The sequence below is a fragment of the Rothia sp. CCM 9417 genome (assembly GCF_048513575.1).
GTDB lineage: Bacteria > Actinomycetota > Actinomycetes > Actinomycetales > Micrococcaceae > Rothia.
On sequence record NZ_JBLXXT010000004.1, the window covers coordinates 57,672 to 115,342 of the forward strand.

Here is a 57,671-nt window from a genome sequence, read left to right on the forward strand (position 1 = left end):
GATCCTCAGAACTTTGATATCCCCGACTCCGTTATCGGCTTCCTCAACGGTGAACTGGGTACCCCGCCTGCTGGTTGGCCTGAGCCCTTCCGCACCCGGGCACTTGAGGGCCGCAAGCTGGCGAAGCCTAGCCTTAAGGAACTTTCTGCGGAGGACCTTGCGGCTTTGGCTGGGGACCCGGCAACCCGCCGCGCTACCCTCAACCGCCTGCTCTTTGCCGGCCCCACCCAGGATTATGAGAAGGCCCGGGAGGAATTCGGCGATGTTTCAATCCTGCACACCCGTGACTTCCTCTACGGCATGGTCTTCAAGCGCGAACACGTCATCTCCCTGGGTAAGGGTGTGCGTTTGATTGCTACCCTGCAGGCTATCTCAGAGCCAGATGATAAGGGTATCCGTGAGGTCATCTGCACCTTGAATGGTCAGCAGCGTAGTGTCTATGTTCGCGATAACTCGGTTGAGTCCAACGTCAAGGAAGCTGAGAAGGCTGATGCCTCCAATCCCGGTCATATAGCGGCTCCTTTCGCCGGTGGTGTGACTATTACGGTCAAGCCCGGCGATGTCATTGCGGCGGGTGACCAGGTAGCCACCATTGAGGCTATGAAGATGGAGGCTTCAATTACTTCCACCGTCTCAGGTACCGTCGAACGTATCGTCTATAAGGACATCTCGCAGGTAGCTGGTGGTGACCTGCTGATTGTGGTCAATGTTCAGTAGAGAACCTGAGTAAGAAGGCGGCGGTTCCCGGGCAACGGGGGCCGCTGCTTTCTTTTGCCCCCACCGATGGCCTAAGGCAGAGGTAAGTTCGCGGGTATTTCTTTCTTTAATCTAGTCAGGTCAGCTTTCCAGTGCTAGTTTTTTAGGCATGATAAAGACTCGTGGACTGTTGATTTCCTGGCTCCTGAGCACTGCTCTCTTTTACATGTGTTCGATTGGATACACCGTCTTTCAAGCTAGGTTCAGTGATGTGAATCCCCTGGGGGCAGGAGGCCTTACTTTCACGCCTATCGTGGACCGTTGGGTAGTAGTGGTTGCTATGGTTACACTCTGGGTAAGCGCAATTTTGGGTGCTATCTACTTGAGTTTGAGCATCAATAATTGGAAACATAGAACTGCCATTCCCGGGCAAAGGGAAAGTACTGCAGGAGTTCTGACCGCAGTTCTTTGGGTTCTCGGGACGCCCATCTTCCTCATTTTCTTTCTGCTCGGTCTATTAATGGCGTTTATTACATATAGTATGCAGGATTACAAATACATACAGTCCGAAAGCGCCCAGACATATATTTTGGTTAGTAAAGACAACATCGATTACAGCACCTACTATCAGTACAAAAGAGTTGCTCCTGGCCTGATGATTCGAGACCGGGAAATCAACTACTCACATTGGCAGGCTGGAGAATATGTTCCCCCGGAAGCGCCTTTATTTGATTGGTGAATGGGCCCAGATAAGCTAGGTAGCATGAATATTACTCACATTATGGTTATTGGTTTTGGTGCTCTTCTCTTGCTGGTGGGGGCGCTTGCTCCTCAAGCTGGGTGGAACCTGCCGGTAATGATTCTGGGCGGTCTGCACGTGGTAGTAGGTAACGTCCTTGTTTTCCGTCAGATGAAACAGAACCTTCAGCAGACCAAGCAAACTCCCCAAGACAAGGCAACCAACGAATAAGCACACTAGGCTGATCGGAAGGATTTCAGTCTGGGGCAGTGGGCGGGAATAGCCTGTCAGCGTTCGATGTTGAACCTTACACGGGCACACCGAATCAGTGCCCACAAAAGCTACAGCGAAAGGTACCGTGTTGAGCGCAGTACGCGAATACGACATCATTATCATCGGATCAGGTTCCGGTAACTCTCTACCGAACGCAGCAATGGAAGGCAAGAAAATTGCCATTATTGACGGCGGACGGTTCGGCGGAACCTGCCTGAACGTGGGGTGTATCCCTACCAAGATGTACGTTTACCCTGCTTCGGTTGTTACCCGGAGCAAGGAGGCCGCTCGGCTGGGGGTTGAGCTAGAACACCGCAGTACTGCCTGGCGCGATATCCGTGACCGCATTTTTGGGCGTATCGATGCTATCAGCCAGGGCGGTTTGCAGTGGCGTAAGTCCCTGGACAATGTGGATGTCTACCAAGAGTTCGTTCAGTTCATTGACACCCACACTCTACGTACCGATTCAGGTATTGAGCTGACCGCCCCTCAGATTGTTGTAGCGACCGGTTCCCGCGTTTCACTGCCTCAGGTTCCCGGTATCGACCTGCCCCAGGTGCACACATCCGACACCATTATGCGCTTGGAGGACCTACCCCAACACATCGTGGTGGTGGGCGGTGGCTTTATCGCCGCTGAGTTCGCGCATGTCTTTAACGGGCTTGGGGCTCGTGTAACCCAGGCTGTTCGTTCCGACCGTCTGCTCAGGAGCCATGACCGCAGTATCGCAGAGACTTTCACCACTGCCGCTCAGCATCAGTGGGACCTTCGCCTTAACCACGCCCTGCGCTCTATAGAACCAAGTCAGGGTGGAAAAGTGACGGTTCACTTTGAGGCCCATGGGCAGGATGTCACGGTTGAAGCCGATACCGTACTGGTAGCCACAGGGCGCACCCCGAACTCGGATACAATCTCGGCCGCCACTTTCTTTGACGTTGATGAGCGAGGCCTGCTGCAGGTCGATGAGTACCAGCGTGTTCTCTCAGGTGGCCTTCCGGTCAAGGGCCTATGGGCGCTGGGTGATGTGTCGTCACCCTTCCAGCTCAAGCACGTTGCCAACGCTGAGATGCGCACTGTGCAGTGGAATCTGCTCAACCCTGAGCACCTCAAAGCCACAGACCACCGCTTTGTCCCTTCCGCTGTTTTCACCTACCCTCCGATTGCTTCGGTGGGCCTGACCGAGGAAGAAGCCCAGCAAGAGGCTGACCGAGAGGGCTTTGAGATAACCGTCAAAGAGCAAAAGTTCGGCGACGTTGCCTACGGTTGGGCCATGGAGGACTCTGAGGGGCTCTGCAAACTGATTGCCCGCAAGGATACCGGTCAATTACTGGGAGCACACCTGATTGGTGAAGAATCACCAACCCTGATTCAACCCCTCATCCAGGCTATGAGCTTTGGCCTTTCTGCTCGGGATATGGCTCGTGGCCAGTACTGGATCCACCCGGCCCTGACTGAAGTTGTAGAGAACGCGCTTCTGGGCCTGGAGCTGGACTCCTAGCAAGTCACTCTGAGATAGAGGTACCGTGCACCGGAGGCTAGAGTTTTCTAGTTGCTCTCTCTGCCTTCGGCTCAGAACTAACGAGAGTCAAGCCCCGAACCCTCATAAGGGTTCGGGGCTTGACTCTATTGGATTGACCTACCCTCAGAAGCTAGGGCTTGGTCGAATCCGAACTAGCACCGCCCTCAGCAGATCCTTCACGGCCTTGATCTGCTGTATTCTTTGAAGCTGAGAGGGGAGATGCCTGCTGAATTTTTTCGGCCAGCTCCTGGAACCGCCCAGCCTGGTGACCGGTAAAGTCCTGGAACTTCTGGCCCTGCACTGACTTGAACTCTTCCCACTTCTCAGTCTGCTCTGCCCTAATCTCCTGAACACGTTCGGCAGTCTGCGCCGCCGTTTCGGTCACTGAAGTCTTGGTACGGTTGTAGATATCTTCAATATAGGAGTTGAAATCGGCAAGAACCTGCTTGCGCCTTACCTTCATGGAGGGGGTCAGATGTCCCTCAGCTTCGGTGAAGTCCTTGTCAACGATACGGAACTCGCGGATCGACTCAGCCTTGGACACCAGGGCATTCGCGTCGTCCACAAATTTCTGGATGGCTGCTCGGACGCTCGGGTGGTTGGCGGCCTCCTTGGGAGTAAGGGTGGGCGGAAGGCCGATACGTTCCAGCTCATCGGGAAGGACGTCGGGATCAAGGGTGATAAGTGCTGCGATAAAGGGCTTCTCATCGCCTACCAGCATGGCCTGAGAAACCATAGGGGCCTGACGCAGACGGTCCTCGGCGGGTACCGGCATGACGTTTTTACCGCCAGCGGTCACAATGATTTCCTTTTTACGGCCGGTGATATAGATTTTACCGTCCTCATCAATATGGGCCAGGTCACCGGTCCGGAACCAACCGTCCTCGGTAAAGGCGGCTGCGTTCTCTTCGGGGTTATCCAAGTAACCAGAAATCAGACCGACACCGCGGTATTCAAGTTCACCATCTTCTGCGATTCGGGCTGAACCGCCCGGAATTAGAGTACCGACGTTGCCGATATCGAATCCGCGAATACGACCCACCGCCAGCGGTGCAGTAGTCTCCGTCAGACCGTAGCCTTCAACAACCTGGATACCTACAGCATGGTAGAAGTGGCCGTAGTGCGGGGCAAGGCGGCCTCCACCTGAAACAGCGAAACGAACCTTTCCCCCCATTGCCTCACGGAGCTTTGAGTACACCAGCTTGTCGTAAAACTTGTGCTGGAGTGCTAGCTTGTGGGTCATCTTTCCCGCAATTTGAGCCTCTGACCACCTAATGGCAACCTCAACGGAACGGTGGAAGAGCTTAGCGTTGATCTTGCCGCCCTTCTCTGATTTCTTGATTGCGCCCTCATAGACTTTTTCAAAGACTCGGGGGACAACCAGGAGCATAGTTGGCCGGAAGGAACTTAGATCTGTGGAGAGATTTTTGATATCGGGGGCATGCCCCACGGTCAGCCCGGCCTCAAAAGCAAGGATTTCGATGATACGACCCAGCACATGCGCTAGTGGCAAAAAGAGGAGTGTTGAGTTTGTTTCGTTGGCGATCTCAGGAATGGTGAGCTTGGAATTAACGCAGAGCCGTACAAAGTTACCGTGGGTAATGGGGCAGGCCTTGGGGCGGCCAGTAGTTCCCGAGGTGTAGACGATGGTAGCAAGCGAATCGAGGTTTGCTAGGGCACGCCGCTCTAAGACAGCTTCATCGGTTACCCCGGAACCTGCCTGAACCAGTGTGGAAATAGCTGCGTCCTCAATGACCCACACATCCTTGAGGCGCTCAAGAGAGAGCTCCTCCTCGGTGAGGTCACGGGCCTTCTCAATAACACCGGCCAGCTTAGTGTTTTCAACGAATACGGCCTTAGCCTTCGAGTGGGAAAGCGCCCATGCTGCCTGGGCGGGGGAAGATGTCTCGTAGACAGGTACAGAGATGCCGCCTGAATACCAAATCGCAAAGTCAATCAGGGTCCACTCGTAGCGGGTACGACTCATAATGCCAATGACGTCTCCGGCTTCGATGCCCGATGCAATGAGCCCCTTGGCGAGGTCAATGACCTGACGACGGAACTCTTTGGCGGTTACGTTCACCCAGTTGCCTGGCGACTTTTGTACTCGGTAGACAACAGGGTCCCTGCTGTCCTGCGCGCGACGTTCCACCATTTCAGTGACGTTGATAGATGGGTCAACGCTGACAAGTTGCGGGGAGTGTATTTCTTTCACCTTGCTACCTTTGCAATCTCACCCCACCGTTGGGGATGGAACGGGCTGTGGCTTCGGCACCACGCATGGGCATCTTATCCTGAGCAATTTTACAGGGCAAAATTAATCGGACTGCACGATTAGCGCTCTTAGAGAGCTGTTTTCTTAATCTACTGATCTACACGATGAGCTTACTTAAACTAGCGGTTATATTTAGCCTGAAAAACAGACAAAAGCAGTCCGGAAGAGTGCGCTTCTCTTTTTAGCAGAGTAGGGCCCGTGCTTACAATGTTTGGTAGGAAAACAGCGTACTGCCCCAAGGAGTGACTTCGCATGTATATGCAGCTTCGTTTCGTGCTCAAACCCCTCCTGCAACGGGTATACCATCACGATGAGGTGGGTGCTGAACACATCCCTGGTGACCAAGGTGCCATATTGGCAAGTAACCATGTGTCCTTTGTGGATTCTCTTTTCTTGCCACTTGCCGCACCTCGTCAGGTCTTTTTCCTGGCCAAATCAGACTATTTCACTACCCCAGGCCTCAAAGGTAGGTTGATGAAATGGTTTTTTACCTCGGTGGGGCAGCTTCCCATCGATCGTTCTGGTGGAGCTAAATCAGCCCAGTCTCTTGCTGCGGCAGTATCAGCCTTGCGAGAGGGGAAACTGGTGGGTATTTACCCAGAGGGCACCCGCAGCCCCGATGCCCGCCTCTACCGGGCAAAAATTGGTGTTGCCCGCCTAGCACTTGAAGCTGGAGTTCCTATTATCCCGGTTGCGCAACTGGGCAATGAGTATGTTCAGAGGCCGGGATCTAATAGGTTGCATGTGCGCCACCAGGGGAAAGCCATCCGCGTGCGAACCATTATTGGTGAGCCGATTGATACGACCCCCTACGCTCACCGGGAAGACCAGTGGGTCGCTCAACGGGAACTTGCTGATTTAGTTATGCAGAAAATTAGTGAACTCACCGGCAGAAAGATTATCCCAGCCTATGCTGGCGATATTAAGAAGCTTATGGCCTCTGAGAACATCAGCGCAGATGAAGCACTGCGCAGGTTGCTCCCTGATTACACCCCCTAAGCGAGGAGGGTATGTGCCCCGGCTCATCATGGAAGCCTAGACCGGTTAGGGGTGTCATATGATGGACTCCGCATTGTAGGGCACCCCAACCAAGACCATACTTTATCAAGAAAGCCTTTCCCCACGAGGCAGAGAACGACCACTATACTAAGGATTTATCGCGTCATGACCTCCGATATCAGCCCCAGCAGCAAGAATTTATCTGAACTCGACGAGTGGCGTTCCCTCAAGATTGACCAGCACCCTCAGTGGGTTAATCACCCAGATTTTGCCCAAGTCATGCGTGAACTGAGCACCGTACCTCCGCTTGTATTCGCCGGTGAAGTCGATCAGATGCGTGCTGATTTAGCGCGGGTGGCAAACGGTGAAGCTTTCCTCCTGCAAGGCGGTGACTGCGCCGAAACCTTTGCCGGTGCAACCGCAGATAAGATATCGGGCCGTATTCGTACCCTGCTTCAGATGGCGGTAGTCCTGACCTACGGTGCGTCTATGCCCGTTGTAAAGATGGGGCGTATGGCCGGGCAGTTCTCAAAACCCCGGTCCTCCAACGACGAAACCCGCAACGGGGTGACACTGCCTTCCTTCCGCGGCGAGATGGTCAATGGCTTTGACTTCACCGAAGAATCCCGAGTCCACGACCCTCGCCGTATGCTTCGCGGCTACCACACCAGCGCATCCACCTTGAATCTGATTCGTGCTTTCACCCAGGGCGGCTTTGCCGATTTACGACTGGTGAACTCCTGGAATAAGGGATTCACCTCTAACCCCGCTCACTCTCGCTACGAGTCTATCGCGGCCGAAATTGACCGAGCCGTCAAATTCATGGAGGCCTGCGGCACTGACTTTGGACCGCTCAAAACCACCGATGTTTACACTGGACATGAAGCTCTGCTCCTTGACTTTGAGCGTGCACTCACCCGCATTGATTCACGAACCAACCTCCCCTACGATACCTCAGCCCACTTCCTCTGGATCGGTGAGCGAACCCGCGGCCTGGACGATGCCCACGTCAACTTCCTATCCAAGGTCCGCAACCCCATCGGTGTGAAGCTCGGCCCCACTACCACCGCTGACGATGCGCTTGCCCTGATTGACAAGCTTGACCCGGAACGCGATCCTGGCCGTCTGACCTTCATTATCCGCATGGGCGCCGCTACTATTCGTAAGAAGCTACCGGCGATTGTCGAAGGGGTGCAGAAAACAGGTGCCAAGGTCGTTTGGGTTACCGACCCCATGCACGGCAACACCATCTCTGTTCCCTCGGGCTACAAGACTCGCCGCTTCGATGATGTGGCCGATGAAGTTCAGGGTTTCTTTGAGGTCCACGAAGCCCTGGGCACCTTCCCCGGTGGAATCCATGTTGAAATGACCGGCGACGATGTCGCTGAGTGCCTGGGCGGCTCTGATCCGATTGAGGAAGCGGCCTTTGCTGACCGCTACGAGACTCTATGTGATCCCCGCTTGAACCACCAGCAGTCGCTGGAAATCGCTTTCCAGGTTGCTGAGTACCTGGCCCGCCGCTAAAAGGGACAGTCTCAATCCGTTAGCTTTCTAGTTACTTACTGAAAAGCCATCTGCCCTATCTGGTACCAGATAGGGCAGATGGCTTTTAGTTTTGGTCAAAGCAGAGAGCTAAAACAGTAGGGTAGCTAGCCACCAACCGATGAATCCGGCACCAACCAGACCAAGGAGTAAGAAGGCCGAGAAAGCTAGCAGGGCTACCGGCTGAGGTGCTGCTCGCCAGGGTTCAGCAGGGGAGCGGCGTTCTGCCTGGCTCTTAGCTGTGACGATGCCTGGACTCTGGTGAGCAGAACGTGCGGGAATGAAAGCATCACCTGCTTGCTGGGTTTGCCCTGCCCGACGTGGGGTATAACTAGCGGAGATGCTGGTTGCCGATGGCGCAGAGGCCGGTGCATTTGCTGCTTCCATGGCAGGGCTTAGTCCAGAAAAGGCCACGGTGGTGTTGGGGTCCTGAGCCACGTCCCAGTAGAGAGTTTCATGGCCTGATCTGTCAGACTCTGGGGTAGCTGACGCGCTCGCCTTTTGTGTCGCCTGAGGCTTGGTCATGGGGCCCACACCGGCTATCTGGGTGGGGGCATAGACCTGAACCGGCGCTGAAGCGGCTGAACGCACCGCTTTCTCGTGCGCAGTCAGTGGCGCTGACGTATCAGCTTCTACATCAATGAGGTCATCGGCCTGTCCAAAAGCAGAGATAGGGGTATTCCGATACACACGGGTCATGCCGGATCGGTCAGCGATTTCGGTAACATCCTCCCACATCCTTGTGAGAGGCAGATCGGTTACTAGAGGTGCACGGAAAGCCCTCTCATCAGCGGTGGAACGGCTCAGACAGTCTTGAAGAGCGCGGTAGAGCTCGGTGGCATCTTGGGGCCGATCTGCAGGGTTGCGACGCGTAGACCAGCTGACCACACCCGCAATATCCGAGGAAATTCCGGGAGCCAGTTGAGTGACGGAGGGGATATCGGTGTTGGTGTTATGGTAGAGCACCTGCTGGTCATTTTCTGTTACCGCGAACGGCATACGGCCGGTGAGCATACGGTACATCATGACACCGGCTGAGAAAATGTCGCTGGCGGGCCCGACAGAAGCACGAACATCGAGAATCTCCGGGGCCACAAAGGAGGGCGTGCCCATGAGCTGGCCGGTCGCATTCTGGTCAGCGCGGCGGGTCAGGCCAAAATCGGAAAGCTTGATGGTCTGGTGCTCATCTTCAAGCAAAATATTGGCGGGTTTGATGTCGCGGTGAATGAGCCGGTGAGCGTGGACTTCTGACAGTCCCTCGACGGCAGGAATCATAATGGAGAGAAGCTCCCCGACCGAGAGCACAGGCCTTACCTTCAGTAGCTGAGAAAGGGTGCACCCGTGGACGTATTCCAGAACCAGGAACATCACCTGCTGTCCATGGACCTTCTCAGTGCCTGAGGCTATAACCCCTACCACATTAGGGTGCTTGATTTTGCTGAGCGCCGCACCCTCCCGGAAAAACTTCTGTTGCTGAGTTGGATCCGCAGAAAGGTGCGGTAAAAGCACCTTGACCGCAACGGGGTTATTGGACCACAAATCAACCGCGTGGTAGACCTCTGCCATGCCTCCGCGGGCTATCAGGTGGCCGACCTCGAAATGACCGTCAAAAATTACCCCGGTCAGCCAGGGGGCAGCAGCGTTCTGTTCAGACATCTTTACCATCTTACGTGCGCCAGCTAGCGGGCGGTAGTGCAGAAGTGATGAGGGTAAGAACACGTCATGCTACCGCTTACCCCGGTTCTAGGGCACAATGGTTAGGTGACTGATGATAAAACTACACCCCAAGTAATGAGCCTGGTAGGTAACTGGCTAACGATTCCGGATATTGCCGAAGCCCTTGACCTCAAAGTAACCCGCGTTCATAACCTACTTTCCGATGGCACTCTGCTTGCCGTTCGTGACCCCGAGAGCGGGGTTAGGAAAGTTCCCGCGCTCTTTATCCGTCAGGACCGTGTCCTGGAATCTTTGAAGGGTACCCTTATTGTTCTTAAGGACGCAGGGTTTACCGCCGAAGAAGCTATCGTGTGGCTCTACACCGAGGATGACTCCTTGCCCGGTCGACCTATCGATGCTCTCCTTGAAGGCCGAAAGACTGAGATCCGCCGAAGGGCATCCGCTCTGGCCTGGTAAATCAGATGGATGCTCTGGACCGGGGTGCTGGTGTGCTGAATACAGCTACTGGCACCCCGGTCTTTTTATGAGCTACGGTTCAGAGCCTTAGCCGCAATTTCTCGGAGGGCCTGCATCACATCTGTATCGATGCTCAGCTCTGCCAGCTGGCTCAGTGCCTGCTCGCTCTTTTCGCTAATCATTGCCTCGGTGGCCTCTAGCGCGCCGCTATTTCGCATGAGGTCCTGGAGGGCCGTGATAGTTGCGGGATCCAGCTGGGGGGAACCCAAGGATTCCTCCAGGAAAGCTCGTTCTTGGGCTGAAACTTTCATAGCGGTAAACGCCGTAAGCACGGTCCGCTTGCCCTCTCGGAGATCATCTCCGGCAGGTTTCCCGGTTGTCTCAGGCTCCCCAAAGACACCTAGCACATCGTCCCTGAGCTGGAAACCTTCTCCCAGGGGGAGGGCAAAAGTCCGGTACCCATGGAGCAGGGAGGACGGCTCCCCATGCTTCAGGTCCTGCCCAAGAGCACCGCCTAAGGCCAGAGGGTGTTCACAGGAGTACTTTGCTGACTTAAAACGAATCACGTTGAGAGCGCGTTCAAGGGCCAGCTCGGGTTCTTCTTCTGGGACAACTTCACCCACAATATCGAGGTACTGCCCGGCCATAACCTCGGTTCTCATCAGGTCAAAAATAAAACGGGCTTCGCTCTGTGCTGTCAGCTCAGGAATAGAAGAGAACACCATCTCTGACCACGAAAGGCAGAGATCACCCGCCAGGATTGCACTAGAAACGCCGAAAGTTTCGGCGCTGGTTTTGTAGCTAAGGTCAGTGTGCATGGCTTCAAAGCGACGGTGTAGGCTGGGGGCACCACGGCGGGTATCGGAAGCGTCAATAATGTCATCGTGAATCAGCGCAGCAGTCTGGAAGAGCTCAATAGCAAGCCCGGCTTTAACGATAGATGGAGTCAGACCGGCACCGCCTGAACCGCGATATCCCCAGTAGGCAAGAAGCGCCCGTAGTCGTTTGCCTCCGGAGGAAAGAGATTCTATGGAGTCAAGCAAAGGGAGAGTCTCCTTGGAAACAGGCAGCATAATTTCTCTTTGCCGCGCAAAGAAACGCTGTCTTTCAAGCTCCAAGGCCTCAAGATAGCGAGAGGTTTCCAGAGAGGCGGGATCGGATGCTTGCTGGGGGGTCATGGCGTCCTTGGGTGGTATGAGCAGGTGTAACCAGTCTAGTGGATTGAATGATTGGTCTGGCAAAGTTTGGGTATCTCGACTAACCTAGATTGTTAGAACATATATTCTAATTGCTGTAAAGGTCGGTGCCAGGTGGGGTGGGAGAGTCGGGAGCGCTATCAGCTGAGGAAGCCAGCGCCCGTTATCATGCACCTTGACATGGATGCCTTCTTCGTGAACGTGGAATTGCTTTTCCGGCCAGAACTCAAGGGGCGCAGCATCATTGTCGCCAGGAACACTCCGCGTTCTGTGGTCACTTCTGCTTCCTATGAGGCTCGAAAGTATGGTGTGGGCTCAGCCATGCCTTTAGCTAGGGCCTTGCAACTGTGCCCTAATGCTGTTGTGGTTGAGCCATCCTCTAACTATCGTGACTACTCCCGTAAGGTCATGGCTATTCTGCACCGGATTACAGACCGGGTGGAGCAGGTCAGCGTAGACGAGGCTTTTGTCGATCTCACCTCGGCTATCCGCGCCCAGGGCAACCCTGTACAGATTGCTCAGAAGGCGCGGCGACAGATAGCTGATGAACTGGGGCTCCCATCATCAGCGGGCATTTCTTCTACGAAATTTATTGCCAAAATGGCGTCCTCTGCCTCTAAGCCCAAGGGCCTCTGGGTCATTCCGCCCCACAAAATACAGGATTTTTTGGACCCTATGCCGGTGGGGCGGCTCTGGGGGGTTGGGGCCAAGACCTCTGCCCATCTTGAGGGACTGGGGATACATACAGTCAAGCAACTTCGGGGGTACGAGCTAGGGTGGCTCCAAAGTCGCTTTGGGCTGTCTGCCGGAACTCATCTGTTTGAGATGTCGAGGGGCATTGATCGTCGTGCGGTAGAAAACCACCGGGTTGAAAAATCCATAGGAGCCGAGCATACATTTCTTGAGGACCAACAAGAAGCCACAGTCCTGGCTACTGAGCTCTATGGCCTGTGCCTGACTGTCGCGCGGCGTCTGCGTGCTTCGGGTAAGCAAACCCGTAGCCTGAGCATCAAAATTCGTTATTCCAACTTTGAGACGCTGACCCGATCCTGCCCTCTTCTGGGGGCAACAAGCTCAGGGCGGCAGATCTTCGAAGCGGTTCAGGCCTATCTCAGTCGGAATGGAATTCTCGACTCTCGCGGGAATTCTCACCGGCCGATCCGTCTGCTGGGGGTACGCGCTGACAAGCTGGAGGCTCAGAGTGCAGGGGTGCAACTCGCCCTGCTTCAGGATGACCTCGATGTGGGTGACTTTGACCGCCACCAGCATTGGCAGGGCGCTGAATCTACCATGGACCTCATCCAGGCAAAGTTCGGGGCTAGAGGTTTGATACCTGCACGGTTGCTGATGGCCGACCAAAGAAAAGGGCCCCTGGAATAAAATTCAAACCCTTGCGGCTTTTTCTTGGGTCTTTAGCCTGACAAAATGTAAGATGGTTAGACTGAAATGGTTCGGTACCTGGCCTGCGTTTGAGCGCGGTTCTCGGTAACTTTCCAGTCCTTTCCACAAGCTCTAGGAGATGCCATGGCGCTATCGGAACGCGAGAAAGAACTTCTTGCTCAGCTTGAGAAGCAGCTCAATGACGATCCTGCTTTCGCATCTACTATGACCGGGCCGCAGGATGTCGTGGCTCCCGCTTTGACTGCATCACCTCGTCACCTGGTTCTAGGTGCCCTGGGGGCTGTCCTGGGTTTGGGTGTGATCATCGCCGGTGTAGCCAGCAAGCTCATTATTGTGGGTGTCCTCGGGTTCCTCCTTGCTAGTGCTGGCCTATATTTTGCAACTACCGCTCCCCGGAACTCCTCCCCGAAGGCAGGAAAGGGAGTATCTGCCCCCAGGCCCTCTAAAGGGCCCTCATCCTTTATGAGGGGACTAGAGGAGAAATGGGATAAGCGCCAAGGCGGTACACGCTTTTAGGCAGGCAGTTCTTTGGACCGCCCGGTAGCTACCGGGCGGTTTTTTGTGCCTTAAAGAGATTTGCTGTTTTCAAACGAATTAAGAGGCAAAAAGGAATTCCTGTTTAATGCACGAACCTGCATAAACCTCAGCGGTGGCTTGAGTGTGAAAACGCTCAAAAACTTATTGAAAATTCTAGTTTTGGTATATGCAGTGGGGCATTGTGGAGTAAAGTGGAGGGGTAGAGCAATACTGGTGTAGTTTCCCGTTGGGTTCGGAAGCACACGAAAAACGAGAGCAAGAGGTGGTGTGATGTTTCTAGGGACGCACACTCCCCGTCTTGACGCTAAAGGCAGGCTCATTTTGCCGGCTAAGTTCCGCGAACAGCTTGAGCCTGGGCTTGTCCTAACGCGCGGTCAGGAGCGTTGCCTCTACGTTTTTACTGTCTCTGAGTTTGAACGTATTCATGAGCAGTTGCGTGCGGCCCCGCTGTCTTCAAAGCAGGCAAGAGACTACATTAGAGTTTTTCTATCGGGAGCCTCAGATGAGGTCCCCGATAAACAGGGACGAATTACTATTCCTCAGAATCTGCGGGACTACGCCGGGCTTGAAAAGGAGCTCACGGTCATCGGCGCAGGTTCAAGGGCTGAAATCTGGAGTACGGAGGCTTGGGAAACCTACCTCCGGGAACAAGAGGAAAGCTTTGCAGAAACAGACGAAGACATTCTTCCGGGGCTCATGCTCTAAAGACTTTCACTAGCTGACAACCAACCACCACTGCAAGGAGCTAAAACCTTGACTCAGGTAGAGAACATCTCACCCGGCAAGGCTGCCAAAGACAGGCACGTTCCGGTCATGCTTGACCGTTGCCTGGACCTTCTTGCGCCCGCAATCTCCCGCCCAGGTGCTGTGGTTATTGATGGAACACTCGGTATGGGTGGGCATTCAGAGGCTATGCTGGAACGATTTGAGGGGCTGACCCTGATCGGTATCGATCGTGATCTCATGGCTCACCGGTTGGCAGGTGAGCGCCTTGCTCGTTTTGGTAAGCGCTTTATCCCGGTACACGCCGTCTACGATGAGATTCCCCGGGCTATGGAGGAAGCCGGTGTCAGCGAGGTCGATGGTGTTCTCTTTGATCTGGGCGTTTCATCCATGCAACTCGATGAACGTGAACGCGGTTTTGCCTACTCCTACGACGCACCTTTGGACATGCGCATGGACGGCACGGAAGAACTCACCGCAGCAATCGTAGTGAACACTTACGAAGAGACTGAACTGCGGCGTATTATTCGCCAGTGGGGCGAGGAAAAGTTTGCTGCCCGCATCGCTCAGAGAATCGTGGCGGCCCGCGCTGAACGGCCTTTTGAAACGACGGGTGAGTTGGTTAAGGTTATTCAGCAGGCTGTTCCTCTTGCCGCACAACGTAAAGGCGGTCACCCCGCTAAGCGCTCCTTCCAGGCGCTCCGTATTGAAGTTAACCATGAACTTGATGCGCTCGAACGAGCTATCCCCGCCGCAATTGATGCCTTGAATATGGGTGGTCGGTGTGTTGCCATGAGCTATCACAGCCTGGAAGACAAAATTGTTAAGCGGAGCTTCACCGCATGTTCAACATCGAGTGCACCCAAGGGTTTCCCCGTGGAGCTTGAGGAACACAAACCCGAACTTAAGATTATAACTCGGGGTGCTGAGCCTCCCACAGAGCAAGAAATTCAAGAAAACCCGCGGGCGGCCTCGGCAAAACTAAGAGCAGCAGAAAAAATCAAGACCACTAAGGTAAAACCATGAGCGCGGAACCCCGATTCCCTATTGCAGCTGACTCTGGTACAGCGGATGCTAAACCGCGCCTGACTGTGGTCCCTGCTGAGGCTGGGACTTCCAGCCCGGCACGTCGTCCCCTGTCTCGTTCTCGGTCTTTGAAAGCGCAGTCAAACCGCTGGCGTGTTTTCATTGCCCTGGGTGCAATGCTGGTTGCTTTGCTCACTGTACTTGTACTTAGCATCGTCATGGCGTCTCGTCAGTACAAGCTGGTGGAGCTTCGTTCGCAAGAGCAGGCTCTCAGCCAGGAAAATGAAGCGCTTGTTCAGGAGATTGAGTACTACCAGGCACCCCAGGATCTGGCCATCCGCGCCAGCCAGCTTGGCTTGGTAGCAGGTTCAAGCCAAGCTACGCTGAATCTAAATACGGGAGAGATTACCGGTATTCCTATGGCTGCTGAGAAGGGTCAGGCAGAAAGCAAAAACCGTATTGCCCCTCCGGCTCTGTCCGATACCCAAGCCTATGAGAAAGCTCAGGCCCAGGCCGAGGAAGAGCGCAAGAAGGAGGAACGCAAGAAGCAAGAAGAAGCTAAGGCAAAGGCTAAAGCTAAAGCATCGGCTAGAGCATCATCCAAGGCTTCGCCTCAGCCTTCCGCTCCCTCCAGCGCACCCGCCAACCGGTAACCATGGCTTATACGCTCAGGTGCTTGCCTAAGAAGGCAGGCACCTCAGCGCATCAGCATCAGCGCAACAACCAGGAAGACAGATACCGTGACAGAACCAGGTGGAACCATGAAGGGCTCGCAGTATGAAGATCCCGTTCAGGGGATAAAACAGACTGTAGGGCGCCGTGGATTCTTAACCGGCACTATCGCGGCCGCTGGTTTTGGTCTTGTGGGTGCTCGTCTTGCCTACCTACAGGGGCTTGACCCCGACGGCTTAGCGGATGCTGCAAAGAAGAAAAGAACCCGCGAGCAGGTCATCCCCGCCCTGAGAGGGGAAATTCTCGATATCAACGGTAACGTCCTGGCTCGAAGCGTCCAAAGGTATAACATCACCGTTGATCAGTCCGCAGTTGGCCCCTTCAAAAGGTACGAGGAGGGGAGCAACAAGCCAGTTGAGGTAACTGCCACCGAGCTTGTCTACGAGCTAGCCGATATCCTTGAGATGAAAGATGAGGATGTCAAAAACGCCTTGGACGGCACCCTGCGATACAAGGTAGTTAAAGATAATGTCACTCCTGCTATCTATAACAAGGTTCAAGCACTGGGTGCTCCCTATATATACGGTGAGATTCTGAGCGAACGTAAGTACCCCAACGGGCAGGTTGCTGGGTCAGTAGTAGGTCGCTACAGCATCGTTGAGGAAGCCGTCGACGGGACCAGTAACCAAACCCGAACCGCCAATAACTCTGTGGGTATTGAACGAACCATGGGAGAGCATCTGGCGGGCAAGGACGGACTGCGAGTCTATGAAATCTCCGCTGACGGTATCCGTATCCCTATCGGAGATGAACAGAACACACCCGCTGAAGACGGTAAAAACATTCGCCTTACTATCAACCAAGACGTTCAGTATTTTGCTCAGCAGGTTGTCAAGGCGCGTGCTGATGAGCTCAAAGCTGAGTGGGGCACTGCCATTGTCATGGATGTCCGTGATGGTTCTATCCTTGCGCTCGCGGATTCTTCTACCATGGATCCTGGCTCTGATAAGTTCGAGATTGCAGATATGAATCCCCGTGCTATCTCTCAGGTTTTTGAGCCGGGTTCGACGGAGAAGATCCTGACCACCGCTGCGGTTCTTGATGAGGGGCTGGTGACTCCCGAGACGGTTTTTGACGTGCCCGCCGAGCTAGTGATTGATCAGCAGACCATTACCGATGCTTTCGTTCACCCTGCCCAGAAGCGAACCGTAACTGGAATTATCGCAGACTCCATGAACACGGGTACCGTGATGATGGGGAGCAAACTGACCAAAGAACAGCGCTATAACTGGCTCAAGAAATTTGGCCTGGGAGACTTCACAGGGGTTGAGCTGACCGGTGAGTCTCAGGGACTGGTTAGTGATTGGCGGGATTGGGATATCCGCCAGCAGTACACCGTGCTCTTTGGCCAGGGTATCGCTCAGACGGCCCTCCAGACCGCCATGATTTATCAGGCCATTGCTAACAAGGGCGTCATGCTCAAGCCCCGCATCATCGATGCTGTTCTCGATAATCAGGGGACCGAGGAAAAACGCCCTGTTGAGGAGGGCACCCGAATTGTTAGCGAGGAAACTGCCCGCAAGACCCTGAGCATTATGGAAGCCGTTGTCTACGAGGGCGGTGCCAAGGGTGCCCAGGTTGAGGGGTACAGGGTTGCCGGTAAAACCGGCACCGCTGAAAACGTAGGAAAGAACTCATCGACCTATGACGGTTGGACTACCTCCTTTGTGGGGGTTGCGCCTTCGGAAGATCCGCGCTTTTTGGTCTCTGTCACGATCCATCGCCCTCAAACAACAGCCGCCGCTGTAGGCCTAGCTAACACAACCGAGCAGTTCGCTGAGATTATGGAGAAGACCTTGCACACCTATAACGTGCCGCGTTCTTCAACGGAGCCTCAGCTGACCCCCAAATTTGCCGAGGGTCACGATGAAACCGGCTAAAGTAGAGGCTACGAATAAGGGGCGCTGCCCAGAGCGCCAGATAAAGTTTTAATTTCACTCGCTATACCTGGAGGGAAACCCCGTGAACAATCAAAGACTGCTCAACGGTAGCGCACAGACTCTGCGCCCCCGTCAGGTTAACCGCACCAGCTGTGTGCAGGTTGCTGAGTGGCTGACCGATCTGGGGCAGGAGGCACGACATGTGCAGGAAGCCGCTGCGCCTATTAGCGGTATCACCCTGGACTCGCGTGAGATTCAGAAAGGTGACCTGTATGTTGCTCTGTCGGGGGCAAAGACTCACGGTGCCACCTTTATTGCTGCGGCCTTAGAGCGTGGGGCTTCCGCAGTTTTGACTGATGCTGATGGCCTTGAACTTATAAAGCAGGACGGGGCTTTGCCGCAGGGACTGGGCGTGATTGTGACCGCCGACGTACGGGCAGCGGTTGGGCCACTTTCTGCTCGTATCTACGGTTCTCAGCCTGCAAACGGGGGAGCACCCCGACTCTTTGCCGTGACTGGAACCAACGGCAAGACAACTACCACCTACATGATTAACTCAGCTATGCAGGCTCTGGGCCACACCACGGGCTTGATCGGCACCATTGAGATTTTGGCTGGTGGCCAGGCAATTCCTTCCAAGCTAACAACCCCGGAGTCGCCCCACGTCCATTCTTTGATTGCGCTCATGCGTGAGCAGGGTATCAGCAGCGCAGCTATGGAGGTTTCCTCACACGCTCTGGACTACCGGCGTGTTGATGGCATTCGATACGATGTTGCTGGCTTTACCAACCTGACCCAAGACCACCTAGATTTGCACGGCACCATGGAGAACTATTTTGAGTCCAAGGCCGAGCTTTTCACCCCCCAACGCACCCGCCGTGCGGTGATTACCGTTGACGATGAGTGGGGTCAGAAGATGGCTGACCGTGCTATCAAGAATCTGGGGAGCCGCGCCGTCGTTCGCTTGGCGACCAAGAGGGGTGCTGGCTTTGAAGCCGGGGCGGAGCTGTCTACGCTAGGGCCTTCCGACTGGAAGCTGATTCGCGTTCAGCGGAGCGGAATCGGACACAGCTTTGTGCTGGAACGCGGGGACGGCCTGCAACTGGCAAGCTCGACTCAGCTCCCTGCGGACTTCAACGTCTCAAATGCTGCTCTAGCTGCCCTGATGGTCTTTGAGTCTGTCCAGCATGAAGGGGAGCGGAGCCAGGTGGCAGAGAAGCTCTCTCGCCCTGAAACCCTGGCGCCCGTGGTCCCTGGGCGGATGCAGCTCATTTCTACCGCTCCGACAGCACTGGTCGATTTTGCCCATAATCCCGATGCCCTTAAACGGGCTCTTGAAGCAATCGAACCAGCTAATCCTAAGGGCAAGATTATTATCGTCTTCGGCGCCACCGGTGAACGGGATCAGACCAAACGGCCTCTCATGGGGCAGATTGCCGCATCCTACGCCGACATCGTAATCGTGACCGACGATGATCCGCACCATGAAGCTCCTGGCCCGATCCGTGAGGCCGTTGAATCAGGTGCCTTGGCCGCCGTTGAAGGCGGGGCCCGAGCTCAGCAGGTATTCAATATCGAGCCTCGTTCAGCCGCTATCACCCGGGCTATTGAACTGGCCGGTCCCGAAGACTCTATCCTTATTGCTGGTAGAGGGCACGAGGTGGCTCAGGACGTAGCTGGAACAGACCTTGAACTCGATGACCGAGTCGAAACAGCATGTGCGCTCCTGGCCGCTGGTTACAGCGTCCTACCCGCTTATCAGAACGAACAGAAGTAGCTTAAGGTAAACCCATGATTGAACTGTCTGCCCTTGAGATTACCGCCGCTGTGGGAGGAACCCTATTGGGCCTATCCGAAGCGGAGGCGGCTGCTATTTCGTGTACCTCAGCTACAACCGACTCCCGCCAAGTCACTGCCGGTTGCCTTTTCCTAGCTAAGCCGGGTCAAGTGACTGACGGCCACAATTTCCTACCCCAGGCTTTTGCTGCGGGCTCATGGCTGGCTCTGGTGGAGCGCGAGGTCAAGGACGAAGCTGGGGTTCCCTACCCTTCAGTACTCGTAGATGACGTTGTCCTGGCGATGGGGCAGCTGGCCGCCTTCATCCTTGCTCGTCTGCGTGAACGTGGTGAGGTAACCGTGGTGGGTATTACCGGTTCAGCGGGTAAAACTACGACAAAGGACCTCCTGGCCGCTATCTTTGGAGCAGTGGGCAAGACCGTGGCACCAGTCGGCTCATTCAACGGTGAGGTGGGGGTTCCACTGACCGTGTTCCGTGCGGAGGAAGATACCCGTTATCTGGTCATTGAAATGGGGGCAGACCGGGTCGGCAACATTCGCTACCTGACTGACATGATTCAGCCTGACTACGGAATTATCCTCAAGGTTGGTACCGCTCACGCCGGTGAATTTGGGGGCGTCGATAAGATCGAAGCAACCAAGGGCGAAATGGCTGAAGGTGTTCGTCATGGGTTGGGACTCAACATTGACGATTACAGGGTACGACGCATGATTAACCGTGCAAGTACACCCGTGACTTACTTTGGTGTGGCGGGTCGGGAAGCTGAGCTGACCACCACGTCCAACCCCGGGGTAACCGAGGAACGTGTGATTGCTGAAAACCTGAGCACGAACTCCCAAGGCAAACCTGAATTTACGCTTATTTTCCCTGATGGGCAGAGGTATGAGGTGTCATCCCAGCTCATCGGTGAGCACCACGTCTACAACCTGCTAGCGGCAGCTACCCTTGCCTACCAAGCTGGTATCCCAACCGACGTCATTGCGCAGAACCTTATCTCCTCTGCCGCAGCTTCTAAATGGAGAATGCAACGCACTGACCGGGCCGATGGCGTAACCGTCATTAACGATGCCTACAACGCTAACCCCGAATCCATGACAGCAGCCTTGCAAACTCTTGCTTCTTTGGGCCGGCAACCCGGCACCAACAGAACATGGGCGGTTTTGGGAGCCATGCTGGAGCTGGGGGAGCAGAGCCTCACCGAGCACGACCGAATCGGCCAGCTCGCTGTACGACTCAACATCTCCAAACTAATTGCAGTGGGCGAGATCGCTAAACCGATATATAACACCGCCCATTTGGAAGGTTCCTGGGGGAATGAGGCAACCTGGGTTGCTACCGGCGAAGAGGCCTTCGAACTCTTGCAAGGCCAGCTTGAACCAGGCGACATTGTACTTTTCAAGTCCTCAAATGGAGCTGGCCTGGGCATTCTAGGCCAACAGGTTGCAGACTTTGAGGGCAACCTCACCGTACCGGTGAGCTCAAAAGGCTCAAATCAGCCCTGGAAGAGCGCCGGTGACTTTGCACAACCGCTAAACTCTTTCAGTGGTGCAGAAACTGCTTCTGCCACCAACACTTCAGACAACTTATAACTGGGAAGGCAAAGACACCACATGATTTCTATCTTGTTGGCTGCGGCTTTGGGCCTGATCATTTCGATTGCAGCGACTCCGGTCTATACCCAATGGCTGGTCAAGCAGCAATTCGGACAGTTCATCCGCGAAGACGGGCCCACATCACACCAGGTTAAACGCGGCACCCCCACTATGGGTGGTGTGGTGATGATGGTAGCCACCGTACTCGGTTTCTTCCTTTCCATGGCCTTGACCCCCTTGCTGACAGGCGTGGGGCAGGCCCCTTCCGCTTCGGTCTTACTGACCATGTTCCTTATGCTGGGCATGGCCGGCGTGGGTTTCATTGACGATTTCTCAAAGATTTGGAAGAAGCAAAGCGAAGGCCTGACACCTAAGGGCAAGATTATTCTGCAGGGGCTCATCGGCACGCTTTTTGCGGTAGGTGTTCTCCTGATCAAGGATGACCGGGGCTGGTCACCTGCCAGCTACCACCTATCCTTCACCCGTGATATCTCTTGGCTGAACCTGGCTTTTGCTGGCCCTCTTATTGGCATGATTCTCTTCATTATCTGGGCTAATCTGATTGCCACGGCAACCACTAACGCGGTTAACCTGACCGATGGTCTAGACGGCCTGGCAACCGGCGCAGCCATTATGGTCTTCAGCGGCTACCTTTTGATTTCTATGTGGCAGGCTCAGCACCTGTGCGTTCCCGGCTCCTTGGACAGGGTCTGCTATGAGGTTCCTGATTCCGGCCAAATGGCGGTTCTTGCCGCTTCACTGATTGGTGCCCTCATCGGCTTTCTCTGGTGGAACACCTCACCGGCAACCATCTTCATGGGAGATACCGGATCATTGGGCCTGGGTGGCGCACTGGCTGCTTTCGCCATTATTACCCGCACCCAGATGCTCCTGCCCATCATCGCGGGGCTCTTCGTGACGATTGCTATCTCCGTTATTCTGCAGGTGGGTTACTTCAAGCTCAGTGGTGGTAAGCGCATCTTCCGTATGGCTCCCCTCCAGCACCACTTTGAATTGAAGGGCTGGGCCGAGGTCAACGTCGTTATCCGCTTCTGGATTCTGGCGGGCCTCTTTGTAGCGGTAGCCCTCGGTATTTTCTACGGCGACTGGCTTATTATCAACGGAGGTGCCTTCTAATGCAGGCAACAAACGCTAATCCCGTGTACGGCTACGAGCGACTTGAATCGCTAACCCGTTGGGAATCTGACTGGGCTGGGTTGCGTGTTGTAGTGGCGGGTCTTGGTATCAGCGGTTTCTCAGCAGCAGACACTCTGATTGAACTGGGAGCTCGTGTTGTTGTCGTCGATGGGAATGATAACGAGGTCACCCGTGGCAAAGCAGACACCCTGGCGATTGTTGGTTCTGCCGGGTCTGTACTGGGGCCCGACGCTATGGAAGCGCTTCCCCTGGTAGACGGTCAGCCAGCAGAGCTCGTCGTGACCTCACCCGGGCTTGCCCCTACCATCGGCATCCTGGCCGATGCTGTAGGCCAGAAAATCCAAATCTGGGGAGATGTTGAACTTGCCTGGCGACTGCGTGAGAGGCAGGGACGAACCCTAGTACCCTGGCTCTGTATCACCGGTACCAATGGCAAAACCACCACCGTTGGCATGACTGAATCAATTCTGCAAACGGCAGGTCACAAGGCTATCGCGGTGGGCAACGTGGGTACACCTATCCTCGATGCCCTGCGTGACCCGGTTGATTACGACTTCTTCACCGTTGAACTCTCTAGTTTCCAGCTCCACTGGACCTACTCCATGTCACCGCTCGCTTCAGTTGTGCTGAATGTGGCGGAGGACCACGTGGACTGGCATCAAGGCTACGCCAACTATCTGGCCGATAAGGCACGCATTTACGAGAACACTCAGGTTGCCTGCATCTTTAACGCCAACCAGCAAGAAATTGTTCAGATGGTTGAAGAAGCTGACGTAGTTGAGGGCGCACGAGCTATCGGTTTTTGGGCTGATACCCCCGGGCTTTCTATGGTCGGTGTTATTGACGGTTTACTCGTTGATCGTGCTTTCCTCGAAGACCGCCGCAACCAGGCTTTAGAGCTGGCAGAGGTTGCCGATACCGGACAGCTTCCCACCAGACACACGGTGGAGAACGCGCTGGCCGCCGCTGCCCTGGCACGAGCTGCCGGGATCTCTCCCGAGGAGGTCAAAGCGGGTCTACTGAACTATCAGCCGGGTGCTCACCGTATCCAGCTTGTGGCTAATACTCACGGGGTGCTCTGGGTCAATGACTCCAAAGCCACCAACCCGCACGCAGCCAACGCGTCTTTGAGTTCTTTCACGCCCGTGATTTGGGTTGCCGGGGGGCTTTCCAAGGGAGTTACCTACGATGAGTTGGTAGCTGAACATAAGGACAGGCTCAAAGCCGTTGTCGTCATCGGAACCGATACCGCTGCCCTGATTTCAGCTTTGGCTAAGCAGGCACCGGCAGTGCCCGTCTATAACATGACTGAGAGCCCGCTCCTAGCTGATGCTCGTGACGGAAGAGCCGTCATGGGACTTGCTGTGGCTAAAGCCCACGAACTCTCAGCCCAGAATGACACGGTTCTTATGGCCCCCGCAGCGGCTTCTATGGACCAGTTCGTTTCTTACGCCGATAGAGGCAATGCCTTCATCGACGCGGTAGCAGATCTTGTGAACCAGATTAATTCTTAGTACTAACAGGGGGAGCACCGATACGTCTCGGTGCTCTTCTTCCAGCATCTAACCCGCCGGGTGAGTGCCACCTGACTGAAGAGAAGAGAACCGGAGCATGAACCTTACAGCCTCCCCATCATCGAAGAATCAGCAGAGCCGGCTGGGCGGTTTGATCACCAAGGTCCGGGATATCTGGGAGCAGGCCCAAACACGGTTGGGCTCGATGGTGCTGACCGATGTGCCCATCGTCCTGTCTGTTGCTGCGTTTGTTCTATCTATCTTTGGTGTGATGATGGTTCTTTCGGCATCAAGTGTGGAGCAGATTTCCGTGGGGCACACTCCCTATGGGCAGGCCAGCACCCAGGGGGTATTCGCTGCGGTTGGCATCCTGCTCATGCTGATTGTGGGGTTCCTGGTACCTGTTAGGTTTTATAGGCCACCGCTCGCGCTTAACCTCGCGATGCTGGTTGTTGTTGCCCTTCTCGTTGCCGTGATGTTTTTTGGAAGTGTGGTTAACGGTAATCGCAACTGGCTGAATGTTTTTGGCTTCAGTATGCAGCCTTCTGAGTTTGCCAAGCCCGTGATGATTTTGTGGTTAGCCTCCGTATACTCCCGCCAGGGCAGAATTGACCGGGGGACAACTGGTCAGGCGCTCTATAAAGCGCTCTTTCCCGCGATCCTGGGGTTTGGCTTGGTCGTGGCTCTCATTTTGGCCGGTCACGACGCTGGGACGGTTCTGATTTACGTTATGTTCTTCGGAGCTATCTTCATGGCTGCGCGCCCGTCGCCTTCAACGGTTCGCATCGGCATTGTGGCACTCTTGATTGGGGCTCTTGCTCTGGTAGTAACCAGCCCTAACCGTATCGAGCGTATCCTTAACACCTTTTCTTTCTGGAGCGAATGCCAGGAAGCGACCTGTGATCAGGCAAACTCAGGCTTGGCAGCGCTGGCAACCGGTGGGTTCTGGGGGGTTGGCTTAGGCCAGTCTCGTCAGAAATATAATTACCTTCCTGAGGCCCACAACGACTACATCTTTGCTGTGATCGGTGAAGAGCTGGGGCTGGTGGGCGCGGTAGCTCTGATTCTCTTGTACGCTGCCCTCATCTACTGCTCCATGCGTATTCTTTTGCGTTCTTCAGATTTGTTTATCCGTTACGCGACCATTGGCATCATCACCTGGATAGCCGGTCAGGCTTTGCTAAACATCAGCATGGTCGTTGGCATCATGCCCGTTATTGGTGTGCCCTTGCCTTTCATTTCTGCCGGTGGTTCTTCTCTGGTCTCCGTGCTATTTGGTGTGGGCGTGCTGATTGCCTTCGCCCGGCAGACCCCGCTTAACCCGATTGTGGGGGAACGTACCGGCCTGGTAAACGCCAAGAAGCAAAAGGACGATGCCCGTCGCGTGGCTCTTGGGCGTGTGGTTGCTCGAGAACAGATTGCACTAGCCAAGGACCCCGATGGTGCCGGGTGGACCCTTGAAAAGTTCCTGGACCGGTGGAAGGCCCTCGTTGATGGAGGCAAGGCTCGCCCCAATGGTAAAAGTCATAACCGCTCGCAAGGAAAGGCGTCGGCTCTGGGTGAGAGCCAGGCTTCGGTACCGCGACAGCAGACAAGAAGGCCGGGGCAGGCTCCTGTGCCTGGAGGCCAAAAGCTAGCGACTACTGCACCGCGCTTAAGCACCGGTGAGCCCCTTCGTCCTCAGCGGACTCAGCAGAAGCCGCCGGCTTCATACCAGAGTGGCTCAGTTCAGGCTTCTGGCTCAGCCACACGGCCTCCAGCAAACGCTGAAGGCACCACTGCACCAGCTCCTAAACCCCAGCATCAGGTAAAGCAGGCTCCTGCTGAGGGGAGCGCCCATGTTCAGCGCCTAGCCCCACAAGAGCGGAAAGTTCCTCAAGGCCTGCGTACCATCCGCAAGGCACGAGATTTACCTAATCACAAAAAATAAGGGCAGGTTACACTGAACCCTTTGCGCTCAAAGTGTGCCAAGAGCCCATGACGCGTAAACTTAAGGGGCGAAACTGAACCCTAAGGGAGTGAAATATCCTATGACCCATGCACCTACTGTCGTGCTTGCCGGTGGCGGAACTGCCGGGCATATTAACCCTATGCTTGCTATCGCTCGGGCTATCCAAGACCGTGAGCCGGAGGCAAGGATTCTTACGGTAGGTACCGAAAACAGCATGGAGGCTACCCTGGTTCCCGAAGCTGGATTTGAGATTAGCTTTATCCCTAAGGTTCCTTTCCCCCGCCGTCCCAGCCTCGAAGCTCTGAAATTCCCCCTGCGCTTTCGCGGTTCCCTAAAGCAGGCGGAGAGCATCCTGCGCGATACCAAAGCGGACGTCCTGGTTGGTGTCGGTGGATATGTCTGCACACCCATGTACCTTGCTGCCCACAAGCTAAATATTCCTGTGGTTATTCATGAGGCAAATGCTAAGCCCGGGTTGGCCAACAAAGCCGGTGCTAGGAAAGCTGCCCTGGTGGCCACTGCATTCCCCGATACCCCCATTGCCGGGGCGCGAACTGTGGGTATGCCGATGCGCCAGAACATTGCCTCTCTTAACCGGCCAGAGGCTCAAAAAGGTTCACGTGAACGTCTGGGGCTTGACCCCGATAGACCAACTCTGGTTGTCACGGGTGGATCGCTCGGCGCTTTGAACCTCAACCGTGCTATCTCTGAGATTATCGATGAGGTTCAGCCTGCCGGTTACCAGCTGCTTCATATCACCGGGCGCGATAAGGCGCTTAAAGATGCTGCCGGTGAGCTTAGGCAGGCACCCGGGTACCGTCAGGTGGAGTTCGTGACATCTATGGAAGACGTTTATGCTGCAGCGGATTTGATGATTGTGCGATCCGGCGCGGCAACCGTCAGCGAGATTGCAGCTGTTGGTTTGCCCGCAATTTTTGTGCCTCTGCCTATCGGTAATGGCGAGCAGGCCCTAAATGCGCAGTCTTTGGTATCTGCGGGTGCCAGCATACTGGTCAAGGACTCAGATTTCACTGCTAGCTGGTTCCGGGCTAATGTCCCGGCGCTTCTTGCAGATAAGGCTAAACTTAGCGACATGGCAGAAAAGTCCTACCGGCACGGCATCCGTGATGCCTCGCAGGTGATGGCAGAAGAAGTATTGAAGGCGGCTCGCGCATGACTGACTCATTGCTGGATCTTTCGATTGATCTTCCGGCACCTCTTAACCCTCCTTTCCCGGAACGGCCTGTGCTCTCTGAGCTAGGGGCAGTACATTTTGTGGGTATCGGCGGTGCTGGCATGTCTGCTGTTGCCCGTTTGATGCTGAGTGCCGGTATGTCCGTGAGCGGTTCAGACCAGTCAGAAAGCCCGGCTCTTGCCTCCTTGAGGGAATTGGGGGCCAAAGTTTCGGTCCCGCAGTCTGCTGAGAACATCGCTGGCGCTGATACCGTGGTCATCTCAACCGCTATCCAGGAAACTAACCCGGAACTGGCGGAGGCCCGCGCTCGGGGCCTGCGTATCCTTCATCGTTCAGAGGCACTTGCGGCCACCATGCGTGATTCACAGGTTATCGCTGTGGCGGGCACCCACGGCAAGACTACGACCAGCTCTATGATGTCTGTGATGTTCGACGGTCTGGGGCTGGCACCCTCGTTTGCTGTTGGGTCAACTATTGCCGGGTTTAACACCAACGCCCACCTGGGGGCGGCAGGGCCGGGCTCCTGGTTTGTGGCAGAGGCCGATGAATCTGACGGTTCTTTCGTGCGCTACCGCCCTGAGATTGCGGTGATTACTAACGCAGAACCCGACCACCTCGACTTTTACGGCACAGATGAACGGGTATTTGAGGCTTTCCACCGCTTTATTTCCTCTATGGCTCCCGGTGGAGTCTTTGTGACCTGCGCCGATGACCGTGGTTCTGCCTTGCTTGCCTCGCGCGCACTTGCAGCTGGAGTGCATGTTGTGACTTACGGTGAGAGTGAAGACGCCATGGTACGGATTACAGGTATCACCTCTGAAGGCACCGAATGCTCATCAAACCTTGTGTGGGATTTTACAGTAGCCCATAAAGCTCACAGCGGGCATATTACTCTGACCCTTCCCGTCCCGGGGATTCATAACCAGCTTAACGCTACAGCTGCATTTGTGTGCGCTCTGATAGCAGGTGCGAGCCCTGAAGCCGCGGTTGGTGCGCTCAGCCAATTTTCGGGCACTGACCGTCGCTTTACGCTACGCGGTGAGGCGGCCGGTGTGAAGGTCTTTGACGATTATGCCCACCATCCCACCGAAGTGCATAGGGCCCTAGAAACCGGGCGGACAGTAGCTGAGGGGCATAACCTCTATGTTATTTTCCAGCCCCACCTCTTCTCGCGGACCAAAGAATTTGCTCGTGAATTTGCGGAATCTTTAGCTCAAGCTGATCGGTCATACGTTGTAGATATCTACCCGGCGCGCGAACAGCCCATTGAGGGTGTTACCAGCCATTTGATCACCGATGCGGGGTTCTCTGAGGTCCATTATGCTGCTAACGTCGATGAGGCACTTGATGCCCTTGTCGCCGCGGCCTTACCGGGCGACATCATTATGACGGTGGGAGCAGGGGATGTAACGAACCTTGGTCAGGTTCTCGTGCACAAGCTCTCTGATCGTGAAAGTGTGCGGGGCTAGTGGAGGAGCGCAATCAGGGCCCACAAGCTGATGAAGCTACTTCTTCGGCAACAGGTAAGGCAGGTAAACCGCGTATTAGGCTGAACTCTTCCAAGGTTGCACAGCTCGAAGAGTCGAATGACAATTTGGTTGATCTCTCAGAGAACAGCAAATTTGCTCAATGGCGTCAAAACCATAGCAAGATTTCTCCTGATCCTGTCATCGCAGAGGATGGGGGCAACCAACCTGCCCCTATTGCCCTCAACTCACGGCGAAAGAATCGCTGGAATTGGAAGAACTGGCTGTATGCAAGTTTGGCCTTGCTGGCTCTTGCAGCTCTATTTATTGGCCTTGTCTTCTTTTCACCTTTGTTGGCAACCCGCATTATCAAGGTGGAGGGAGCCTCTCTGCTTGATGAAGCAACTATCCAAGAGCAACTCAAGCAACTTGAGGGTGTGCCGATGACCCAAATTACAGAGTCTGAGGTAGCTTCGCTTATTGGTAATGAGAATGTACTTTACGGCCTTACCTTGCAAGCTAAACCTCCTCATGAGCTAGTTGTCCAGCTTCGTGAACGAGTTCCGGTTGCAGTTGTTGATAACGAGGGGATTTTTGTTCTCGTCGATAACGAGGGTGTACAGCTTGGTACAGCTCCTTCTGTTGAAGCTGCTGGGGTTCCTCTGGTCAGTGGCGGGCTCGAGATTCTGGGGAACGGGGCCTTCCATACCGTAACAACAGTGCTGGCCGCTCTGCCGACCTCTATCCTGTCGCAGGTATCGGAAGCTAAGGCCGATTCCGCTTCGACTATCACCCTGGAGATGGTAGACGGAACGAAGGTCGTATGGGGCACTCCAGACGAAAGTGAACTTAAAGCTAAGGTTTTAGTTCAGCTGATGACATCTGTGGGTGCAGAAACTGCGGTCCAAACCTATGACGTCTCAAGTCCCCTTGTCCCCACCGTCAAATAGTTTCAACTTTTACCTAAGGTTGTTCTTTACCTAGAGATTTTCTGAGAAAAATAAGGCCTGAGGTAAAACTGGGGCGACATTGTTGGGTGAAGTTGATAATCTTTCATTGATTGAATCAATAGTTTTGTGCCAAATTCAACCTTAAATCTAAGGTTGATTTGCTCTGAAAACAGTAAACATAGTAGGGAATCCATGGATACAACAACTCCCCAGAACTACCTGGCAGTTATTAAGGTCGTCGGTATTGGTGGCGGCGGTGTCAACGCCGTCAACCGCATGATTGAGGTTGGTCTGCGAGGCGTTGAGTTTATCGCCATCAACACCGACGCTCAGGCGCTCCTGATGTCAGATGCCGATGTCAAGCTTGATGTAGGCCGTGAGCTGACTCGCGGTCTTGGTGCAGGCGCTAACCCCGATGTTGGTCGTCAGGCAGCTGAGGATCATGAACAGGAAATCGAAGAGGTCCTCAAGGGTGCCGACATGGTTTTCGTCACCGCTGGTGAAGGCGGTGGCACCGGTACTGGTGGCGCTCCCGTTGTAGCCCGTATCGCTCGCTCTCTTGGTGCCCTGACCATTGGCGTTGTCACCCGCCCCTTTACTTTTGAAGGTCGTCGTCGCTCCAACCAGGCAGAAACCGGTATCGCAGCACTGCGCGATGAGGTTGATACTCTCATTGTCATTCCTAACGACCGCCTGCTGTCTATCTCAGACCGCAACGTTTCTATGCTCGACGCTTTCAAGTCAGCTGACCAGGTTCTGCTCTCGGGTGTACAGGGTATCACCGACCTCATCACCACCCCCGGTCTGATTAACCTTGACTTTGCAGACGTTAAGTCCGTTATGCAAGGCGCCGGTTCGGCACTTATGGGTATCGGTTCGGCATCGGGTGAAGACCGTGCTGTTAAGGCAGCTGAGCTGGCTATTGCCTCCCCGCTACTGGAGGCTTCTATCGACGGTGCGCATGGCGTTCTACTGTCGATTCAGGGTGGTTCTGACCTGGGTCTCTTTGAAATCAACGAAGCCGCACGCCTGGTTCAGGAGGTTGCCCACCCCGATGCAAACATCATTTTCGGTGCCGTTATCGATGATGCCTTGGGCGATGAAGCTCGCGTGACCGTTATTGCTGCAGGTTTTGATTCGGTAAACCCCGAGACCAATTCCAACAACAACAGCGCAGCTAACACCCAGGCCGCTCGCACCCAGCAGAGCTTCGGCAACGCTTCAGCTGCTCCAGTGGCTCCCGGCAATGGCTTTGGTGCTGCACCTGCTCCTAACGCATGGAACGGCAGCGGTGCGGATATCCCCACCAACGCAGGTTTTGACGTTGATCTTCCCCCCGTTGTTGAAGATACTCAGGCAACTCGTCGTGACACCCTCGATGTGCCCGACTTCCTCAAGTAAGCCCCGGCAGCCGGTAGCTTAGTGCAGGACTAAGAGATGTGAGGGTGAAAGCTGGAAACAGCTTTCACCCTCCTTTGCATTTAAAAGATGGTCAGTGAACAAAGGACAGTCATGCCTCAAACCTCTGCGCGGTTATTTTCTGAACACCTTGCACACACCTCAGATGGATCGAGGGTCCACATCGGCTTTACAGCGATAGGGGCTGGTAACTTAGGCCTACATGTGGGGGAGAACCTTGAAGAAGTTCTGGAGAATAGGCGGGAGTTGGAAAGTGAACTACTCGGCGGGGCGAGGGAGCAGGGCTTTATCTACCTCAACCAGGTGCACGGTACAGATATCTTCGATGCTGATTCGAGGCCAAGGATCGAGTCTAAGGGTTCTGAGCCTGACCAGCTCCTGGAGCTGGCTCCGGTGGCGGATGCTGCAAGCTCTAGCCAGGGGGTTCCCTTGGCTATCATGGTTGCTGACTGTATTCCCATAGTTTTTGTCGGTGAAGATAGTCGCAGCGGTAGCCCCATCATTGGTGTAGCCCATGCTGGGCGAAGGGGGCTGCTGGACGGGGTAATTCAGCGTGAGGTTGATGACCTCAAAGCTCGAGGTGCCGTGGGTTTAAGGGCCTGGCTGGGCCCCTCAATCTGCGGAAAATGTTACGAAGTGCCCCAGCAGATGCGTGATGAGTCAGCTAACTTATTGCCCGAGGTGGAGTCTCTGACCAGCTGGGGGACACCTGCTTTGGACTTGCCTGCTGGAGCAGGCGCTATCCTTGTCAAGCTCTTAGGGGAGGGGGCTGTTTCTAGCCAGCTCGGGGCCTGTACCTTTGAAAACCATGACGTTTTCTCGCACCGAGGGCACACCCTAAACGGTGAGCCTGCCGGGCGCATTGCTGGGCTAGTCTGGATTGAGAAGAATTAGAGTTCAAGGAATCGGGAGTATCGAGATGGGATTGGTGTACGGCGCGGAGCGAGCATCTGATCTTGCCGGGAGGTTAGCTAGCGTCCGGGTAACTATTGAGCAGGCCGCCGCACAGGCCGGTGGGGCCAGGGTGAGCTCTGACCCACTTCCTGAGCTGGTAGTGGTCACAAAGTTCTTCCCAGCCTCAGATGTGGCGGCACTCTATGATGTGGGAGTGCGGCGCGTGGGGGAGAACCGGGACCAGGAGGCCGCCGCTAAGGCACAGGAACTGGCTGCCTATACTGGCTCCGCGGATCCCTTGAACTGGTCTTTTATCGGGCAGCTCCAAACCAACAAAGCCAAGTCAGCGGTACAGTATGCTACGGAGGTTCAATCAGTAGACCGAGCACAGCTTGTGACAGCCTTGTCCAAGGCATACGGTAATCGCTTAGCACGGTATGAAGCGGGGGAATGTCAAGCGCCCGCAGGCATGAAGCATGGTGGCCTGCGCTGTCTGATCCAGGTAAGTCTTGAAGAGTCGGGTCTTGTCACTGCTGGGCAGGCTGCCCAGGGGTATCGGGGCGGTGCGGCTCCTGACCATATTGAGTCGCTGGCTGAGCTTATCAGCAACTCGCCGGGGCTGACTCTGGGCGGCTTGATGGCGGTGGCCCCTCTTGGGCAGGACCCCTATGCAGCCTTTGAACGGCTCTACGGCTATGCCCAAAAACTACAGGAGCGACACCCCGAAGCAACTGAGATTTCAGCAGGTATGAGTCAAGATTTGGAGGCGGCTATATACTGGGGGGCAACTACAGTTCGTGTGGGATCGCAAATTATGGGGTCCCGGCCAAGTGCCTAATTTCACCGAGAATAGGAAGGCAATGCTGTGGCTGGCCTGCACGAAATAAGGCGGAGTTTTTGGTACTGTAAAAGGTTGTTGGAACATAGGCAAAAATACCGCAGAGAGCGGTATATGTAGCCGTTCAGAGGGAGGGCATAGATGGCTCGCACACTACATCAGGCCATGGCCTATTTAGGCTTGGGTCAAGTTGAGCACGATGACGACAGGGCCGATCAAGCCCATCGTCACCCCGAAACGGTCTATGAAGAAACCGTTTTTGAGGCTGATGACCGATACGAACAGTATGCCTACGAGTCGGATCGCCCCGCTGAGACTGTCTATGCAGAAACAGCTGAACGTGACGTTCTGCGGGGAATCTCCCCGGAGAATTCGCGGTACCAAAGTGACCGGGCAGGCTATGTTGACTCAAAAAACCCCGAAGATCTTTCCAGCGAAGAGGGGAACTCCTGGGAGCCTCTTCCTATTCAATCCTCCCACTCCGGCCAAACAGCAGTAGCCCTACCCAACCAAGAAAGCAGTGAAGAATTGAGCCGCATTACCACGATTCACCCTCGGTCCTACAACGATGCAAAGATTATTGGGGAGTCTTTCCGCGAAAACATTCCGGTCATCATGAACGTGACCGATATGGGGGATAACGACGCTAAGCGTCTAATCGACTTTTCAGCAGGTCTTGCTTTTGCACTCAACGGCCACATCGAGCGTGTGACTGACAAAGTTTTTCTGCTGACCCCAGCCAACCTTGAGGTTCTGGGCGCTGAAGGTGTTGAGGTACCTGTTGCGCTAGACAGCGACGAAGCCACTCCCTTTAACCAGATTTAGTCAAGAGACCTTACATGGGTTACATTTTTGCTGTCCTAGCAGTCCTGGTCTACCTTCTGATCGTGCTCTTTATGGTGCGGTTAGTCTTTGACTGGGTGCAGATGTTTGCGAGATACTGGCGACCGCGCGGCTTAGCTTTGATTTTGGCATCATTGGTCTACTCAGTAACAGATCCACCCATGAACCTGGCCCGGCGCTACATCAAGCCCCTGAACCTTGGATCATTTTCCCTGGATCTTGGCTTTATGATTCTGTTGATGGCCCTGTTTATTGGTTACCAGCTTCTGATCTCTTTGACAGCAAGCTTTTCTTAAAACCACTAGTCAAACAGCTAGTTGCGTGAAGCTCAATATAAGACCAGAGCAAAGACCTAGAAATGTCCAGCACAACGGCTACTTTGTAGGCCAGATAAAGGTAATACCCGCTACAAATGTTGCGACTTTTACATTTGCCAGGTAGTTTTATCTTGTAGTAAATAGGGGTCTACCCGAGCTTTCAGCGCTCTGAAAGTTCGAGCTTCGTTAAGTTAGCGCCAAGCAACTTTAAAAAGTTTCACAGCGCTCAAGATGAGCTAGCCTGCTAGCTATCACCTAAAAGCTTGATATCAGCATACGAACCTGCGCACCGGGGACACTACGGGCGAAGCAAAAGATTAGAAAATAGAGGTGAACGACCGTGGCACTTACGCCTGAGGAAGTTATTAATAAGCGCTTTCAACCGACAAAGTTTAAGGAAGGCTACAACCCAGAAGAGGTTGACGATTTCCTAGACGAGATCGTCATCGAGCTCCGTCGACTGAACGCCGAAAACGCCAGCCTGAAGCGTCAGCTTGAAGAAGCTGAGGCTAAGGTTTCGCTTGCTCCTACCCAGCAGGTAAGTGCACCTCTTGCAGCTGAACCCGAGCCCGTTGTTGAGACTAAAGCAACTCCTGCTCCCGCTGCTGCCCTTGCTGAACCCGCTGCTGCCAGCCCTGCAGATCACTCTGCATCGCCCAGCAGTGCTACCGGCCTGCTGGCTATGGCTCAGAAGGTACACGACGACTACGTATTTGAGGGCAAGCGTGAACGTGACCGCCTCATCAACGAGGGGCGCGAAGAAGCAACCCAGCTCGTTACTGCAGCTCAGGACAAATCAAACCTTGTACTTGGCAACCTTGAGAAGGCCAAGGGGGAACTTGAGGTATCCGTTGCCAAGCTGCGTTCCTTTGAGAACCAGTACCGCACAACACTGCGTGACTACCTGAGCAAGCAACTTGCCAACCTGGAAGAAACTCCCGCACTTGAACCTAAGTCCGAGGCATCCGTTGCAGCCCAGCCCACCCCTTCGCAAGGTGGCGGGAACAATAACCTCGGCCAGCGCGGAGTCTTTAGCAATAACCAGCAGTAGAAAGGCCTAGCCTTTCACAAACAGGCGGCTACCTCACTTTAGTGAGGTGCCGCCTGTCATGTTTAAAACAATTCGTGCTGTCCTTGGTTATGGTGGGAACACGATAAGCTAAGAAGGCAGTTTTATCCAAGGTGGCAGAGAGGCAGTAGTGGCGCAATCACTCAACGAAAATACAAGACTGGTTCCCGTGCGAACAGTCTCTGGTGTAGCTAAAGCTGTTCTTGTCTGGGTTCTGTTTGCTGTGGTGTACGGCGCTGACCAGTGGGTTAAACATATCGTCGAAAGCACCATGCTGCCCGGTGAAAGCATCACTGTGATTGATGGCTTGCTCTGGTGGCGCTTCTACCTAAATTCTGGTGCTGCTTTCTCTATGGGGGAGAACTCCACCTGGATTTTTACGGTGATATCAACGGTGGGAGCTATCGTCACTTCCGTCCTGATTGTGAGGTCCCGTGCTCTTGTCTGGACAATCCTGCTGGCTATCTTAGCGGGGGGCATAGTGGGTAACCTCCACGACCGTCTCATCCGGGAACCGGGTTTCGGTAGGGGGCATGTCGTCGACTATATTTCAGTGCCCAATTTCGCTATTTTCAATATCGCGGATGCAGCCATCTGCATGTCCATGGCCTGCATCGTTCTTCTAACCTTCTTGGGGTACAGGCTCGATGGACAGCGTGAAATCAGTGCAACCACCGTACAGGGGAAGAAAGAAGAAGCCTAGAATGAGTGAGCTTGTAAACATCGAATGTATTGTCAGTGCTGAACAGGCTGGCCTGCGCCTGGACTCTTTGCTAGCCACACTCAGCGGTTATTCCCGGGCCACAGTGAGTAACTGGCTCAAAAATGGCCAAGTAACTCTCACCGACAGTAAAGGCCGCAGCATCAAAACTAAAGCATCTTCCAAGGTCGCCGCAGGCGCAACAATCACTGTTGCCGGTACGCCCCCTCGTGACCTAACTGAAATTGAACCGGAGCATGTGGAAGGGCTGAGCCTGATTTACCAGGATGATGACATCGTGGTGGTTGATAAACCTACCGGTGTTGCTGCCCACCCCTCCATGGGCTGGCACGGCCCCACCGTCCTTGGTGCACTTAAGCACGCAGGTGTTGAGATTGCCACCAGCGGTGCGGCTGAGCGCCAGGGGATTGTGCACCGCCTGGACGTGGGCACCTCCGGCCTTATGGTGGTCACCAAGAATGAGCGTGCCTACTCTGAACTTAAGAAGGCTTTCAAGGAACGGACCGTTACCAAGGTCTATCACACCTTGGTTCAGGGCCTCCCCGATCCGCTCAAAGGCACAATAGATGCGCCTATTGGCCGTCACCCCGGAAGCGAATGGAAATTTGCCGTCAACGAAGATGGAAAACCTGCGGTGACTCACTACGAGGTAGTGGAGGCCTTTGGGCCGGCGTCCTTAGCTGAGGTAAACCTGGAGACAGGCCGCACCCACCAGATCCGTGTGCACTTTTCGGCACTGCGCCACCCATGCGCCGGTGACCTCACCTACGGAGCTGACCCCGCTTTGAGCGCCCACCTGGGGCTTACCCGCCAGTGGCTTCACGCTCACCGCCTGGGCTTTACCCACCCCACGAGCGGGAAAAGGGTGGAGTTTGAGAGCCCCTACCCGCAAGACCTCGCTTACGCCTTAGATGCCCTGCGTCAGGGCAACTTTGGCCCTGACCGCCCCTAACACCGATCCCTCAATCCCTCCCTGAGACTCTATCTCGTAAGGAAAAAGCGCTTTGGCTAGCACAGACTTCACCCACCTCCACGTGCATACCGAGTATTCCATGCTCGATGGTGCGGCCCGACTCACCGATCTCTTCGAGCATTCCAAACAACTGGGTATGGGTTCCCTAGCAACAACTGACCACGGTTTCCTCTTCGGTGCTTTCGACTTTTGGAACAAGGCCAACCAGGCCGGGATTAAACCCATCATCGGTGTTGAGGCCTATCTGACTCCCGGCACCGCCCGCCAGGACCGGACCCGCGTCAAATGGGGCGACGAGAACTCCGGCCGTGACGATGTCTCCGGTGGCGGTGCGTATACGCACATGACCATGTGGGCAGAGACCACCGAGGGCATGCACAACATGTTCCGCGCTTCTTCGCTGGCATCGCTTGAAGGGCAGCTCTACAAGCCCCGTATGGACCGGGAGCTACTCCAGACCTACGGTAAGGGCCTGATTGCAACCACCGGCTGCCCCTCCGGCGAGATTCAGACCCGTCTGCGCCTTGGCCAGTACAAGGAAGCGATCCAGGCAGCCAGCGACTTTAGGGATATCTTCGGTAAGGAGAACTTCTACTGCGAGATTATGGACCACGGTCTCGATATTGAGAAGAACGTGATGTCCGATCTCATTAAGCTGGCCAAAGAACTCAAGCTGCCTTTGGTTGCCACCAACGACCTGCACTACACCCACGCAGAGGACGCTAAAGCCCATGCCGCTCTGCTCTGTGTGCAGTCCGGCTCGACCCTGCAGGACCCCAAACGATTCAAATTTGACGCCGATAACTTTTACCTTAAATCCCCGGCTGAGATGCGTGAACTTTTCCGTTACTTCCCCGAAGCCTGCGATAACACCATGGAAATCGCAGAACGCTGCCACGTTGAGTTCAACACCAAGGCTAACTACATGCCCAACTTCCCCGTTCCCGAGGGGGAAAACGAGGAGTCCTGGTTCGTCAAAGAGGTAGAGCGAGGCCTGCACTACCGCTTCCCCAAGGGTATCCCCGATGAGGTGCGCAAGCAGGCCGAGTACGAGGTCGGGATTATTACCCAGATGGGCTTCCCCGGCTACTTCCTGGTGGTTGCTGACTTTATTAACTGGGCTAAGTCTCAAGGTATCCGCGTGGGGCCGGGGCGTGGTTCCGGTGCTGGTTCCATGGTGGCTTACGCTATGCGTATTACCGACCTGAATCCGCTGGAACACGATCTGATTTTTGAACGCTTCCTCAACCCCGACCGCGTCTCCATGCCCGACTTCGATGTGGACTTCGATGATCGCCGCCGTTCTGAAGTGATTCACTATGTGACCGAGAAGTACGGCGAAGATAAGGTGGCTATGATTGTCACCTACGGTACTATCAAGGCCAAGCAGGCCCTCAAAGACTCATCCCGTGTGTTGGGCTACCCCTTCTCCACCGGCGAGCGCCTCACCAAGGCCATGCCCGATGATGTGATGGGTAAGAATATTGCGCTTGCCAACGTCTATAACCCCGACGATAAGCGCTATAACGATGCCCAGGAACTGCGTGACCTGATTGAGAACGACCCTGATGCCTCCAAGGTCTTTGAGACCGCTAAGGGTCTTGAGGGGCTTAAACGCCAGTGGGGTGTGCACGCGGCGGGCGTTATTATGTCCAGCCACAACCTGATAGACGTTATCCCGATTATGCGCCGCGAACAGGACGGCCAGGTAATTACCCAGTTTGATTACCCCACCTGCGAGGGCCTGGGGCTCATCAAGATGGACTTCTTGGGTCTGCGTAACCTAACTATCATTTCTGATGCTATCGAGAACATTAAACTCAACCGTGACCTTGATCTTGACCTGGAGACCCTTGAACTTGACGATGTGGAGTCCTACAAGCTGCTGGCTCGTGGCGATACTCTGGGCGTGTTCCAGTTAGATGGTGGCCCTATGCGCCAGCTTCTCAAGCTCATGCAGCCCGATCACTTTGAGCATATTTCGGCGGTTTTGGCGCTGTACCGCCCGGGCCCTATGGGTGCCAACTCGCACACTAACTATGCTCTGCGTAAGAACGGTGTGCAGGAAGTCACCCCTATTCACCCAGAGCTGGAAGAGCCTCTGGCAGAGATTCTTGACACCACCTACGGTCTGATTGTCTACCAGGAACAGGTCATGGCCATTGCCCAGAAGGTGGCTAACTACTCGCTGGGTGAGGCGGATATTCTGCGCCGTGCTATGGGTAAGAAGAAGAAGGAAGAACTGGATAAGCAGTACGCTACCTTCCATCAGGGCATGCTCGATAACGGGTACTCTGAGGGAGCGGTCAAGGCCCTGTGGGACATTCTGCTTCCCTTCTCTGATTATGCCTTTAATAAGGCGCATACTGCGGCTTACGGTTTGGTGTCCTACTGGACTGCCTATTTGAAGGCCCATTATCCGCAGGAATACATGGCGGCTCTGCTGACCAGCGTTGGCGACGATAAGGACAAGCTGGCGGTCTATCTCAATGAGTGCCGACACATGAAGATTACGGTCCTACCGCCGGATGTTAATGAGTCTGCCCTGAACTTCACACCTGTGGGTGATGATATTCGTTTTGGTATGGGCGCAATTCGTAACGTAGGTGCGAACGTAGTCTCGGCCATGGTCCAAGCGCGTGAGGAAAAGGGCCGCTACGAGAACTTTAATGACTTCCTGTCCAAGGTTCCCATGGTGGTTTGCAATAAGCGCACCGTGGACTCCCTGATTAAAGCCGGTGCCTTTGACTCGCTGGGGCATGATCGCCGGCCGCTGTCCATGATTCACGAAGAGGCCATTGACGCTACCGTCTCGGTCAAGCGTCAGGAGGCCGCAGGTCAGTTTGACCTCTTCGGTGGCCTGGGCCTGGACGACGATGACCCGGCCAGCGAGCTGACCGTCCAGATTCCTGATGTTCCCGAGTGGGAGAAACGCGATAAGCTCAACTTTGAGCGCGAAATGCTGGGCCTATACGTTTCTGATCACCCCCTGCGCGGGCTGGAGGATGCACTGGATGCGCTTTCAGATTCAACCGTTCAGGGCTTGCTATCTGAGGATTCTGTAAAGCCGGATGGGGCTATCGTGACCATTGCGGGTATGGTTACCAGTGTTTCCCGGCGTATTGCCAAGAACTCCGGTAACCCCTACGCCCGTCTGGAACTTGAAGACCGTACCGGTTCGATTGAGGTCATGTTCTTTGGCCGTGCCTACGAACCGATTGCCGGTATTTTGGCGGAGGATCTTATCTGCACCATTAAGGGCCGTCTGCAACGCCGAGATGATGGGACAGTTACCTTGAGTGCGCAGGAGCTCCACATCCCTGAGATTTCAGCTGACGGTGCTAGCGGACCGGTTACCATTGTGATTCCTGAGTACAAGGCTACCGAGGAAACCCTGGGGCAGTTGCGCGATATCCTGCGCAACCATAGGGGTGAATCTGAGGTGCGCATTGCGATTAATACCCGAACCAAACGGGTCTTGATGCGGCTGGGGGCCGATGTGCGCGTGAACCCCAACCCAGCGCTCTTCGGGGACCTCAAGGTACTGCTAGGCCCAACTTGCTTGGATGCCTAGGTAAGCCATAACTGCTGTGGTAGCCTTTAGGTAATAGCCCCCCTCCCAAGCCTCTCTTGGATGCTCAAATGGGAGGGGCCTTTTAACAATCTGGAGCAAAAACCCTGAAGCCTAGCCTATCTATCCAAGAACAGCTTGAACTACTCAAAAGTCGTGGCCTGATAATCGAGGATGAGACCACTTGCAGGCAACTGTTGGCAACCGATAGCTACTATCGGTTTTCAGGCTATGCACGCTATTTTCAGGAAGCACCCCATGATGGCAAAGATAGCTTCAGCGAAGGAACCTCTTTCGAAACTATCCTAGACATCTATCAAGCCGATGCAGCTATACGTTATCGGCTCAGCAGGCAACTGACTGCGGTAGAACTTATGTTACGAACAAAAGTTGCGAAAGTGATAGCTGAAGAGTACTCGCCATATGGAAACTACCTGGAAGATAGCTTTTATTTGGCTACTTGCGACCGAGTCGTGGAATCTTGTCTAAGGGATATCAGTAGGAGTCGAGAACCCTATATTCTTCGATACAAGGAAGAACAATCTTCCACAGGGGAGATGTATTCAACTCTTCCTATCTGGTCAGCTGTACAAGCTTTTTCTTTTGGAACTTTGTCTAAAATAATCGAGCGAGGTGCAAATGGTAACCTCCATGCGAGGCTTGCATCAGAGATTGGTCTTGCTCAAAGGGGCTTTTCTTCCCGAGTGAAGGCACTGGTCTATCTGCGAAATCGTTGTGCACACCATAGTAGGCTCTGGAATCACTCTGTAATTGATGCTGGTGCTACCCCTAACAACGTGAGGGGTAGGGCAAAACGGCTGGTAGGGCAGTTTGATCCCCGATCTATTACCGATATCGTCGCATCACTGGATGATATCTACCTGCGTTGCGATCTGGGTAAACCTGTTCTAAATGAGCTTCATCAGGAATTTTGTGGTGTTCCTTCCTTGTGGGCTGGCTATACCCGACCTCTTTCTCCCCGTAATCACCGATAGCTTAAGAGTATTTATTTTTGAGAGAAAACAGGTGTGGTGGGTTTGAAAGCCCAGAAAATCTGGGCATTATCTATCAGCATTTGAAGGGGATTGCGGTAGACAGAAACCTCATAGGGGCTTGCCCGCGTCACAGATGCCTCTATGCTTGACGGGTGGCTTAAAATAGGGGTTGTGAGCACATCAGAGAATACCCAGAATTCAGGGGAAACACCCGCCCCCACCCTGCGCACCATTGACCTGCGCGGGACCACCCACAGCTACGCAGAACTACGGCGCCTTGTTCCCCGCCAGACTAACGAATACCTTGGCAACGCGCTCACCACCGTCCAGGAGATCATCCAGAAGGTTCAGTCAGACGGTGCCGACTACCTGCGCCAGCTTGCCGCCCGCTTTGACGGTGTAGAACAGGGCGCGCTGCGTGTACCCCAGCAAGCTATCGACCGGGCCCTGGAAAACCTGGACCCTGCCGTCCGTAAGGGCCTGGAAGTTGCTATCGAACGCACCCGTGCTTTTGCCGCAGCCCAGCGCCCCGCCGACCAGACCATTGAGGTAGCACCCGGCGCTGTTCTGACCAACCGCTGGACCCCCGTGCGCCGCGCCGGCGTTTACGTCCCGGGTGGGCTGGCTGTCTACCCCTCATCGGTCATCATGAACACCGTCCCGGCCCAGGCCGCAGGAGTGGGGTCCCTTGTGCTCTGCACCCCGCCCCAGAAAGAATTTGACGGCCTACCTCACCCCACCATCCTGGCAGCCGCAGGCTTGCTCGGCATCACCGAGGTCTGGGCGATTGGTGGCGCCGGCGCCCTTGCCGCCATGGCCTACGGTCTAGACGACGCGGGGGACTACCTTGACCCTGTAGACACCATCACCGGCCCCGGCAACATCTTTGTGGCCATGGCTAAGCGTGCGCTCCAAGGCGTTGTTGGGGTAGACGGAGAAGCCGGTACAACTGAAATTGCTGTGATTGCCGACGAAACCGCTAAGCCCGAATTCGTAGCAGCTGACCTCATCTCACAGGCAGAACACGACCCCAACGCCGGTTCGGTCCTCATCACCCATTCCCAGGCCCTTGCCAAGGCCGTCCAAGAGGCTATCAACCGCCGTGCGGCAGCCACCAAGCACGCCGAGCGTGTGGCTACGGCACTCTCGGGCCCTCAATCGGGGATCGTACTCACCGATACCCTTGAAGCTTCTATCTCGGTGGCCGATGCCTATGCCGCTGAACACCTGGAGATTCACACCGAGAACGCCGCTGAAGTGGCCGGTCGTATCCGCAATGCTGGTGCCATCTTCATTGGTTCCTACTCACCGGTACCGCTGGGCGACTACGCGGCAGGTTCTAACCATGTGCTACCTACTGGTGGCTCAGCCTCCTTCGCATCCGGCCTGAACACCTCAGTCTTCATGAAGGCCGTACAGCTCATCGACTATAGCTCAGATGCCCTGGCCGAAATTGGCGACGATATCGTTGCCCTAGCTATCGATGAAGATCTACCTGCCCACGGTGAGGCAATTACCGTCCGTACCCAACCGGGAACTAACCGCTAGGAGGCACCACTATGAACTGCCCCTTCTGCCGCAAAGCCGAATCACGTGTGGTTGACTCACGCACCACCGACGACGGCTCAGCAATCCGCCGCCGCCGCCAGTGCAACAATTGCGGTAAACGCTTTACCACCGTAGAAACAACGGCTGTTTCGGTCATTAAGCGCTCAGGTGTGACCGAGCCCTTCAACCGAGAAAAAATTATTTCTGGTGTCCGAAAAGCCTGCCAAGGCAGGCCTGTAGGGGAGGATGACCTGGCTAAGCTAGCTCAAGAGGTCGAAGAGAACATCCGAGCCAAGGGTCTAGCTGAGATTGACGCGCACGAAGTTGGACTATCTATCCTTGAGCCACTCTCAAAGCTCGACACCGTAGCCTACCTCCGTTTTGCCAGCGTTTACCAGGCCTTTGAGAGCCTTGATGATTTTGAGCGCGCTATCGCTAACCTCCGCGAGGCAGACGCAGGAGAATGCCAACAACCCACCCTGCTGTAGACACAAAACGAGGCACACCCGACAATACTCGGTGTGCCTCACTGAATGAATCTATCAAACTATCTCCAAAGCCTTGCCTTATGAGTAGACCCTAACCGATTGCGGTAGGTATTCATCCGATGCAAGCTCAAGGTGCCACTCTTTGCCTTCGGGGTGAGGAGGTAACTTCAGGTCTATTTCACCACCGGTGTTAAAGACCATCAGGATGTTTTCTATCATCACCTGGAAGCATTTAAAGTCTGGGCTGAGCCAGTCATGGTCCTGAGTGGGTACACCATCTGAACGCCACCAGCTAACCTCTTCACCGTGCAGAAAGTCCCGCTGACGCAGCTCAGGGAAACGGCGCCTTAAGCTAGTGAGCTTTCCAACGTATTCAATCAAGGAGCGATCAGCGGATTCCCAATCAATCCAGGTAATCTCGTTGTCCTGGCAGTAGGCGTTGTTATTACCAAACTGTGTATTCCCCAGCTCATCACCGGCAAGCAGCATGGGCACCCCCTGCGAAAGGAATAGGGTAGCAAGCATTGCCCTAATGCGACGCTGACGGGCTGATGCAATATCTGGGTTGTCGGTAGGTCCTTCTACACCGAAGTTGTCACTGTAGTTTTCGCTGTGGCCGTCCTTGTTATTCTCACCGTTTGCTTCGTTATGCTTTTGGGAATAACTGACGATATCGCCTAGGGTGAACCCATCGTGCGCTGATACGAAGTTAATCGATGATGTCGCTGGCCTCCCATAATGGTCAAACTGCCTGGCGCTACCCATGACAGCTGAAGCGAGCTGGCCTACAGCTTCACCGTTTCCTCTCCAAGCCTGACGTACTCCGTCACGGTAAGTATCATTCCACTCACGCCAGGGATGAGGAAAACCTCCGACCTGATAGCCATCCGAACCGGTATCCCAAGGCTCAGCGATCAGCTTGAGCTTCCTGAGCACTGGGTCTTGGGCGATAGCCTGGAAGAAAGCCGCTTGAGAGGAGAACCCAGTCTCATCACGGCCCAGGGTGCTCGCAAGATCAAAACGGAACCCATCCACACCGTAGCGCTGAGCAAAATGGCGAAGCGAATCGAGTACGAGCCGCAGTACCTGAGGGTTATGAACCGCCAAGGTGTTGCCGGTGCCGGTGACGTTGGCATAGGACCCATCGGAGTTGCGCATATAGTAACCGGCATCGTTGAGCCCGCGCATCGACAGCACGGAATCCCTCTGATCGCCTTCACCACTGTGATTGAAAACAACATCAAGAATTACTTCAATCCCGTGCTCGTGCAAAGTATGCACTGCCTGCCTGAACTCTGCATCTGCCTCTAGCCCGTTGGGGTGTTTAGAGGCATAACGAGGTTCAAGTGCAGAGAAAGCCACCGGCTGGTAGCCCCAATAATTTACTAAGCCACGTTGAACAAGATATTGGTCGTCAATAAAAGCTTGGACAGGCAGCAACTCAAGGGCGTTAACGCCGATATCGCCCAAGTGCTTGAGCACTGCCGGATCCGCTAAAGCAGCGTAGCTTCCACGAATCTCGGGCCGAATATCGGGGTGCTTAGCCGTGAGACCTTTAACGTGGGCCTCAAGAATCACCAGGTCCTCCCAGGCATGGCCGGGGCGGTTGAGCCTTGGATCCGGTCCTTCAGGCAGAGGATCAGCCAGGATGCACTTGGGCATGACAGCTGCGCTGTCACCCTCGGCATCGACTGCCATCAGAGGGTGCCAGCGCAGGGGAGCATCAAGATGCTGAGCCCACGGGTCAAGCAGAAGTTTATCCGGGTTGAATATGGGGTCGCAGCCGGTAGCCCTCAAGCCGTATCGGTCTGCGGGCTGTAAACCAGCAATATCGCCTACCCAGTACTCACCGTCGCGATGAGTTAGCTCATGCCGGGTTTCAAGCCCCTGCTCATCGAATACACAAAACCATATCTTGCTCGCTCCAGGTGCCCAAATTTCTACCTTCATGCAATGAGATTATCAAACATCTCCGAGTACTTCTGGGCAGAGTGCTCCCAACCAACAGGTTGATCCATGGCAGTTGAGCGCAGCTTCGACCAGGCTTGAGGATCTGCATAGAGGTCTAAAGCGCGACCTAGAGCGAAGCTCAAAGCACCGGCATCAATCCTGCCACCCAGGTAAGCATCACCAAAGGTAAAGCCGGTGGCGGTACCGTCAGCCAGACGCTCGGGAGTAGCATCACTCACAGTATCGCGCAGGCCACCGGTTGCCGCAACAACAGGTACAGTGCCGTAGCGCATACCGTAGAGCTGGGTCAGACCGCTGGGCTCGAAGCGTGAGGGAACCAAGACGATATCCCCACCGGCGTAGAGACGGTGGCTTAAAGCCTCGTCGTAACCGATCCGAATACCCACACGATCCAGGTAACGAGCTGCCAAATCCATCAGGGCACTCTCGTACTCCGCGTCGCCAGAACCCAGAACAACCACCGCGCCCCCCCGATCCAAGAAACTGGGGAGAGCCTCTACCAGCAGGTCAATACCTTTCTGGTAGGTCAAACGGGTAACCACAACAGCCAAGGGCCCGGTAGGCTCCGGCAGATTGAACTCTTTGAGTAGCTTCTGACGGTTAAGGGCCTTGCCCTCCGGCTGAGCAGCGGAATAGGGCTCAACTTCGGGGTCAGTCTCGGGGTTCCATACTGTGGTGTCCACACCGTTGATAATGCCGGAGAGCTCACCGCGGTCACGGCGGGCCGTAACAACACCTTGAAGGCCGAAACCGAAATCTGGGTCGGTGAGCTCCTGCGCATAACTGGGGCTGACAGTGCTCAGATGCGACGCATGAACCATGCCTGCTTTTAAGGTTGAAAGAAGACCATAGTACTCAAGTGAATCAGGTGTGAAATCCCAGGTCGGCAGCCGCATAGCGTCTAGCTGATCAGCACCCACAACACCCTGGAAGGCGATATTGTGTACCGTCATGACCGTGGGGATATTGGCCCCCGCATACTTGAGGTAGGAAGGCACCAGCCCAGCCTGCCAGTCGTGAACATGCACAAGGTCAGGCTTCCAGCTGTCGGTGGTGCCATTCATGGCAATCTGTGCTGCCGCCCAGCTGAGGGCAGCAAAACGGATGTGGTTATCGTGGTGGTCATGCCCGTGCGCCGAGTAGGGGCCACCTTGGCGTGCAAAAAGATGCGGCGCATCGAGCAAGAGCACTTTTAACCCGTCAATCTTGCCTCGCACCACTCTTGCAGGGCCACCGAACAGGTCATCATCATGCCAGACTCGAACCCCCCGCTCGATACGGTCCAATAGCCCAGGGTAGGCCGGAAGGAGTACCCTGGAGGACCAGCCAAGGGGCTCCAGAGCTGCGGGCAGAGCACCCACAACGTCTGCGAGTCCGCCAGTTTTAATCAGCGGTGCGCACTCGGAAGCAACCGAAAGTATACGTTTCACGCGCCCAGCCATACCTACCACTAACCTTCCAGCGCCGCAGCACGGCGCTCAAGCATGGGTTGGGTAATCAAAGTTACCCCGTTCTTGGTGACGCGGAACCACTTGGCGTCTTCTTCAGGATCCTTACCTACAACGAGACCTTCAGGGATGCGCACGTCGCTGTCGATGACACAACGGGATAGGCTAGCGGACTGACCGATATCTACATGGGGGAGTACCACAGCCTGATCCAGCTCAGCGAAAGAATGAACCCTGACCCCTGTGAAGAGCAGAGAGTTAGATACCTGAGCACCTGAAATCACGCAGTCACCAGAAATCAGGGACTGAACCGCTGTACCCTTGCGGGCACCCTCATTATGAATAAACTTAGCGGGCGGAGTAATCTCACCATAGGTCCAGATAGGCCAGGTGCGATCGTAGAAGTCCAGCGGCGGAATGTGGGCGGTCAAATCCAGGTTAGCCTGCCAGAAGGAGTCCAGGGTACCCACGTCGCGCCAGTAGGGCTCAGTCTCAAGGCCGCTCATGACGCATGAGTCGCTAAACCGGTGCGCGTAAGCCCTTCCGTCTTTTACGATCTGCGGGATAATGTCATGGCCAAAGTCGTGCGTGGAATCGGGGTCATTCGCATCGGCAATCAGGATTTCACGCAGCAAAGCCCAATCGAACACGTATATCCCCATAGACACCAAGGACTCATCCGGGTTATCCGGTGAACTCGGAGGATTAGCAGGCTTCTCCAAAAAGTCAACGATTCGGCTATTTTCATCAACAGCCATAACACCGAATGCGCTGGCTTCCTCACGCGAGACAGTCAAGCAACCAACGGTGACAGCGGCCTTGTTATCAACATGCTGCTGCAACATAATCTCATAGTCCATCTTGTAGATGTGATCACCTGCAAGAACAACAATGTACTTTACCTGGTAGTCATCAACGATATCGATGTTCTGGTAGATAGCGTCTGCAGTGCCCAAATACCACTGATGCTCAGAGACACGCTGGCTAGCAGGAAGAATATCAAGGTACTCATTACGCTCAGCACGGAAGAAACCCCAGCCGCGCTGCATATGGCGAATCAGTGAATGAGCCTTGTACTGGGTTGCCACAGCCATCTTTCGAATACCTGAGTTGTAGGCATTCGAGAGAGGGAAGTCGATAATTCTCGCCTTTCCTCCGAAATGGACTGCGGGTTTGGCGCGACGGTCAGTGAGCTCTTCAAGACGGCTGCCACGGCCACCAGCTAGCACGAAGGCCATGGCCTGACTTGAGAGGCGGTGGTTGCCGGTCCTTGGGCTGTTGGGAGGGGTGTTGGGAATCATGATTGTTCCTCTGCAAAATAGATAACTGAAAAGGGTGGAAGTTTGACCAGAGCTGATTGAGCTTCGTTGCCCATGGGGACGGGTTCTGTCTCAATAGCACCACCATGGCCACGGTTGCCACCGTGATAGTGGGCCGAGTCGGTATTGAGAACCTCAAGCCAACGTCCAGCTATCGGGAAGGGAACCCTGAAGCCGTCATACTCAGTCGGGCTCATATTCATAACAACCACAATGTGGGGGTCTTGGGGTGCTCCGCGGCGTAACCAGGCGTAAACCTGTTCATCAAGAGCATCAAGAAGGAGCCATTGGAAACCGTGCGGGTCGCAATCACTGCGATGGAGGGCAGGCTGTTGCCGGTAAAGGCTGTTTAGATCTCGTACCAGTGACTGAACCCCCAGATGGCCTGGGTCCTCTAGGACCTTCCACTCAAGTTCGCTCTGGTAGTTCCACTCGCCGGGTTGGCCAAATTCTTGGCCCATGAAGAGAAGCTTTTTGCCGGGGTAAGCCCACATATAGGCTAAAAAGGCTTTGATATTTCCAAGTTTGGATGCATGATCTCCGGGCATCCGCCCATAGAGCGAACCCTTACCGTGGACAACTTCGTCGTGGCTGATGGGGAGCATAAAGCGCTCGCTGAATACGTAGGTTATGCCAAAGGTCAGCAAATCAGAATGGTCCTTGCGGTAACTGGGGTCTAGCCCAAAGTACCTGAGAGAGTCATTCATCCAGCCGAGGTTCCATTTATAGTCAAACCCGAGTCCACCGTCTTGGGTTTCTCGCGTGACGCCGGGGAAGGTTGTGGACTCTTCCGCAATCATCATTGTGCCTTCGGTGTTTCGACCTACGGCATCGTTTGTTTGGCGTACGAAATCGATAGCTTCGTAGTTTTCTCGTCCACCGTCTTTGTTGGGAACCCACTCACCTGCTTTACGGGAGTAATCGCGGTGAATCATCGACGCCACAGCATCCACTCTTAAACCATCAAGATGGTATTCCTTGAGCCAGTAGATGGCGTTAGAACGCAGATGCCCGGCTACTTCTGGGCGACCATAGTTGTAGATGAAAGTGTTCCAGTCGGGGTGGAAACCCTCTTGGGGGTTTTCGTGTTCGTAGAGGGCTGTGCCATCAAACCGGCCGAGGCCGTGTTCGTCGGTGGGGAAATGACCCGGTACCCAATCAGCAATAACTCCGAGTCCCTTTTGGTGAGCCTGATCTACAAAAGCTTGGAAATCTTCAGGTAGCCCGTACCTGTAGGTAGGGGCATACATGCCGATGGGCTGGTAGCCCCAGGAACCATCGAAAGGATGCTCGGTAATGGGTAGTACCTCAATATGGGTGAACCCTAGGTCAGCTACATAGTCGATGAGATCATGCCAGCCTTCCTTCCGCCAGGATCCAAGGTGAACCTCATAGACACTGACTGGTGAATCCTGTGCGTGCAGCTGCGCCCGGCTCTGCAACCACTTTTCGTCCTGCCAGGTGTGCTTGCCGAGCTTTCGTACGATAGAGGCAGTTCCCGGGGGGACCTCGGCCCCGAAGCCGACAGGGTCGGCCTTGAGCGGTAACAGCTCATTGTCGTGGCCTAGAATCTCGTACTTATAGACTTCTCCCTCGCCAAGACCGGGGATAAAGAGTTCCCATACACCGCAAGATCCCAGTGGGCGCATGGGGTGTATGATGCCGTTCCAGCTGTTAAAGGAACCCACTACGGAGACGCGGTGAGCGTTCGGGGCCCATACCGCAAAATGCAGGCCGGGGATATTCTCATGCTCCAGGGGGTGCGCTCCGAGTACCTTCCACAATTGCTCGTGTCGGCCTTCGCCGATAAGATACTCGTCCAGTGCACCCAGTACGGGTGCAAAGCGGTACGGGTCCTGACGCTCTTCGATATGGCCACCGGTCCACTCAATGCGTAATCGGTAGTAGGGGAGAGGCTCCCCCACAAAGATTGGCATATCTGCCCACGGGCGGATCAGTTCGTTCTGATCTGTATCGTTGACTGCCCAGACCTTCAGAGCGCCAGGGAAGAGTGCAACTAGCTCTTTGCCATCTTCACTGGGGCCAAGAACCTTGAAAGGATCACGGTTCCTCCCTGTGGTGAGGGCTAGAGCTTCTGCTTCGGTGATCGCCATAAGGCTTCTCCAGATTCCTTAAAGTAACGGTCTAGCCTAAATGGCCGGGTCGATTCCCCATATTTGGCTCATGTACTCGCGCACAGAACGGTCGGAGCTGAAGTAACCCATACGGGCAATGTTCAATACCGCCATGCGATTCCAACGAGCTGAATCGCGGTAAGCGGCCTCAACCTCTTGCTGAGCACGATCGTAGTCATCAAAATCAGAGGCGACGAGGAACCAGTCCTTGTTCCACATATCATCGACCAGCTGACCAAAACGGTAAGGCTCACCGGGGCTAAAGGTGCCCTCTGCTACAGCCTGAAGGATGTCCCTAAGAGCCTGGCTCTTCTCGATTGCTAGGCGTGAGTGACCGGGCTGGCTACGGCGCTGAGCTACTTCCTCGGTGGTCAGACCAAAGAGGAAGAAGTTCTCTGCACCAACATGCTCACGGATTTCGACGTTGGCGCCATCGAGGGTACCGATGGTAAGCGCGCCGTTGAGAGCGAACTTCATGTTGCCTGTTCCCGAAGCTTCCATGCCAGCAGTTGAAATCTGCTCGCTCAGGTCAGAAGCAGGAATGAGGCGTTCTGCCATGGAAACGTTGTAGTTCGGCGGGAACACGATACGGAGCAGGTGGTTTGTCTCGGGGTCATTATTGACAAGATCCGCAACATCGTTGATGAGCTTGATGATGTCCTTAGCGGTCTGGTAGCTGGGGGCAGCCTTACCACCGAAGATCTTGACGCGAGGTACCCAGCCAGCGTTCGGGTCACGCTTGATGCGCTGGTAATGCGCAATAGTCCAAAGGATGTTCAGGAGCTGGCGCTTGTATTCGTGCATGCGCTTGACCTGTGAGTCGTACAAAGCATCAGTGGGTAAATCAATGCCGTGCTCTTCGCGCATCCAGCGGGTGAAACGCTCCTTAGCTGCGAGCTTAGTCTGCCCGAAGGCATGGAGGAACTCGGGGTCACCTGCGTATGCTTCAAGTTCTTTGAGACGCTCGAGATCAGTTTCCCAGCCTTCACCAACGGTCTTGGTGATCAACTCAGCCAGCGCGGGGTTTGCTAGCTTGAGCCAGCGGCGCGGAGTAATGCCGTTGGTGATATTCAGGATGCGATCGGGGTGCAGAGCATTGTGCACGGGGAAGAGCTCAGTTCGGACGAGCTCGGTGTGTAAGGCAGACACACCGTTGACACGGTGGCTGGTCGTAAAAGCTAGGTCACCCATATTGACCTGGTCGCCTGAGATGAGGCGGACTGGGTGGGGTGAGCCTGACTGGAGCTCAACAAACTGCTGATCGAGACGCTCAATGATGTGGAGATGGCGAGGTAGCACGTTACGCATCAGGCCAACGGTCCAGCGCTCCAGTGCTTCGGGCAGAAGGGTGTGGTTGGTGTAGCCCAGAACGCGGTTGCTCAAATCTGCGGCGCGGTCGAAACCGAAGCCGTGGTCATCGACGAGGATACGGATGAGCTCGGGGCCTGCGATTGCAGGATGCGTATCGTTCATTTGGATTGCTACATGCTGATCCAGGTTCTCCAGGGAGGAATGGCCTGCTAGGTGGCGGCGCACGATGTCCTGAACAGATGCTGAAGTCAGGAAGTATTCCTGTGACAGGCGGAGCTGCTTGCCGCCGTCGGTGGTGTCATTGGGGTAGAGAACCCTGCTGAGACTACGAGCAAGAGCTTCGGGCTCAGCGGCGGCTACAAAGTCACCGGAGTTGAATTTACCCAGGTCAAAAAGGTCGGCGTTGGGTGCTGCGGCCCAGAGGCGAAGGGTGTTAGCCCACTTGCCGCCGTAGCCTACAACGGGGGTATCGAATGCCTGGGCCTGCACATGTGTACCGGGCTCCCAGCGCAGAAGACCATTTTCCTCGTACATTTCGCCGCCAAAGCCAACGCCGTAGACTGACTCAGGCCGGTTGAAGTCCCAGGGGTTTCCGTTAGCGAGCCAGTTCTCGGGGTTCTCCTGCTGGCGACCGTCTAGGAAGCTCTGTTCAAAGAGGCCGTGTTCGTAGCGCAGACCGTAACCGTAAGCGGGGCAACCAACAGTTGCCATTGATTCAAGGTAGCAGGCTGCCAGGCGGCCAAGACCACCGTTGCCAAGTGCCGCATCGGGCTCAGCCTTGGCCACGGTTTCAAAATCAAGGCCAAGCTCGCTGAGTGCTTCTTCAGCAGTCTCACGCAGACCCAGGTTGATTGCAAGGTCCTCCATCAGGCGACCGATGAGGAATTCCATTGAAAGGTAGTAGACACGTTTACGGTCTTCGTCCCAGGTGCGTCGTGTGGAGGCAAACCAGGGCTCAACGGCCCTGTCACGCAAAGTGTGCGAAAGCGCGATGCGCCAATCGAAGATAGTTGAATGTTGCGGATCTTTTCCTGCTGTGAACTGAAGATGTTCCAACAAAGAAGCGCGGAAGTTTGCTACTGAAATTTCAGGACGTTCGTTTTGTGCCATACTTCGATACTAATTTCAAATTCGCGGGTAGAGGCAAAAATGGCACGAACCGCCGATACCGATATCAAAAATTCTTTTTTTTGAGACAGAATGAGTTTCCCAGCGGCATGGTACGACTTAAATTGACGCAATCTTGGTGCTTCCTGAGAGATGCTCACAGATAGTTTTGTCTAAAGAAGAGGCCACCAGCTGCATATCTCAGCCGGTGGCCACTGCCTGCTACCACTGCTTTAGGGGGCAGTATTAGGCTTTCACGGAAGCTCTACGCTTGTGCTCGCTGGGCATGCCACCAGCCCACAGCGCAGCCCCAACAATGCCAGCGTTATTGCGGAGGGCTGCCATAACCATGGGAGTACGCAGCTTCCCCTCAAGATAAGGCATGAACTTCTCAGGATTCTTAGAAATGCCCCCGCCGATAATGAACAGGTCAGGTGAGAAGAGCATCTCAAGGTGTGAGAAGTAGCGGTGCAACCGCTTGCCGTACTTTTTCCAAGAGAGCTCATACACCTCACGAGCACGTGCTGATGCACGGGTCTCAGCATCCTGCCCATCAATCTCGAGGTGACCGAGTTCTGTGTTGGGAATAAGCTGACCGTTGTTAATGAGTGCGGAACCAATTCCGGTACCCAGAGTAATCAGGGCAAGCAGGCCGTCCTTATCCCGTCCCTGGCCATAAGTGGCTTCTGCTAGCCCGGCGGCGTCGGCATCGTTCAGGGCATAGACCAGACGGCCCCCCAGGGCCTTACTCATAGTTTCTTCGAGGTTGGTTCCAACCCAGCTGGGGTCAACGTTTGCAGCCGAGAGAGCAAGACCGTTCTTGATGATGGCAGGGAAATCAATTCCGATTGCAGAATCTGAGAGCGGTGCCAGATCGCGCCCCTGTAACTCTTCAACGATCTGGGCTACTACACCTGCACAGGCCTCTGGCGTTGCTGGCTGGGGAGTCGGGATCCGGAAACGGTCACCGACCAGTAAACCGGTACGAATGTCTACAATCCCGCCTTTCATACCGGTACCACCGATATCGATACCGATGACCAGGTCAGCCGGGGTGGGCTCGGGAATCTGGTGGCCTGCTTCAGCCATGTCCTACTCCTTGAAGGTGATGAGGCTAGGGAAGAGTTAGAATGTCGACACCGTCGGCGGTAACAACCATGGTGTGCTCAAACTGGGCGGTGCGCCTGCGGTCTTTGGTGACGACGGTCCAGTCGTCATCCCACATATCCCACTCGATGGTGCCCAGAGTCAGCATGGGTTCGATTGTGAAAATCATGCCTTCTTCGATAAGGGTGTTGTAGGCGGGGGCGGCATCGTAGTGGGGAATGATTAGGCCAGAATGGAACTCACGGCCCACACCGTGGCCTGTAAAGTCCCGGACTACACCGTAGCCAAAGCGGGCTGCGTATTTCTCAATCACTCGCCCAATAACATTGATTTCTCGTCCCGGGCGGACAGCCTTCATGGCACGGTTGAGGGCTTCTTCGGTGCGTTCAACAAGCAGACGCGATTCTTCATCAACGTTTCCGACCAAGAGTGTACGGTTGGTGTCGCCGTGCATGCCATCGAGGTAAGCGGTGACATCGAGGTTGAGGATGTCTCCGTCTTCAAGAACGGTTGAATCGGGGATTCCGTGACAGATGACCTCATTTAATGAGGTGCAGACACTCTTGGTGTAACCACGGTAGTCAACGGTTGAGGGGTAGGCACCGTGGTCGCAGATGTACTCGTGCACTAAAACATCGATGTGGTCTGTGGTGGTTCCGGGAACCGCAATTTTTTCGGCTTCCACGATTGCCCCGGCGGCAATCTTGCCAGCGGCTCGCACCCGCTCAATTTCTTCGGGCGTGTAGAAGTTGGAGCCTTTACCTTCATCGGCTTCAGGCTTGCCTACATATTCAGGGCGTTCAATGCTTGCCGGTACCGAGCGCATGGGGGTAACTGTGCCGGGCACCAGGCAACCAAGAGGTGCTTTGCCGGGCTGAGCGGGAAGATTATGGCTAGAAGAATTTGTCGACATGTTATAAATCGTAGTCCCTCTCCTGATGCTCGATGGGGTCTGATGGGTGCCAGGCAAGGAAACTTTTGCCACACTAGGTCGCGTCCAAGCTTTTCTCTTCACTCTTGGAGGGTTTACTGGCATTCCTTGCTTTCTCTTAAACCGCTTTGGTGGCTTACTCCATGGTGTCTCAAAGAAGTGTGACTCTTGCCAAGGGGCCAGGGCCTTCATAGGATGGTTGGGAAGCAGAACGATGCTCTCGTCTGTCACTATATGTAGAGGAAGACATGTCACTTGAGAATGTAACACCTGGTCCCCATGCCACGGAGTTTTACTACAATCTGCGTACCGGGCAAGTAGAAGAGGGCCAGCAGTCAAAAATCACTGAGCTGTGGGGTCCCTTTGCTACACGCGAAGAAGCCGAGCACGCTATGGAAACAGCTAAAAAACGTAACGAAGCCTGGGATGAAGGCAAAAATTCTTGGGGCAAGTAAAACCATAAAAGTCGGGGCCGGTAGCCTGTGCTACCGGCCCCTACACTTTAAGTGAAATCACTGGTCGAATCTGTGCTCGGGTGCGGGATAGGCCCCTGAGCGTACGTCCTGGCGGTAGGCCTGGGCACCTTCCAACAGAGTGTCGTACAGGTTGGCGTACTGCTTGACGAAGCGGGCCATCTTGCCCTGGCGTAGCCCGAAAGCATCCTGCCAGACCAGAACCTGACCTGTTACATCAGATCCTGCACCGATGCCGATGACCGGAATATGGACTGCGCGGTCAATCTGTGCCGCTATGTCTGACCGCGTCATCTCAATAAGTAAGCAGAAGGCACCGGCCTCAGTAAGCGCAAGCGCGCTCTCTATGAGCGCTTCTGCGCTATCACCACGCCCCTGCACTCGATAGCCACCCAGGGCATGCTCAGACTGGGGCGTAAAACCGATGTGCGCCATGACAGGGATACCCGCCGCAACCAGGGCCTTAACATGCTCGGTGTGATAGCTAGTTGCCTCCATCTTGATGGCGTGCGCACCGCCCTCTTTCATAAAACGCACTGCGCTAGCAACCGCCTGCTGCGGTGACTGTTCATAGGAGCCAAAGGGCAAATCAGCTACCACCAGGGCGCGCTGGGCGGCTGACGATACAGCCTTGACCAGTGGGAGCATTTCATCAACAGTGATAGTGAGCGTGGAATCATGCCCCAGGACGTTACTGCCAGCGGAGTCTCCCACCAGCAAAACCTCAATACCGGCGCGGTCAAAGATTGTAGCGGTGAGCGTATCGTAGCTGGTGAGCATAGCGAACTTTTCACCAGCCTCTTTGGCCTGGCGCAGGTGAACAGTCCGCACCTTTTTAACATCGAGGACACTACCTGCTGAATTCTGCTGAGCAGATGCGGCCGGGGCGGAAGCCTGTGAGCCGTAGGGAGAACTTTCTTCGTTGAGCATACCCCTAACTTTAGTGGGCAGGCTCGACCGCGCAAACGACCTGAGGGCGCATATTCTCAGTCGGTGAAAGAAATGTTTAAAACTGGTTACGGTTCCTTAGTTTGTGCGCGTGCCAGGTAGGCAGAGGGAAACACAAAGTTCTAGAGTTGGAAGGTAGCGAATAAGAACCTGCCCACCGGGGTGCAGGTAGCGCTAGCGACACGAACGGATAGGTTACATGGATCGTCAGCAAGAGTTTGTTCTGCGCACTATTGAGGAACGCAACGTGCGTTTCGTTCGTCTTTGGTTCACCGATGTTGTAGGCCAGCTCAAGTCGGTGGCGATTGCCCCGGCTGAGGTTGAGAGCGCTTTTGACGAGGGAATCGGCTTTGACGGTTCATCCATTGAGGGCCTTTCCCGTGTCTACGAGTCAGACATGCTCTTACAGCCTGACCCCTCAACCTTCCAGGTGCTGCCCTGGCGCGGTGACGACGAACCCACCTCACGCATGTTCTGCGACATTCTCACCCCCGACGGCGAACCCAGTGCTTCGGACACCCGCGGTGTCCTCAAGAAAATTCTTTCCAAAGCCGCAGGCATGGGCTTTACCTGCTACACCTCCCCGGAAATCGAATTCTACCTTCTCAAATCCAAGGAACTGGGACCCAATGGCTTCCCCGAGCCTGTGGACTCTGAAAGCTACTTCGACCACACCCCCGGGGGAGTCGTGCAGGACTTCCGCCGCAAAGCGGTCAGCACCCTTGAAGAAATTGGGATTTCAGTAGAGTTCTCCCACCACGAGACCGGGCCGGGGCAGAATGAAATTGATTTGCGCCATGCCGATGCTCTGCAAACCGCAGATAACATCATGAGTTTCCGCACCGTCATCAAGGAAGTCGCCCTGTCCCAGGGTATCTATGCGACCTTCATGCCTAAGCCTTTTACCGAACACGCCGGTAGCGGCATGCACACCCACTTCTCCCTGTTTGAAGGTGATACCAACGCTTTCTTTGAGGCAGGAGCCGAGTACCAGCTTTCACGCACCGCCAAGCACTTCATCGCCGGTGTCTTGCAGCATGCACCCGAATTCACCTCGGTCACCAACCAATTCGTCAACTCCTACAAGAGGCTGTGGGGCGGCGGTGAAGCACCCTCCTATGTCTCTTGGGGCCATAACAACCGCTCGGCCCTGGTCCGTGTGCCGCTCTACAAGCCCAACAAGATGCAGTCAGCCCGTATGGAATACCGCGGTATCGACTCGGCGACCAACCCCTACCTGGCCTACGCCGTTATCCTGGCGGCTGGCCTGAAGGGAATCGAGAACGAGTACGAGCTACCCTCGGCAGCGGTTACGGAAGATATCTCCGCAATGACCAGCGCGGAGCGCCGTGCCATGGGCTACCACGCCTTGCCCTCATCTCTCTACGATGCAATCCACCGCACCGAAGAATCAGAATTTATGGCCGAAACACTGGGCGAGCAGGTTTTTGAGCAGTTCCTGCGTAACAAGCGCCGTGACTGGAACGCTTTCCGTGCCGAAGTAACCCCCTACGAGCTCAAGACCAGCCTCGGTATCCTCTAACAAGGCTGTGCAGGCGTAGCCCCTACTAGGGCGCTACGCCTGCCTTGTTGTATCTAGCAGAACCCCAACAGCCCAAGGAGCAAGACACGGTGACAGCCCCAAAAACTACCTCAGCGCACCCCGATGATGCTACCCGCCGCGCAGAAGAAGAACGCAAGGCACATGTGCGCCTCATCAGTGAGATGGCAGCACTGGGTTTCTACGATGCGGCCAAGAGCGCTCGCTGGCTGGATTCACCCGAACTGGCAAGGGTCGACCGTAATAAACTTTTTGAGGGTCTGAGGTTGGCACCTTCACCTGACATTGCTCTGCCTGCGCTGGTGAGGCTGATTGAGAGAGCGCCGAAGGTAGCAGAACTTGCAGGGCGAGGTGCTGATGCCCCCGCTCTCTACCGCTTACTTGGCGGC

General features: G+C 54.9%; 47 protein-coding genes (2 of these 47 cut by a window edge). 36 read left to right on the forward strand and 11 right to left on the reverse strand.

All coding sequences use genetic code 11. From position 1 onward, the window contains the following. The 4 genes from ACN082_RS06495 to ACN082_RS06510 form a co-directional block, all read left to right on the forward strand. A protein-coding gene (locus ACN082_RS06495) for a pyruvate carboxylase (protein ID WP_419100038.1) crosses the window boundary here: on the forward strand, positions 1 to 717 show its final stretch. The gene continues 2,733 nt to the left of window position 1, outside the view; only the last 717 of its 3,450 coding nucleotides appear in the window; its start codon lies beyond the left edge, outside the window; the stop codon is at positions 715 to 717. A gap of 319 nt (positions 718 to 1,036) precedes the next feature. Continuing rightward, the gene (locus ACN082_RS06500; RefSeq protein ID WP_419100039.1) at positions 1,037 to 1,435 is read left to right on the forward strand and encodes a hypothetical protein; all 399 of its coding nucleotides are present in this window, start codon (positions 1,037 to 1,039) and stop codon (positions 1,433 to 1,435) included. Between the two features lie 24 nt (positions 1,436 to 1,459). Continuing rightward, a complete protein-coding gene (locus ACN082_RS06505) occupies positions 1,460 to 1,666 on the forward strand; it encodes a hypothetical protein (protein WP_419100040.1) in 207 nt (68 codons plus the stop codon). A 130-nt stretch (positions 1,667 to 1,796) separates the two neighbouring features. Next, a complete protein-coding gene (locus ACN082_RS06510) occupies positions 1,797 to 3,206 on the forward strand; it encodes a mycothione reductase (RefSeq protein WP_419100120.1) in 1,410 nt (469 codons plus the stop codon). Between the two features lie 151 nt (positions 3,207 to 3,357). On the opposite strand, the gene ACN082_RS06515 is transcribed toward ACN082_RS06510, so the two are convergent. Beyond that, on the reverse strand, positions 3,358 to 5,442 hold the full coding sequence (locus tag ACN082_RS06515; RefSeq protein ID WP_419100041.1) for an AMP-dependent synthetase/ligase: 2,085 nt from the start codon (positions 5,440 to 5,442) through the stop codon (positions 3,358 to 3,360). Between the two features lie 312 nt (positions 5,443 to 5,754). Between ACN082_RS06515 and ACN082_RS06520 the strand changes: the two genes are divergently transcribed. After that, positions 5,755 to 6,501, forward strand: coding sequence for a lysophospholipid acyltransferase family protein (locus ACN082_RS06520; RefSeq protein ID WP_419100042.1), 747 nt, complete (start codon positions 5,755 to 5,757; stop codon positions 6,499 to 6,501). Between the two features lie 165 nt (positions 6,502 to 6,666). Then, positions 6,667 to 8,025: a class II 3-deoxy-7-phosphoheptulonate synthase gene (locus ACN082_RS06525; RefSeq protein WP_419100043.1), complete on the forward strand. Its 1,359-nt coding sequence runs from the start codon at positions 6,667 to 6,669 to the stop codon at positions 8,023 to 8,025. A gap of 108 nt (positions 8,026 to 8,133) precedes the next feature. Here the strand turns inward: ACN082_RS06525 and ACN082_RS06530 are convergent, their stop codons facing one another. After that, positions 8,134 to 9,699, reverse strand: a complete 1,566-nt coding sequence (locus ACN082_RS06530; protein WP_419100044.1) for a serine/threonine protein kinase — start codon at positions 9,697 to 9,699, stop codon at positions 8,134 to 8,136. Between the two features lie 135 nt (positions 9,700 to 9,834). Between ACN082_RS06530 and ACN082_RS06535 the strand changes: the two genes are divergently transcribed. After that, positions 9,835 to 10,176 (forward strand): Rv2175c family DNA-binding protein, encoded by a 342-nt coding sequence (locus ACN082_RS06535; protein WP_419100121.1) that lies wholly within the window; start codon positions 9,835 to 9,837, stop codon positions 10,174 to 10,176. A 65-nt stretch (positions 10,177 to 10,241) separates the two neighbouring features. Here the strand turns inward: ACN082_RS06535 and ACN082_RS06540 are convergent, their stop codons facing one another. Further along, positions 10,242 to 11,354, reverse strand: a complete 1,113-nt coding sequence (locus ACN082_RS06540) for a polyprenyl synthetase family protein (RefSeq protein WP_419100045.1) — start codon at positions 11,352 to 11,354, stop codon at positions 10,242 to 10,244. Between the two features lie 132 nt (positions 11,355 to 11,486). Between ACN082_RS06540 and dinB the strand changes: the two genes are divergently transcribed. The 26 genes from dinB to nrdR all read left to right on the forward strand — a co-directional run bounded on the left by dinB (position 11,487) and on the right by nrdR (position 42,971). Continuing rightward, a complete protein-coding gene (gene dinB / locus ACN082_RS06545) occupies positions 11,487 to 12,752 on the forward strand; it encodes a DNA polymerase IV (protein ID WP_419100046.1) in 1,266 nt (421 codons plus the stop codon). A gap of 144 nt (positions 12,753 to 12,896) precedes the next feature. Then, entirely contained in the window at positions 12,897 to 13,289 is a 393-nt protein-coding gene (locus tag ACN082_RS06550; RefSeq protein ID WP_419100047.1) for a DUF3040 domain-containing protein, read from the forward strand. Between the two features lie 291 nt (positions 13,290 to 13,580). Then, on the forward strand, positions 13,581 to 14,015 hold the full coding sequence (gene mraZ, locus ACN082_RS06555; protein ID WP_419100048.1) for a division/cell wall cluster transcriptional repressor MraZ: 435 nt from the start codon (positions 13,581 to 13,583) through the stop codon (positions 14,013 to 14,015). A 48-nt stretch (positions 14,016 to 14,063) separates the two neighbouring features. After that, complete coding sequence (gene rsmH / locus ACN082_RS06560; protein ID WP_419100049.1) at positions 14,064 to 15,059, forward strand: 16S rRNA (cytosine(1402)-N(4))-methyltransferase RsmH; 996 nt, start codon at positions 14,064 to 14,066, stop codon at positions 15,057 to 15,059. Continuing rightward, positions 15,056 to 15,712, forward strand: coding sequence for a hypothetical protein (locus tag ACN082_RS06565; protein ID WP_419100050.1), 657 nt, complete (start codon positions 15,056 to 15,058; stop codon positions 15,710 to 15,712). The genes rsmH and ACN082_RS06565 overlap by 4 nt, the downstream gene beginning before the upstream one ends. Before the next feature lie 87 nt (positions 15,713 to 15,799). Continuing rightward, a complete protein-coding gene (locus tag ACN082_RS06570) occupies positions 15,800 to 17,671 on the forward strand; it encodes a peptidoglycan D,D-transpeptidase FtsI family protein (RefSeq protein ID WP_419100051.1) in 1,872 nt (623 codons plus the stop codon). An 82-nt stretch (positions 17,672 to 17,753) separates the two neighbouring features. Continuing rightward, positions 17,754 to 19,448, forward strand: coding sequence for a UDP-N-acetylmuramoyl-L-alanyl-D-glutamate--2,6-diaminopimelate ligase (locus ACN082_RS06575; RefSeq protein WP_419100052.1), 1,695 nt, complete (start codon positions 17,754 to 17,756; stop codon positions 19,446 to 19,448). 14 nt (positions 19,449 to 19,462) lie between these two features. Continuing rightward, positions 19,463 to 21,058: a UDP-N-acetylmuramoyl-tripeptide--D-alanyl-D-alanine ligase gene (locus ACN082_RS06580; protein ID WP_419100053.1), complete on the forward strand. Its 1,596-nt coding sequence runs from the start codon at positions 19,463 to 19,465 to the stop codon at positions 21,056 to 21,058. A 21-nt stretch (positions 21,059 to 21,079) separates the two neighbouring features. After that, positions 21,080 to 22,198 (forward strand): phospho-N-acetylmuramoyl-pentapeptide-transferase, encoded by a 1,119-nt coding sequence (mraY, locus tag ACN082_RS06585; protein ID WP_419100054.1) that lies wholly within the window; start codon positions 21,080 to 21,082, stop codon positions 22,196 to 22,198. Next, positions 22,198 to 23,733: a UDP-N-acetylmuramoyl-L-alanine--D-glutamate ligase gene (murD, locus tag ACN082_RS06590; RefSeq protein WP_419100055.1), complete on the forward strand. Its 1,536-nt coding sequence runs from the start codon at positions 22,198 to 22,200 to the stop codon at positions 23,731 to 23,733. The genes mraY and murD overlap by 1 nt, the downstream gene beginning before the upstream one ends. Positions 23,734 to 23,830: 97 nt before the next feature. Further along, a complete protein-coding gene (locus ACN082_RS06595) occupies positions 23,831 to 25,663 on the forward strand; it encodes an FtsW/RodA/SpoVE family cell cycle protein (RefSeq protein ID WP_419100056.1) in 1,833 nt (610 codons plus the stop codon). Between the two features lie 100 nt (positions 25,664 to 25,763). Next, positions 25,764 to 26,861: an undecaprenyldiphospho-muramoylpentapeptide beta-N-acetylglucosaminyltransferase gene (murG, locus tag ACN082_RS06600; RefSeq protein ID WP_419100057.1), complete on the forward strand. Its 1,098-nt coding sequence runs from the start codon at positions 25,764 to 25,766 to the stop codon at positions 26,859 to 26,861. Then, positions 26,858 to 28,348, forward strand: a complete 1,491-nt coding sequence (gene murC, locus ACN082_RS06605) for a UDP-N-acetylmuramate--L-alanine ligase (RefSeq protein ID WP_419100058.1) — start codon at positions 26,858 to 26,860, stop codon at positions 28,346 to 28,348. Before murG ends, murC begins: the two co-directional genes overlap by 4 nt. Then, entirely contained in the window at positions 28,348 to 29,295 is a 948-nt protein-coding gene (locus ACN082_RS06610; RefSeq protein WP_419100059.1) for a cell division protein FtsQ/DivIB, read from the forward strand. The genes murC and ACN082_RS06610 overlap by 1 nt, the downstream gene beginning before the upstream one ends. Before the next feature lie 192 nt (positions 29,296 to 29,487). Continuing rightward, positions 29,488 to 30,696, forward strand: coding sequence for a cell division protein FtsZ (gene ftsZ / locus ACN082_RS06615; protein ID WP_419100060.1), 1,209 nt, complete (start codon positions 29,488 to 29,490; stop codon positions 30,694 to 30,696). Positions 30,697 to 30,807: 111 nt separating this feature from the next. Further along, entirely contained in the window at positions 30,808 to 31,608 is an 801-nt protein-coding gene (locus tag ACN082_RS06620; RefSeq protein WP_419100061.1) for a polyphenol oxidase family protein, read from the forward strand. A 25-nt stretch (positions 31,609 to 31,633) separates the two neighbouring features. Then, positions 31,634 to 32,446: a YggS family pyridoxal phosphate enzyme gene (locus tag ACN082_RS06625; protein WP_419100062.1), complete on the forward strand. Its 813-nt coding sequence runs from the start codon at positions 31,634 to 31,636 to the stop codon at positions 32,444 to 32,446. A 141-nt stretch (positions 32,447 to 32,587) separates the two neighbouring features. Further along, entirely contained in the window at positions 32,588 to 33,271 is a 684-nt protein-coding gene (locus tag ACN082_RS06630; protein WP_419100063.1) for a cell division protein SepF, read from the forward strand. A 14-nt stretch (positions 33,272 to 33,285) separates the two neighbouring features. Next, positions 33,286 to 33,585 (forward strand): YggT family protein, encoded by a 300-nt coding sequence (locus ACN082_RS06635; protein ID WP_419100064.1) that lies wholly within the window; start codon positions 33,286 to 33,288, stop codon positions 33,583 to 33,585. 361 nt (positions 33,586 to 33,946) lie between these two features. Next, complete coding sequence (locus tag ACN082_RS06640; protein ID WP_419100065.1) at positions 33,947 to 34,657, forward strand: DivIVA domain-containing protein; 711 nt, start codon at positions 33,947 to 33,949, stop codon at positions 34,655 to 34,657. Between the two features lie 148 nt (positions 34,658 to 34,805). Next, positions 34,806 to 35,378 carry a signal peptidase II gene (gene lspA / locus ACN082_RS06645; RefSeq protein ID WP_419100066.1) on the forward strand — a complete coding sequence of 191 codons (573 nt, stop codon included), beginning with the start codon at positions 34,806 to 34,808 and terminating at the stop codon, positions 35,376 to 35,378. Between the two features lies 1 nt (position 35,379). Further along, complete coding sequence (locus ACN082_RS06650; RefSeq protein ID WP_419100067.1) at positions 35,380 to 36,348, forward strand: RluA family pseudouridine synthase; 969 nt, start codon at positions 35,380 to 35,382, stop codon at positions 36,346 to 36,348. Between the two features lie 52 nt (positions 36,349 to 36,400). After that, positions 36,401 to 39,943: a DNA polymerase III subunit alpha gene (gene dnaE / locus ACN082_RS06655; protein ID WP_419100068.1), complete on the forward strand. Its 3,543-nt coding sequence runs from the start codon at positions 36,401 to 36,403 to the stop codon at positions 39,941 to 39,943. Positions 39,944 to 40,137: 194 nt separating this feature from the next. Beyond that, positions 40,138 to 40,935: an Abi family protein gene (locus ACN082_RS06660; protein WP_419100069.1), complete on the forward strand. Its 798-nt coding sequence runs from the start codon at positions 40,138 to 40,140 to the stop codon at positions 40,933 to 40,935. Between the two features lie 141 nt (positions 40,936 to 41,076). Continuing rightward, positions 41,077 to 42,483, forward strand: a complete 1,407-nt coding sequence (hisD, locus tag ACN082_RS06665) for a histidinol dehydrogenase (protein ID WP_419100070.1) — start codon at positions 41,077 to 41,079, stop codon at positions 42,481 to 42,483. 11 nt (positions 42,484 to 42,494) lie between these two features. Continuing rightward, a complete protein-coding gene (nrdR, locus tag ACN082_RS06670; RefSeq protein ID WP_419100071.1) occupies positions 42,495 to 42,971 on the forward strand; it encodes a transcriptional regulator NrdR in 477 nt (158 codons plus the stop codon). A gap of 78 nt (positions 42,972 to 43,049) precedes the next feature. Here nrdR and glgX read toward each other — a convergent pair whose 3' ends face one another. The 7 genes from glgX to map all read right to left on the reverse strand — a co-directional run bounded on the left by glgX (position 43,050) and on the right by map (position 54,282). Next, positions 43,050 to 44,921, reverse strand: coding sequence for a glycogen debranching protein GlgX (glgX, locus tag ACN082_RS06675; RefSeq protein ID WP_419100072.1), 1,872 nt, complete (start codon positions 44,919 to 44,921; stop codon positions 43,050 to 43,052). After that, complete coding sequence (gene glgA / locus ACN082_RS06680) at positions 44,918 to 46,372, reverse strand: glycogen synthase GlgA (RefSeq protein ID WP_419100073.1); 1,455 nt, start codon at positions 46,370 to 46,372, stop codon at positions 44,918 to 44,920. The genes glgX and glgA overlap by 4 nt, the downstream gene beginning before the upstream one ends. A gap of 20 nt (positions 46,373 to 46,392) precedes the next feature. Next, on the reverse strand, positions 46,393 to 47,691 hold the full coding sequence (glgC, locus tag ACN082_RS06685) for a glucose-1-phosphate adenylyltransferase (RefSeq protein WP_419100074.1): 1,299 nt from the start codon (positions 47,689 to 47,691) through the stop codon (positions 46,393 to 46,395). Further along, positions 47,688 to 49,823: a 1,4-alpha-glucan branching protein GlgB gene (gene glgB / locus ACN082_RS06690; RefSeq protein WP_419100075.1), complete on the reverse strand. Its 2,136-nt coding sequence runs from the start codon at positions 49,821 to 49,823 to the stop codon at positions 47,688 to 47,690. Before glgB ends, glgC begins: the two co-directional genes overlap by 4 nt. Before the next feature lie 36 nt (positions 49,824 to 49,859). Continuing rightward, positions 49,860 to 52,265 (reverse strand): glycogen/starch/alpha-glucan phosphorylase, encoded by a 2,406-nt coding sequence (locus ACN082_RS06695; protein WP_419100076.1) that lies wholly within the window; start codon positions 52,263 to 52,265, stop codon positions 49,860 to 49,862. A gap of 243 nt (positions 52,266 to 52,508) precedes the next feature. Then, positions 52,509 to 53,351: a polyphosphate--glucose phosphotransferase gene (ppgK, locus tag ACN082_RS06700; protein WP_419100077.1), complete on the reverse strand. Its 843-nt coding sequence runs from the start codon at positions 53,349 to 53,351 to the stop codon at positions 52,509 to 52,511. Positions 53,352 to 53,376: 25 nt separating this feature from the next. Further along, positions 53,377 to 54,282, reverse strand: coding sequence for a type I methionyl aminopeptidase (map, locus tag ACN082_RS06705; RefSeq protein WP_419100078.1), 906 nt, complete (start codon positions 54,280 to 54,282; stop codon positions 53,377 to 53,379). A 266-nt stretch (positions 54,283 to 54,548) separates the two neighbouring features. Between map and ACN082_RS06710 the strand changes: the two genes are divergently transcribed. Further along, positions 54,549 to 54,755, forward strand: coding sequence for an SPOR domain-containing protein (locus ACN082_RS06710; RefSeq protein ID WP_419100079.1), 207 nt, complete (start codon positions 54,549 to 54,551; stop codon positions 54,753 to 54,755). Between the two features lie 57 nt (positions 54,756 to 54,812). Here ACN082_RS06710 and panB read toward each other — a convergent pair whose 3' ends face one another. Then, positions 54,813 to 55,703, reverse strand: coding sequence for a 3-methyl-2-oxobutanoate hydroxymethyltransferase (gene panB, locus ACN082_RS06715; RefSeq protein ID WP_419100080.1), 891 nt, complete (start codon positions 55,701 to 55,703; stop codon positions 54,813 to 54,815). A 217-nt stretch (positions 55,704 to 55,920) separates the two neighbouring features. Between panB and glnA the strand changes: the two genes are divergently transcribed. Next, entirely contained in the window at positions 55,921 to 57,264 is a 1,344-nt protein-coding gene (gene glnA / locus ACN082_RS06720; RefSeq protein WP_419100081.1) for a type I glutamate--ammonia ligase, read from the forward strand. A gap of 89 nt (positions 57,265 to 57,353) precedes the next feature. Then, positions 57,354 to 57,671, forward strand: the start of a protein-coding gene (locus ACN082_RS06725; RefSeq protein ID WP_419100082.1) for a bifunctional [glutamine synthetase] adenylyltransferase/[glutamine synthetase]-adenylyl-L-tyrosine phosphorylase. It continues 2,856 nt past the right edge of the window; the window shows 318 of its 3,174 coding nt (coding positions 1-318); the start codon lies at positions 57,354 to 57,356; its stop codon lies beyond the right edge, outside the window.

Bases quoted from the DNA above. Each gene is read 5' to 3' on its own strand.
- ACN082_RS06505 (WP_419100040.1), top strand. From the start codon at position 1,460: ATGAATATTACTCACATTATGGTTATTGGTTTTGGTGCTCTTCTCTTG.
- ACN082_RS06565 (WP_419100050.1), top strand. From the start codon at position 15,056: ATGAGCGCGGAACCCCGATTCCCTATTGCAGCTGACTCTGGTACAGCG.
- ACN082_RS06520 (WP_419100042.1), top strand. From the start codon at position 5,755: ATGTATATGCAGCTTCGTTTCGTGCTCAAACCCCTCCTGCAACGGGTA.
- ACN082_RS06525 (WP_419100043.1), top strand. From the start codon at position 6,667: ATGACCTCCGATATCAGCCCCAGCAGCAAGAATTTATCTGAACTCGAC.
- glgB (WP_419100075.1), bottom strand. From the start codon at position 49,823: ATGGCGATCACCGAAGCAGAAGCTCTAGCCCTCACCACAGGGAGGAAC.
- ACN082_RS06500 (WP_419100039.1), top strand. From the start codon at position 1,037: ATGGTTACACTCTGGGTAAGCGCAATTTTGGGTGCTATCTACTTGAGT.
- ACN082_RS06580 (WP_419100053.1), top strand. From the start codon at position 19,463: ATGATTGAACTGTCTGCCCTTGAGATTACCGCCGCTGTGGGAGGAACC.
- hisD (WP_419100070.1), top strand. From the start codon at position 41,077: ATGCTTGACGGGTGGCTTAAAATAGGGGTTGTGAGCACATCAGAGAAT.
- mraY (WP_419100054.1), top strand. From the start codon at position 21,080: ATGATTTCTATCTTGTTGGCTGCGGCTTTGGGCCTGATCATTTCGATT.
- glgC (WP_419100074.1), bottom strand. From the start codon at position 47,691: ATGATTCCCAACACCCCTCCCAACAGCCCAAGGACCGGCAACCACCGC.
- ACN082_RS06650 (WP_419100067.1), top strand. From the start codon at position 35,380: ATGAGTGAGCTTGTAAACATCGAATGTATTGTCAGTGCTGAACAGGCT.
- ACN082_RS06620 (WP_419100061.1), top strand. From the start codon at position 30,808: ATGCCTCAAACCTCTGCGCGGTTATTTTCTGAACACCTTGCACACACC.
- ppgK (WP_419100077.1), bottom strand. From the start codon at position 53,351: ATGGCTGAAGCAGGCCACCAGATTCCCGAGCCCACCCCGGCTGACCTG.
- murG (WP_419100057.1), top strand. From the start codon at position 25,764: ATGACCCATGCACCTACTGTCGTGCTTGCCGGTGGCGGAACTGCCGGG.
- murD (WP_419100055.1), top strand. From the start codon at position 22,198: ATGCAGGCAACAAACGCTAATCCCGTGTACGGCTACGAGCGACTTGAA.
- glgX (WP_419100072.1), bottom strand. From the start codon at position 44,921: ATGAAGGTAGAAATTTGGGCACCTGGAGCGAGCAAGATATGGTTTTGT.
- nrdR (WP_419100071.1), top strand. From the start codon at position 42,495: ATGAACTGCCCCTTCTGCCGCAAAGCCGAATCACGTGTGGTTGACTCA.
- ACN082_RS06550 (WP_419100047.1), top strand. From the start codon at position 12,897: ATGGCGCTATCGGAACGCGAGAAAGAACTTCTTGCTCAGCTTGAGAAG.
- murC (WP_419100058.1), top strand. From the start codon at position 26,858: ATGACTGACTCATTGCTGGATCTTTCGATTGATCTTCCGGCACCTCTT.
- ACN082_RS06630 (WP_419100063.1), top strand. From the start codon at position 32,588: ATGGCTCGCACACTACATCAGGCCATGGCCTATTTAGGCTTGGGTCAA.
- ACN082_RS06535 (WP_419100121.1), top strand. From the start codon at position 9,835: ATGAGCCTGGTAGGTAACTGGCTAACGATTCCGGATATTGCCGAAGCC.
- ACN082_RS06625 (WP_419100062.1), top strand. From the start codon at position 31,634: ATGGGATTGGTGTACGGCGCGGAGCGAGCATCTGATCTTGCCGGGAGG.
- ACN082_RS06710 (WP_419100079.1), top strand. From the start codon at position 54,549: ATGTCACTTGAGAATGTAACACCTGGTCCCCATGCCACGGAGTTTTAC.
- ACN082_RS06635 (WP_419100064.1), top strand. From the start codon at position 33,286: ATGGGTTACATTTTTGCTGTCCTAGCAGTCCTGGTCTACCTTCTGATC.
- mraZ (WP_419100048.1), top strand. From the start codon at position 13,581: ATGTTTCTAGGGACGCACACTCCCCGTCTTGACGCTAAAGGCAGGCTC.
- ACN082_RS06595 (WP_419100056.1), top strand. From the start codon at position 23,831: ATGAACCTTACAGCCTCCCCATCATCGAAGAATCAGCAGAGCCGGCTG.
- ftsZ (WP_419100060.1), top strand. From the start codon at position 29,488: ATGGATACAACAACTCCCCAGAACTACCTGGCAGTTATTAAGGTCGTC.
- ACN082_RS06695 (WP_419100076.1), bottom strand. From the start codon at position 52,265: ATGGCACAAAACGAACGTCCTGAAATTTCAGTAGCAAACTTCCGCGCT.
- panB (WP_419100080.1), bottom strand. From the start codon at position 55,703: ATGCTCAACGAAGAAAGTTCTCCCTACGGCTCACAGGCTTCCGCCCCG.
- glnA (WP_419100081.1), top strand. From the start codon at position 55,921: ATGGATCGTCAGCAAGAGTTTGTTCTGCGCACTATTGAGGAACGCAAC.
- ACN082_RS06530 (WP_419100044.1), bottom strand. From the start codon at position 9,699: ATGTCTGAACAGAACGCTGCTGCCCCCTGGCTGACCGGGGTAATTTTT.
- map (WP_419100078.1), bottom strand. From the start codon at position 54,282: ATGTCGACAAATTCTTCTAGCCATAATCTTCCCGCTCAGCCCGGCAAA.
- ACN082_RS06540 (WP_419100045.1), bottom strand. From the start codon at position 11,354: ATGACCCCCCAGCAAGCATCCGATCCCGCCTCTCTGGAAACCTCTCGC.